The 57,391-nt window shown below is 43.2% G+C and carries 58 protein-coding genes and 1 riboswitch (1 of these 59 cut by a window edge); of the genes, 19 read left to right on the top strand and 39 right to left on the bottom strand.

The features are described 5' to 3' along the window. Window positions 1-58: the 3' portion of a DinB family protein gene (locus ACFSCZ_RS00290; RefSeq protein ID WP_380771419.1), read on the top strand. It extends 401 nt beyond the left edge of the window; the window shows 58 of its 459 coding nt (coding positions 402-459); the start codon falls outside the window, past its left edge; the stop codon is at window positions 56-58. A gap of 139 nt (window positions 59-197) precedes the next feature. On the opposite strand, the gene ACFSCZ_RS00285 is transcribed toward ACFSCZ_RS00290, so the two are convergent. Both ACFSCZ_RS00285 and ACFSCZ_RS00280 read right to left on the bottom strand, forming a co-directional pair. Then, entirely contained in the window at window positions 198-1,025 is an 828-nt protein-coding gene (locus tag ACFSCZ_RS00285; protein WP_380771417.1) for an alpha/beta hydrolase family protein, read from the bottom strand. A 142-nt stretch (window positions 1,026-1,167) separates the two neighbouring features. Continuing rightward, window positions 1,168-2,187 (bottom strand): outer membrane protein assembly factor BamD, encoded by a 1,020-nt coding sequence (locus ACFSCZ_RS00280; RefSeq protein WP_380771415.1) that lies wholly within the window; start codon window positions 2,185-2,187, stop codon window positions 1,168-1,170. Window positions 2,188-2,333: 146 nt separating this feature from the next. On the opposite strand from ACFSCZ_RS00280, the gene ACFSCZ_RS00275 reads away from it, so the two are divergent. Continuing rightward, window positions 2,334-3,200, top strand: coding sequence for a fructosamine kinase family protein (locus tag ACFSCZ_RS00275; RefSeq protein WP_380771414.1), 867 nt, complete (start codon window positions 2,334-2,336; stop codon window positions 3,198-3,200). A gap of 665 nt (window positions 3,201-3,865) precedes the next feature. On the opposite strand, the gene ACFSCZ_RS00270 is transcribed toward ACFSCZ_RS00275, so the two are convergent. From ACFSCZ_RS00270 to ACFSCZ_RS00250, 5 genes are all read right to left on the bottom strand, one after another. After that, complete coding sequence (locus tag ACFSCZ_RS00270; protein WP_380771413.1) at window positions 3,866-5,716, bottom strand: SLC13 family permease; 1,851 nt, start codon at window positions 5,714-5,716, stop codon at window positions 3,866-3,868. Window positions 5,717-5,814: 98 nt separating this feature from the next. Continuing rightward, the gene (locus tag ACFSCZ_RS00265) at window positions 5,815-6,525 is read right to left on the bottom strand and encodes an MOSC domain-containing protein (protein WP_380771411.1); all 711 of its coding nucleotides are present in this window, start codon (window positions 6,523-6,525) and stop codon (window positions 5,815-5,817) included. A 44-nt stretch (window positions 6,526-6,569) separates the two neighbouring features. After that, window positions 6,570-7,172, bottom strand: coding sequence for a class I SAM-dependent methyltransferase (locus ACFSCZ_RS00260; protein ID WP_380771409.1), 603 nt, complete (start codon window positions 7,170-7,172; stop codon window positions 6,570-6,572). A 1-nt stretch (window position 7,173) separates the two neighbouring features. Beyond that, window positions 7,174-7,791: a class I SAM-dependent methyltransferase gene (locus tag ACFSCZ_RS00255; RefSeq protein WP_380771407.1), complete on the bottom strand. Its 618-nt coding sequence runs from the start codon at window positions 7,789-7,791 to the stop codon at window positions 7,174-7,176. Window positions 7,792-7,948: 157 nt separating this feature from the next. Continuing rightward, entirely contained in the window at window positions 7,949-10,009 is a 2,061-nt protein-coding gene (locus tag ACFSCZ_RS00250; protein WP_380771405.1) for a 7TM diverse intracellular signaling domain-containing protein, read from the bottom strand. 265 nt (window positions 10,010-10,274) lie between these two features. On the opposite strand from ACFSCZ_RS00250, the gene ACFSCZ_RS00245 reads away from it, so the two are divergent. Then, a complete protein-coding gene (locus tag ACFSCZ_RS00245; protein ID WP_380771403.1) occupies window positions 10,275-10,961 on the top strand; it encodes a response regulator transcription factor in 687 nt (228 codons plus the stop codon). 193 nt (window positions 10,962-11,154) lie between these two features. Further along, on the top strand, window positions 11,155-11,274 hold the full coding sequence (locus ACFSCZ_RS00240; protein WP_380771402.1) for an anti-repressor SinI family protein: 120 nt from the start codon (window positions 11,155-11,157) through the stop codon (window positions 11,272-11,274). Between the two features lie 24 nt (window positions 11,275-11,298). Here ACFSCZ_RS00240 and ACFSCZ_RS00235 read toward each other — a convergent pair whose 3' ends face one another. The 3 genes from ACFSCZ_RS00235 to ACFSCZ_RS00225 form a co-directional block, all read right to left on the bottom strand. Beyond that, on the bottom strand, window positions 11,299-11,850 hold the full coding sequence (locus tag ACFSCZ_RS00235) for an O-acetyl-ADP-ribose deacetylase (RefSeq protein ID WP_380771400.1): 552 nt from the start codon (window positions 11,848-11,850) through the stop codon (window positions 11,299-11,301). A 160-nt stretch (window positions 11,851-12,010) separates the two neighbouring features. Beyond that, entirely contained in the window at window positions 12,011-12,976 is a 966-nt protein-coding gene (locus ACFSCZ_RS00230; protein ID WP_380771399.1) for an alpha/beta hydrolase, read from the bottom strand. Between the two features lie 13 nt (window positions 12,977-12,989). Further along, window positions 12,990-13,523, bottom strand: coding sequence for a helix-turn-helix domain-containing protein (locus ACFSCZ_RS00225; protein ID WP_380771396.1), 534 nt, complete (start codon window positions 13,521-13,523; stop codon window positions 12,990-12,992). Between the two features lie 537 nt (window positions 13,524-14,060). Here ACFSCZ_RS00225 and ACFSCZ_RS00220 point away from each other — a divergent pair. Further along, window positions 14,061-14,237 carry a hypothetical protein gene (locus ACFSCZ_RS00220; protein ID WP_380771392.1) on the top strand — a complete coding sequence of 59 codons (177 nt, stop codon included), beginning with the start codon at window positions 14,061-14,063 and terminating at the stop codon, window positions 14,235-14,237. 126 nt (window positions 14,238-14,363) lie between these two features. Here ACFSCZ_RS00220 and psiE read toward each other — a convergent pair whose 3' ends face one another. From psiE to ACFSCZ_RS00205, 3 genes are all read right to left on the bottom strand, one after another. Further along, window positions 14,364-14,804 carry a phosphate-starvation-inducible protein PsiE gene (gene psiE / locus ACFSCZ_RS00215; RefSeq protein ID WP_380771390.1) on the bottom strand — a complete coding sequence of 147 codons (441 nt, stop codon included), beginning with the start codon at window positions 14,802-14,804 and terminating at the stop codon, window positions 14,364-14,366. A gap of 351 nt (window positions 14,805-15,155) precedes the next feature. After that, on the bottom strand, window positions 15,156-16,517 hold the full coding sequence (locus tag ACFSCZ_RS00210; protein ID WP_380771388.1) for a PFL family protein: 1,362 nt from the start codon (window positions 16,515-16,517) through the stop codon (window positions 15,156-15,158). A 14-nt stretch (window positions 16,518-16,531) separates the two neighbouring features. Next, the gene (locus ACFSCZ_RS00205; RefSeq protein WP_380771386.1) at window positions 16,532-16,807 is read right to left on the bottom strand and encodes an ACT domain-containing protein; all 276 of its coding nucleotides are present in this window, start codon (window positions 16,805-16,807) and stop codon (window positions 16,532-16,534) included. Between the two features lie 87 nt (window positions 16,808-16,894). Continuing rightward, window positions 16,895-16,972: riboswitch (glycine riboswitch) on the bottom strand. 386 nt (window positions 16,973-17,358) lie between these two features. Here ACFSCZ_RS00205 and ACFSCZ_RS00200 point away from each other — a divergent pair. Next, complete coding sequence (locus ACFSCZ_RS00200) at window positions 17,359-17,943, top strand: 3D domain-containing protein (protein ID WP_380771384.1); 585 nt, start codon at window positions 17,359-17,361, stop codon at window positions 17,941-17,943. Window positions 17,944-18,061: 118 nt separating this feature from the next. Here ACFSCZ_RS00200 and ACFSCZ_RS00195 read toward each other — a convergent pair whose 3' ends face one another. The 12 genes from ACFSCZ_RS00195 to ACFSCZ_RS00140 all read right to left on the bottom strand — a co-directional run bounded on the left by ACFSCZ_RS00195 (window position 18,062) and on the right by ACFSCZ_RS00140 (window position 30,780). After that, complete coding sequence (locus ACFSCZ_RS00195) at window positions 18,062-18,826, bottom strand: SDR family oxidoreductase (RefSeq protein ID WP_380771382.1); 765 nt, start codon at window positions 18,824-18,826, stop codon at window positions 18,062-18,064. Window positions 18,827-18,857: 31 nt separating this feature from the next. After that, window positions 18,858-19,490, bottom strand: a complete 633-nt coding sequence (folE, locus tag ACFSCZ_RS00190) for a GTP cyclohydrolase I FolE (RefSeq protein WP_380771379.1) — start codon at window positions 19,488-19,490, stop codon at window positions 18,858-18,860. Window positions 19,491-19,635: 145 nt separating this feature from the next. Next, window positions 19,636-20,550, bottom strand: coding sequence for an agmatinase (speB, locus tag ACFSCZ_RS00185; protein WP_380771377.1), 915 nt, complete (start codon window positions 20,548-20,550; stop codon window positions 19,636-19,638). Window positions 20,551-20,613: 63 nt separating this feature from the next. Next, window positions 20,614-22,491, bottom strand: a complete 1,878-nt coding sequence (htpG, locus tag ACFSCZ_RS00180) for a molecular chaperone HtpG (protein WP_380771375.1) — start codon at window positions 22,489-22,491, stop codon at window positions 20,614-20,616. 176 nt (window positions 22,492-22,667) lie between these two features. Next, window positions 22,668-24,230, bottom strand: coding sequence for an AAA family ATPase (locus ACFSCZ_RS00175; protein WP_380771373.1), 1,563 nt, complete (start codon window positions 24,228-24,230; stop codon window positions 22,668-22,670). Continuing rightward, window positions 24,227-24,775: a hypothetical protein gene (locus ACFSCZ_RS00170; protein ID WP_380771371.1), complete on the bottom strand. Its 549-nt coding sequence runs from the start codon at window positions 24,773-24,775 to the stop codon at window positions 24,227-24,229. The genes ACFSCZ_RS00175 and ACFSCZ_RS00170 overlap by 4 nt, the downstream gene beginning before the upstream one ends. After that, complete coding sequence (locus tag ACFSCZ_RS00165; protein WP_380771455.1) at window positions 24,772-24,969, bottom strand: hypothetical protein; 198 nt, start codon at window positions 24,967-24,969, stop codon at window positions 24,772-24,774. The genes ACFSCZ_RS00170 and ACFSCZ_RS00165 overlap by 4 nt, the downstream gene beginning before the upstream one ends. A 22-nt stretch (window positions 24,970-24,991) precedes the next feature. Beyond that, entirely contained in the window at window positions 24,992-26,689 is a 1,698-nt protein-coding gene (locus ACFSCZ_RS00160) for a hypothetical protein (protein ID WP_380771369.1), read from the bottom strand. An 11-nt stretch (window positions 26,690-26,700) separates the two neighbouring features. Further along, window positions 26,701-27,174 (bottom strand): hypothetical protein, encoded by a 474-nt coding sequence (locus ACFSCZ_RS00155; protein WP_380771367.1) that lies wholly within the window; start codon window positions 27,172-27,174, stop codon window positions 26,701-26,703. Window positions 27,175-27,433: 259 nt separating this feature from the next. Next, on the bottom strand, window positions 27,434-28,891 hold the full coding sequence (locus ACFSCZ_RS00150; protein WP_380771365.1) for a polysaccharide deacetylase family protein: 1,458 nt from the start codon (window positions 28,889-28,891) through the stop codon (window positions 27,434-27,436). Between the two features lie 166 nt (window positions 28,892-29,057). Then, complete coding sequence (locus ACFSCZ_RS00145) at window positions 29,058-30,482, bottom strand: S8 family serine peptidase (protein ID WP_380771364.1); 1,425 nt, start codon at window positions 30,480-30,482, stop codon at window positions 29,058-29,060. 106 nt (window positions 30,483-30,588) lie between these two features. Beyond that, a complete protein-coding gene (locus tag ACFSCZ_RS00140; protein WP_380771362.1) occupies window positions 30,589-30,780 on the bottom strand; it encodes a hypothetical protein in 192 nt (63 codons plus the stop codon). Window positions 30,781-30,874: 94 nt separating this feature from the next. Between ACFSCZ_RS00140 and ACFSCZ_RS00135 the strand changes: the two genes are divergently transcribed. Next, the gene (locus ACFSCZ_RS00135) at window positions 30,875-31,297 is read left to right on the top strand and encodes a DUF1801 domain-containing protein (RefSeq protein ID WP_380771361.1); all 423 of its coding nucleotides are present in this window, start codon (window positions 30,875-30,877) and stop codon (window positions 31,295-31,297) included. A 311-nt stretch (window positions 31,298-31,608) separates the two neighbouring features. Here ACFSCZ_RS00135 and ACFSCZ_RS00130 read toward each other — a convergent pair whose 3' ends face one another. From ACFSCZ_RS00130 to ACFSCZ_RS00115, 4 genes are all read right to left on the bottom strand, one after another. Further along, window positions 31,609-32,241, bottom strand: a complete 633-nt coding sequence (locus ACFSCZ_RS00130) for a hypothetical protein (RefSeq protein WP_380771359.1) — start codon at window positions 32,239-32,241, stop codon at window positions 31,609-31,611. Between the two features lie 19 nt (window positions 32,242-32,260). Continuing rightward, a complete protein-coding gene (locus tag ACFSCZ_RS00125) occupies window positions 32,261-33,094 on the bottom strand; it encodes a DUF4352 domain-containing protein (protein ID WP_380771357.1) in 834 nt (277 codons plus the stop codon). Between the two features lie 82 nt (window positions 33,095-33,176). Continuing rightward, window positions 33,177-34,124, bottom strand: coding sequence for a helix-turn-helix transcriptional regulator (locus tag ACFSCZ_RS00120; protein ID WP_380771453.1), 948 nt, complete (start codon window positions 34,122-34,124; stop codon window positions 33,177-33,179). A 45-nt stretch (window positions 34,125-34,169) separates the two neighbouring features. Next, window positions 34,170-34,493, bottom strand: a complete 324-nt coding sequence (locus ACFSCZ_RS00115; protein ID WP_380771356.1) for a hypothetical protein — start codon at window positions 34,491-34,493, stop codon at window positions 34,170-34,172. 122 nt (window positions 34,494-34,615) lie between these two features. On the opposite strand from ACFSCZ_RS00115, the gene ACFSCZ_RS00110 reads away from it, so the two are divergent. The 5 genes from ACFSCZ_RS00110 (at window position 34,616) to ACFSCZ_RS00090 (ending at window position 39,423) form a co-directional block, all read left to right on the top strand. After that, complete coding sequence (locus ACFSCZ_RS00110; protein ID WP_380771354.1) at window positions 34,616-35,305, top strand: response regulator transcription factor; 690 nt, start codon at window positions 34,616-34,618, stop codon at window positions 35,303-35,305. After that, window positions 35,302-36,303 (top strand): sensor histidine kinase, encoded by a 1,002-nt coding sequence (locus tag ACFSCZ_RS00105; protein WP_380771353.1) that lies wholly within the window; start codon window positions 35,302-35,304, stop codon window positions 36,301-36,303. The genes ACFSCZ_RS00110 and ACFSCZ_RS00105 overlap by 4 nt, the downstream gene beginning before the upstream one ends. A 92-nt stretch (window positions 36,304-36,395) precedes the next feature. Next, the gene (locus ACFSCZ_RS00100; protein ID WP_380771351.1) at window positions 36,396-37,157 is read left to right on the top strand and encodes an ABC transporter ATP-binding protein; all 762 of its coding nucleotides are present in this window, start codon (window positions 36,396-36,398) and stop codon (window positions 37,155-37,157) included. Then, entirely contained in the window at window positions 37,147-39,090 is a 1,944-nt protein-coding gene (locus tag ACFSCZ_RS00095) for an FtsX-like permease family protein (RefSeq protein ID WP_380771349.1), read from the top strand. Before ACFSCZ_RS00100 ends, ACFSCZ_RS00095 begins: the two co-directional genes overlap by 11 nt. Before the next feature lie 174 nt (window positions 39,091-39,264). Then, entirely contained in the window at window positions 39,265-39,423 is a 159-nt protein-coding gene (locus ACFSCZ_RS00090) for a hypothetical protein (RefSeq protein WP_380771347.1), read from the top strand. A 102-nt stretch (window positions 39,424-39,525) separates the two neighbouring features. On the opposite strand, the gene ACFSCZ_RS00085 is transcribed toward ACFSCZ_RS00090, so the two are convergent. Genes ACFSCZ_RS00085 through ACFSCZ_RS00075 form a run of 3 tightly spaced genes read right to left on the bottom strand, consistent with a single transcriptional unit; the run spans window position 39,526 to window position 42,126 of the window. After that, window positions 39,526-40,200: a CoA transferase subunit B gene (locus ACFSCZ_RS00085; RefSeq protein WP_380771345.1), complete on the bottom strand. Its 675-nt coding sequence runs from the start codon at window positions 40,198-40,200 to the stop codon at window positions 39,526-39,528. 17 nt (window positions 40,201-40,217) lie between these two features. Then, the gene (locus ACFSCZ_RS00080; protein WP_380771343.1) at window positions 40,218-40,907 is read right to left on the bottom strand and encodes a CoA transferase subunit A; all 690 of its coding nucleotides are present in this window, start codon (window positions 40,905-40,907) and stop codon (window positions 40,218-40,220) included. A 28-nt stretch (window positions 40,908-40,935) separates the two neighbouring features. Continuing rightward, on the bottom strand, window positions 40,936-42,126 hold the full coding sequence (locus ACFSCZ_RS00075; protein WP_380771342.1) for an acetyl-CoA C-acetyltransferase: 1,191 nt from the start codon (window positions 42,124-42,126) through the stop codon (window positions 40,936-40,938). A 114-nt stretch (window positions 42,127-42,240) separates the two neighbouring features. Between ACFSCZ_RS00075 and ACFSCZ_RS00070 the strand changes: the two genes are divergently transcribed. Beyond that, window positions 42,241-43,125 (top strand): LysR family transcriptional regulator, encoded by an 885-nt coding sequence (locus ACFSCZ_RS00070; RefSeq protein ID WP_380771340.1) that lies wholly within the window; start codon window positions 42,241-42,243, stop codon window positions 43,123-43,125. Between the two features lie 131 nt (window positions 43,126-43,256). Here the strand turns inward: ACFSCZ_RS00070 and ACFSCZ_RS00065 are convergent, their stop codons facing one another. Continuing rightward, on the bottom strand, window positions 43,257-44,426 hold the full coding sequence (locus ACFSCZ_RS00065) for a TraB/GumN family protein (protein ID WP_380771338.1): 1,170 nt from the start codon (window positions 44,424-44,426) through the stop codon (window positions 43,257-43,259). Window positions 44,427-44,574: 148 nt separating this feature from the next. Between ACFSCZ_RS00065 and ACFSCZ_RS00060 the strand changes: the two genes are divergently transcribed. The 3 genes from ACFSCZ_RS00060 (at window position 44,575) to ACFSCZ_RS00050 (ending at window position 46,780) form a co-directional block, all read left to right on the top strand. Next, the gene (locus ACFSCZ_RS00060; RefSeq protein ID WP_380771335.1) at window positions 44,575-45,012 is read left to right on the top strand and encodes a hypothetical protein; all 438 of its coding nucleotides are present in this window, start codon (window positions 44,575-44,577) and stop codon (window positions 45,010-45,012) included. Then, entirely contained in the window at window positions 45,000-45,293 is a 294-nt protein-coding gene (locus ACFSCZ_RS00055; RefSeq protein ID WP_380771333.1) for a DUF2653 family protein, read from the top strand. Before ACFSCZ_RS00060 ends, ACFSCZ_RS00055 begins: the two co-directional genes overlap by 13 nt. A gap of 164 nt (window positions 45,294-45,457) precedes the next feature. Beyond that, the gene (locus ACFSCZ_RS00050; protein WP_380771331.1) at window positions 45,458-46,780 is read left to right on the top strand and encodes a sodium-dependent transporter; all 1,323 of its coding nucleotides are present in this window, start codon (window positions 45,458-45,460) and stop codon (window positions 46,778-46,780) included. Window positions 46,781-46,879: 99 nt separating this feature from the next. Here the strand turns inward: ACFSCZ_RS00050 and pdxS are convergent, their stop codons facing one another. Continuing rightward, entirely contained in the window at window positions 46,880-47,758 is an 879-nt protein-coding gene (gene pdxS, locus ACFSCZ_RS00045) for a pyridoxal 5'-phosphate synthase lyase subunit PdxS (RefSeq protein WP_380771329.1), read from the bottom strand. A 124-nt stretch (window positions 47,759-47,882) separates the two neighbouring features. Here pdxS and pdxR point away from each other — a divergent pair, with 124 nt between their 5' ends. After that, window positions 47,883-49,289, top strand: coding sequence for a MocR-like pyridoxine biosynthesis transcription factor PdxR (gene pdxR / locus ACFSCZ_RS00040; RefSeq protein WP_380771327.1), 1,407 nt, complete (start codon window positions 47,883-47,885; stop codon window positions 49,287-49,289). Window positions 49,290-49,436: 147 nt separating this feature from the next. On the opposite strand, the gene ACFSCZ_RS00035 is transcribed toward pdxR, so the two are convergent. Genes ACFSCZ_RS00035 through pxpB form a run of 3 tightly spaced genes read right to left on the bottom strand, consistent with a single transcriptional unit; the run spans window position 49,437 to window position 51,904 of the window. After that, on the bottom strand, window positions 49,437-50,201 hold the full coding sequence (locus ACFSCZ_RS00035; protein WP_380771325.1) for a LamB/YcsF family protein: 765 nt from the start codon (window positions 50,199-50,201) through the stop codon (window positions 49,437-49,439). Window positions 50,202-50,219: 18 nt separating this feature from the next. Then, window positions 50,220-51,155: a 5-oxoprolinase subunit C family protein gene (locus tag ACFSCZ_RS00030; RefSeq protein WP_380771324.1), complete on the bottom strand. Its 936-nt coding sequence runs from the start codon at window positions 51,153-51,155 to the stop codon at window positions 50,220-50,222. A 38-nt stretch (window positions 51,156-51,193) separates the two neighbouring features. Then, window positions 51,194-51,904: a 5-oxoprolinase subunit PxpB gene (gene pxpB, locus ACFSCZ_RS00025; protein WP_380771322.1), complete on the bottom strand. Its 711-nt coding sequence runs from the start codon at window positions 51,902-51,904 to the stop codon at window positions 51,194-51,196. 659 nt (window positions 51,905-52,563) lie between these two features. On the opposite strand from pxpB, the gene ACFSCZ_RS00020 reads away from it, so the two are divergent. After that, window positions 52,564-53,703 carry a zinc-dependent alcohol dehydrogenase gene (locus ACFSCZ_RS00020; protein WP_380771320.1) on the top strand — a complete coding sequence of 380 codons (1,140 nt, stop codon included), beginning with the start codon at window positions 52,564-52,566 and terminating at the stop codon, window positions 53,701-53,703. 399 nt (window positions 53,704-54,102) lie between these two features. After that, complete coding sequence (locus ACFSCZ_RS00015; RefSeq protein WP_380771319.1) at window positions 54,103-54,888, top strand: SDR family NAD(P)-dependent oxidoreductase; 786 nt, start codon at window positions 54,103-54,105, stop codon at window positions 54,886-54,888. 329 nt (window positions 54,889-55,217) lie between these two features. Here the strand turns inward: ACFSCZ_RS00015 and ACFSCZ_RS00010 are convergent, their stop codons facing one another. Further along, complete coding sequence (locus ACFSCZ_RS00010; protein ID WP_380771317.1) at window positions 55,218-56,633, bottom strand: amino acid permease; 1,416 nt, start codon at window positions 56,631-56,633, stop codon at window positions 55,218-55,220. 406 nt (window positions 56,634-57,039) lie between these two features. Further along, the coding region (locus ACFSCZ_RS00005; protein ID WP_380771315.1) for a biotin/lipoyl-containing protein at window positions 57,040-57,391 on the bottom strand (352 nt) is incomplete at its 5' end.

The following is a 57,391-nucleotide window of genomic DNA, read 5'->3' as shown; positions in this document are numbered from 1 at the left end:
TTGGCATGACGGTATCCATCTGGGTATCGTGAAATCCATGCAGAATGTATTGAAATAAACATCATCTGAATTTTATTCCGGCATAGAGGAACTTCAATGGAGGCAGTCAATCTTTGCGGATAAGCGTAATTGACTACCATCGGAAAGAACTGCCTCCAAAAAGGTTGTGAGAATAAAAAGCTCACAACCTTTTTTGTTTACTTTAACAAAGTATCCACCGCTTCTAACAAAACCGGCCAAGCCTCCATATCCGGCAAAATCAACTTGAAATGCTCGGCTGTCGGAATTGTTTTAAGGGTGACTGAATCCCCTGACTGGGCGGCAGCCCTTTCAAAATGCTCACTTAACCCTACTGGGACGTTGACGTCTAAAGTGCCATGAATAAGAACATGCGGTACACCTATCGGTAAAAGTTCACGCGGTGATCCATCTTGATAGCGGCGTTTCTGTTCTTCCGGCTTTCCGCCGATGAAATCACGGGTTGGATTATCAACAATTCCATATAATGTCTCTTTCATTTGGTGTATATCATGCATTAATTCTAAATCACAAACTCCGGCAAGACTGATCACTCCTTTTAAGGGCAAAGGATGATCTGACGTGTATAATTCACTGTCTGCGGGAAGTTTGTGACGTGCTGCGAGCCATGAAGCCAGATGCCCGCCTGCTGAATGGCCGACGGCGATTACACGAGTCATATCAAGTGGATACGATTTAGCAAGTACTCGAAGATGGTCAGCTGCTTTTGCAATATCCAAAAATGTTCCCGGCCAGCCTCCTCCCTCTTGGCCAACACGGCGATATTCTACATTCCAGGCAGCAACTCCATGATTTGTTAAGGCATCCGCCAATTGATTCATTTGCTCCAGATCAAATGCCGCTCTCCAAAAGCCTCCATGAATGATGATCGCTACCGGGAAGGGACCGCTGCCTTCCGGAATTCGTAAATCACCAAATTGATTTTCATTAGTGCCATAGGCGGCACGATGTATCTTTTTCTTTTTATCTGTATAAATAAAAAGCAACCCCTTTCTAAGTTATTTGTAAAAGCATACTTATAGATGAGTACGACAAAAAATGTGAAAAACCTTTTACATATCTGGAGAATGCATTTAAAAAAGCACCTCCGGATGTTTGATGATCCATGAGGTGCTATGCTCAAATTCATTAAGGCAGCTCATAATAGCCTTCATAAATGCTGTTGGCCTCTTTTTTGGAAACTCGTTGCAACTGGCCGGTTTCTGTCTGCAAGACATCCTCGCTGACCAGCGTTACTGTAGAAGTATACCCGTTTTCAAAAGTTATGTCTATTTGCGTATCACTGACATGACGGATGCTTTGGATTTGATCATGAAATCCGACATCTGAAAATGCGACGGCACAGGCAAAGTAAGTTGAAGTGATATGACAGGCTTCTGTACGGTCTGCTGTTACCCAATATCCTTCCGCTGCTCCAACACCCTTGGCTTCCTGTTTTAATTTTTCTGCTTCAGCTTTTTGTTCTTTCTCAGCCTGTTCGGCAGCTGCCCTCGCTTGAGCTTCTGCTTTAGCTTTTTCCTCAGCCTCCGCTTTGGCCTTCGCTTCTGCTTCTGCTTTTGCCTTGGCCTCTGCTTCCGCTTGAGCCTTTGCATCCGCCTCTGCTTTTTCTTTGGCCAACTTTACCTTTGAAAGTGAACTTTCAATATCCTTATGTATATCAGCAAAAAAAGGGTGGCTTAAGTCGTTCCTTAAGAGGCTTTCAAATGTGTTGATAGATTCTGCCAGCTTACCCTGTTCAAACCACTCTTCCGCCTGTTCGTAACTTCCGACATAGGTCTTTTTTTCATTTTCCAATTTTGCCATTTGTTCAATGAGGCTCTCTGCCTTTTCTACCAGCTTATCCGAACCTTCCTCTGTATTGGCTGCTTCATTAGCCGCTTCTTTTGCTGCGTCAAATGCCCCTTCATCAAAGTGCTCCTGGGCTTTTAATATATCTTTTGTCTGTTTTAGCAGAATCGCAGCTTTTTCATCTTCAGGTTCTTCTTCCAGTGCATTTTCAAAGAATGACTGAGCGCTGCCGTAATTTGCCTCTTCAATCTCCTGTAATCCTTGTTCCATCATTTTTTCATAAATTTTATTCGTATTGGAACATCCATACATGACTAAAAGCAGCAGGCATGCCAATATGCCCATCCTCGCTATTTTCATTGTCTTTCCTCCTGTATACGTCTCTATGTATCTATTATCGACAGATTTAAGCACTATTTTATAACAAAAGACCCAGGATCAGGAAGGTCTTTTTTTATATGACTTATTTGTTAAGATAAGAGTAATGCAGCAGGAGGTGTCTTTACATGCATCATATCATTCGCCAAGCCTTAAACTGCGCAAATGATCAAACAACAATAATGGAAATACAGCGTGTAGCCGGCGGATCCATCAATAAAAGTTTTTTCGTGGAAAGTGAAAAAAGAAAGTATTTTATCAAACACCATAATCATTCTCCAAATCATTTCTTTGAACTGGAAGCAGATGGATTACAGCGGATTCTGGCTACTCAATCTGTTTCTGTTCCTGAAGTGCTGGCGTTCTCTGATGAACCGGGAAAAGCCTTTTTGATCATGGAATGGCTGTCGGGAGAGGAATCTCCCAAGACACAAACAACATTGGGAGAGAATGTAGCTGCCATGCACCAAACATTCGGTAAACAACATGGATTGGAAAAAGATACTTATGTCGGAATCGTCCATCAGCCCAATGGACTGTATTCCGGTTGGCTGGATTATTACCGTAAAAAAAGATTAGGAGCACAGCTGGAACAGGGAATACGTAAAGGGGCTATAACCGGAAAGCGGCGCGACCGTTTGGAAAAGCTTCTTGGACAACTGGAAAGATGGATTCCTGCAGATGTCCCTCCATCCTCTTTACATGGGGATCTGTGGGGCGGGAACTGGCTGGCAGGTCCAGGGGGAGATCCTTACTTAATTGACCCATCGTTTTTATATGGGGACAGACATCTGGAACTTGCATTCACTGAGTTGTTTGGCGGATTTTCATCAGCGTTTTATGAAGCCTACAACCATACCTATCCGCTCGATGAAAGTTATCACGACATCAAGCCTTTGTACCAGCTGTATTATCTCCTGGTTCATCTGAACATCTTTGGGGAAGCTTATGGTGGACAGGTTGATGCTGTACTGAAGCGGTATGTTTCAGATTAGCAGGGCTGGTTGCGTTGGGGATAAGTGCAAGTTTTATCTGCTTTTGCAGTTTTTAATCATATTGCCTATGTTGTAAAACAGAAAGTGATCAGCAAGATTCTTAAGCATTATAGTCTTTCCTTAAACCATACGATTCCTTAATTAACCTCGTCTGACACTGGTTTTTACGGCTTGATCGGCTATTTGGGCTTTGTTATCCCAGCAGGCAGCAGTTTTTTTTTGTCTCATCACCTGTTTGGAATTAATGGAAGTCAAGTTAATTGAAGCAGGCTTCTTGAAGCGACGATACAACGGCGTAAATCCTTCCGAAGGAGCGCCCGAATTGAAAACACAGGCGGGTTTCTGGAAGAAATGCTACCGAAGCGGCATCTAAAATTAAAACACGGGAGGAATAACTCCTGAAATCCTCCCGAGTAATTGTAAAATCTTATTGAAATGCGGCAGTAATACCGTGCGATAACTCCAGCTTAGCAACCATACCTGTACCTTCTCTTTTAGCTTTTGAAGGTGTCTGGGCTGCCGCTTTATGAATTTAAAGCGCAACAAGTTTCCCTTCCCCTTTGATTGACACAATACAGTTTCTTAGGCTCAATGATGTTCCGAAATATACCGGCGAAATCCGAACAGGCCCCTGCTTTGACTTACAAAGCAAAGGCCTGTCTATTTTACAAAGGAAAGAAAAACGGAATGGCAAATAGCATCACTATAAAAACAATCGCCATTAACGGAATACCGATTTTTACAAAGTCGGTCACCTTATATCCACCCGCGTTCATTACCATTGCGTTAGTCGGAGAAGCTACAGGAGTAGCGAAAGCCATATTGGACGCTACAGCAACGCCGATTAAAAATGTATATGGATTGGCGTCTATTGTCAGTGCTGCATTCATCGCAATTGGTGCAAAGAGCACGGCTGTTGCTGTATTGCTGATAAACTGGCCAAAAATCATCGACAGCAAATAAATACCGGCAAAGACCCCCAAGCTTCCCAGTCCTCCGAGTGTTTTAATAATACCTTCAGCCAAAATCATGACTCCTCCAGTTTTTTCCAGTGCTGTAGCCATCGGCAGCATGGCAGCCACCAGGACAATGGTCTCAAAATTAATCTGTCCATAAGCATCATCGACATTTCGAAGACAGCCCGTCAATACCATAAGGACCGCTCCGATTAACACAGAAATGACTGTAGGAAATATCTCAAAAATCATCAGAAATACGACCAATGCTATAATACCGCCTGCCACCGGTGCTTTCCCGCTTGCTGCAGCTGCATTGGCATGTTCCTGCGGCTGTCCGACAACCACTACATCGTTCGTCTCCTGGGACAACAGTTCAATTGAATCCCATGACCCCTGCACCAATAAAGAATCCCCGAAACGGAGCCGCTGCTTAGCCGGCTCATTCAACACATACTGCCCTTGACGTTTGATCCCCAGAATGTTTAAATCATATTTTTCTCTAAATTTAATACTTTTTGGCGTCTGATTGATGAGGCTGGAATGAGGAGTTAATAGGACCTCTGCCATTCCAAGCTGCTTTGTGACCAGCTCATCGACTTCAGATTCCTCCTCCTCAAAAAGCAGGCCAAAATCTGCCACCATTTTTTCCAGGTTTTCCGGTTTTCCCTGTAAATACAGGTGGTCATTGGGCTGGATTACACTTTTGGGCCCAGCCATTTCATGATATGTCATCGGAAGTAAGTTCAGCCCTTCCCCCGATTTTCTGACAATCTTTAAAATGTACAGCTGGTATGCAGCGGGCGTTGCCAATTCAGTCAGCTTTTTCCCGACCATTGGGGAATCTTCAGGCACACTCACCCGGTACAAGCTGCCGCCCAGTTCATAATCGGCTGCCAGCTGCTCGGGTGATAAATGATATTCTTCTTCATTGTTGCCCCTCTTCTTCCCTTTCGGCAGCAGTCTATTCCGGACCGCATATAAATAAATAATACCAGTAATCACACCAACGATACCCACAGGAGTAATATCAAAAAACTTTAGTTTATCATATCCATTGTCCGCGAGTGTCTGGCTGGCGATAAGGTTGGCAGGCGAAGCAATCAACGTTAATAAACCAGAAAAACTTGCGATAAATGACAAAGGAATTAAAAACTTTGATGGACTGCTGTTAATGCTGATAGCGATACTGACGACGATCGGAAGCATAATAGCCACGGTCCCGGTATTGCTCATAAAAGTACCAATTAAAGCTACCAGCACCAGCAGAATCACAAATAGTTTATTTTCACTATTCCCGGCAAAACGCAGTACAAAATTACTGGCCATTTGAGCCAGACCGGTCCGTAAAAGGCCGGCGCCAATTATGAAAAGACCAGCTATCATAATAACGACTGAGTTTGAAAAGCCTACAAGAGCTTCAGTCGGACTTAAAATCCCTGTGAGGACTAATGATAATAGAGCCATCACCGCCACAAGATCTGCCCTTATTCGGTTGGACATGAATAAAATGATGGTGGCTGCCAAAATGAGGAATGTTAAAATGAGCTCCAAAGCCATCCGCCTTTCTAAAACGTTACTCTTATTGTATAAAAAAGTACTTCGTGTATAGCAGGGCAGAAAGGACTTTCTTGTGAACCATTCCCCTCTTTCACCGGTTAACCGTTCGGGCCGATCACTCTCTTTCGGACATCCGGGTTCTCTCCCTTTTCCACCCTGTTTCGCAATGTGTTTTTCCAACTGTCGGATAAGCTTGCGCATTGGGAAAGCTTGTCTGCTTCTTCTATGTTATTCTTTTCCACATGCATGAGGATATTACACTTTTCAATCGTCCATTGTGGATAGGACCGTTCCATCAATTTAACAGATTGACCGGCCTCTACATATCCTTCTTTCAAGACCCGATAATACCAGCCCGTTCGTCCAGAGTTTTGCAGCAGCAGGGCAAGGTTTTTAATGTTAAAACGCCGGGCGGGTTTCCAGCAAGGCTGCCGCGGCTGCGATACCTGGATGATAGCTTCGCCGATTTCATATGTATCTCCAATCGCCACCCCGTCCTCCAACTGGTTGCTTAATGAGAAGTTTTCACCAAAACCACCGGGGGACATGCCTGCCTCCGGAAATTCTTGTTGCCAATGTATATAATGTTCGGAAGGATAGGCAAATACCGCTTTATCCGGCCCGCCGTGGTTTTTTAAGTCTGCTTGGCCATCTCCGGCCAAATTAGTCGTTCCGAGCCATAAAGGACCTTCCGCCGGCTCTTTAAAAATCGCACTCCTCCATTCCCAGTCCATCGGATCTTCTGCACTTTTCTGGCCAACCGTCTTCGGCTGGCCTACGAACATGTTTTCCAATAGGATTGCGTTCATGTTTATTCCCCCTTTTCATATTGCACGCATCATCTGGTGATACGTTACCCTTTTTTTACTAAAATCAATTGATTCACATGTGCTTTTCCCGTATGAAGCTTGCCTTCCTCACGGAACTGTTCTCCATAAAAGAAGTGCCGGACCTTGTGCCCACGGCTCCAATCAAGAAGATCTGCAGGATCATAAAGCATGTCCGTGTCCCGCGGGCCTCCTGTCCCATAGCTGATCTGCTCTTTAGAATACACTTCCATCATGATCATACCACCCGGCTTAACGGCCTTTAGCATTTTATCAAAGACTGTTTTTTGATCTTGGCCATGAAAATGGCCGAACACCATGACTGCTGCATCATACCGGGATGCTTTCACTTCATATTCCAGGAGATCTGCTTTACAAGTCTTTACCTTTACATCGTTTTTGTCTGCCAGCCTTTGTGTTTTGAGAAGTCCGCTTTCTGCATAATCCAATGCAGTGACCTCATGCCCTTCTTTTGCCAAAAAGACCGCATTGCGCCCTTCTCCCTCAGCAAAACAAACTATCTTCGACTGGTCCTTCAAAAGATGTGCCTTGCTCTTAATAAAGGCATTCGGTTCCTCACCATAGATATATTCCTCCGCACTAAAACGTTCATGCCACTGATTTCTCATTCTAGTCTCCCCCTTTGTTCAATCGAAAAATCATTATCCGTTCATCATGGTTCCGCTCGTAAGCATGTTCCAGATGTATCTCCTCCAACAAGACGAACTGGGTTTGATTTAATAGGAAATATAAATAATCATTGGAGGGATAATATAAAATTACATCAATTGTACGCGGATGTCTCTCACAGGATTGAATAATATTGTTCACTACTGTCATGAAAATTTGGACAGAAAACGGGTTGAAAAAGAAAAAAACATTATCATGCGGATGGATATGATAGTCCTGTGCAAGCATACATTGAAAATCAACAATCCCCCTTCGGCGTTTTACTTTTTGGCTGTAACTGATTTTATTTCGCAGCGCCTCTTCATATAAAGCAGGGTTCATCTCAATCCCCAAGGCAGATGCCTGAAAGTAGTAATTCACATAAAAAGGGACCCTCCCCTTCCCACAGCCCATATCTACAAGGCGGTCTCCTGCTTTTAATTGGTACTGATTAAACAACTGCTCCAGGGCTGGGTAGGGAGTCGGTTCATACGGGTGGTAGTGCGCTTGCGAAGGGGCTGCATCCCTCTCTCCGGTTGTCCTGATGGATAACAGCTTGTCGTATTTATAGTCAATCATCTGCCAGCCCCATTTCCTCCCGATATTTTACTATCATTTTACGCTAATAGGCATGAAAAAACCTCCGGAATGATTTCCATAAGCAGAAGAAAAACTGATTTGATTTTCGGGATCTTCCGTTTTACGGGGAGGGATAATGGCGAAAAGAAACATCTGACTAAAGCATCCCCCTTGCCCTTGACACGGTTGCCGCAATCGGAAGCTTAAAATAAAAACAGCTTCCCTTGCCCTCTTCGCTTGTTGTACCAATGGTACCGCCGTGATAATCAATAATTTCCTTGGAAATGGCCAGCCCCAGTCCCGATCCAATAGATGTGCCGTCAGGGGTTTCTCCTTTAAAAAACCGGTTGAAAACCAGATTTATATCTTTCTTGCTGATTCCAATTCCATTATCGGTTACTTTGATGACAACCTGGTGTTCCTCTTTCTCCACATCCAGTCGAATCATCCCTCCGTCCCCAATAAACTTTTGAGCATTGTTTAAAAAGTTGACCATTACCTGCTCGATCCGGTGTTTATCGATTAGAATAAACACATCTTCATCAGCAGCAAGTGAGTTTTTCAAACAGAAATGGATCCCCTGTTTTTCAATATCCACCTTGTGCTTATGATACAATTCCTGTACATATTCAAGGACATTGACTTTTTTTCTGTTAAATGTGATTTCTCTGTTCTCAATTTCAGTCATGTCATGCAAATCATTCAGCATTCTTGACAAATAAAGGCTCTGCTCATGGATCAGACGAATAAACTTCATATCACGTTGTATAACGCCGTCCAATATCCCTTTTGTATAGGCACGAATCGTTGTCAATGGAGCTGCTATTTCATGATAAATATTACGGATCCATTTACTCCTTGACTGATGTGCTTCTCTCAGTTTTTGATTGGCCAATTGAAGATCCGATATGGCCTGACGAAGTTCCATTGTCCTGTCACGGACTTGCCGCTCCAATGAAGCATTGAAACTGGCAAGCTCGCGCGATAGTCTTTCTGTGTGCCTGAAGGAGCTGGCGTAATGGCGCGATATAATGATCGACTGCACGAATAAAAAGCATGTCAATCCAACAGATGTTAGCTCTATCGATGTGATCCAATGATTATATAGCATAATGTCATTTACAATCGTCATGAAAAACAGCAGAATGGCCGTTATATTCAACAATGAACCTTCCCTTTTTTGGTACAGGGCTTTGACATCTACATAAATTAAATAAATAAACACGAGCAGAATTAATACCTGAAGGAACCTCATTGTACTGGTAAATACCATTGGCGGCGCAACAATAACCAAGAGGCTGTATGCCCCCATGACACAAATGATCATGTGTTTGGCTGTTTTGGCCATATCTTTCGGGAACATAGAATATGTATATAGTGCAAAAAACAAAACGCCCATAGAGGCTCCCAAATACTCCAGCTTTTGCTCCCAATCCCAATTTAAAAAGGGAAAAAGATAGGAGGCGAGCACCCCATCCAGCAGGGCTGCCCTGGCAGCTACAAGGAGACAGACCATGCTGAAAAAAATTAAGGATACCTCTTTTTTTCGTAAAACAAACAAAATGATATGATACAATCCCATCACTAGCAGGCTCATCACAATCATTGCGCGAAAAAGCAAGTTTTTCTCCCTGTATTCGGCAACTGCTTCAGGCTCTCCTAACAAAACAGGATTATAGATGCCTGACTTTCTTTGATGAAAATTGGCAACTTGCATAACCAATTCCATTTTCTCGTCACTCACTTCAAAGTAGATCAGTTTGCGGGAATTACTGGGCTCTGTTGTAGACTTGCCAGTCCCCACTTTCCCATTCTCCGCTTCCGCTTTTCCTGCGATCCAAATTTTATAGGACGAAGCCCCCCCTTGTATGAACAGAGCCTTGGCCGTCCCTATCTCCTGTTCATCAAATGATAAGTGGATTCGGTAGGTAGCATAGCCTTGCTTGGAAACTTCTCCTCCAGCTGCCTCATACATTCTCCAAGTTCCCGGTACTTTTACAAATTCCGGAGAAGAAAGATGACTGTTTTTAAAGTCTTCCGGATCAAGAAGTGCCTTCCAATAGAATTCCCACTCTCCATTTAACTTTTCAAAACCTGTATCCGGGAAACCGTTGTAAGTGTATATTCCATCCTGAACAGGTGTATGCGTTTCATTTATAGAGCACGAGGCTAAAAAAAGGGAAACAGTAATAAATACCAACATCTGTACTCTTTTCATTTCGGACACCCTTGCCGCTCAAACTTTAGTCCTAATATAACACGATTATGCAAGGAAAAATGTCATTTTTTTCAGAAATCGTTCGACATTGTCCGTAACAAACTGACTATATACAACCAAATTGCTATAATACTAGGGATAAGTTATAACCACCAGTTCTGCTGCCTTGATGAACGGTATGCAGTTCTCCGGACCCGCATCCTTGTGATTATACAGAAGGGTATACTTTCTATTCTTGAAAGATAGAATTTGTGGGGGGTTTTCTATGAATAGAATCCATATATTAATCATTGAAGATGAACAGCCGCTCATTGACATTTTACGCCTTTATTTGGAAAAGGAAGGGTTCAGGGTACATTCATCAAACAGTGCTTTAGAAGGTTTGCGTTTAATTGATCAAATGACACCTGATATCCTGCTTCTGGATATTCATCTCCCTGACCAAAGCGGTTTTGAAATTGCCCGTACATTTCGTAAACGATCCGATGGCATTCTCATATTCATCAGTGGTGAAAAGTCCAAATCCACTGTTCTGGAGGGGTTTGAAATCGGCTGCGATGATTATATTATTAAGCCATTTGACCCTGGGGAACTGATTGCAAGAATTAAGGCCAACATAAGAAGAAGCAATCTGGCAGAATCCAATATATTGAGGCTGGGGGATTTGAGAATAAATCTTGTCGATAAAACCGTCCATAAAAAAGACGAAGAAATCAACCTCTTTACAAAAGAAAAGAGGCTGCTGTTTTATCTGGCTCAGCACCCGAACCAAGTTTTTAGTACTGAACAGCTGTACGATTATATTTGGGGAATGGATTCGACTGCGGATGTAAAAACGGTCCTCGTCCATTTAAGTACGTTAAGAAAAAAGATTGAAGATAACCCACAACAGCCAAAATATATTCAAACAGAAAGAGGATTTGGCTATAAGTTCTCAACTTCGGGCAAATAAAAACCTTTTATTTTCCCAACATTACTATTCATATTTTATGATATCCTGACTGCCAAACTTCCACATTGGAAAAGCAGCAGTATTTTTTTGAGCATTTTTTATAAAATTTTCCCAATATTTTATTTTTTTAACCTATTTTTAACTTTTGTCCGGTAAACTAATGCTACTAAGAGATACATAAGGAGGGGCCCCCTTGAAAGCAGCATTAGACAAAGAGTGGGTGGAGTTAATCATGCTCGCGAAACAATTGGGGTTGACAAAGGAAGAGATTAGGGAGTTTTTATGTAAAGAAAAGAAAAAGGTTGTTGGGTGAAGGGTTAGGTACAATACTAATCCTTCACCCCATTAATTTTTGCAGGGCTGCCTGATACCGTGTAAAGTCATTTTCCGAAAACAGCATCATGGCTACAGTTCCAAATGACTCCTCCCTGAGGAATTCCACGATCGCCTGAAGTGCCGTGCCGGCAGCAAGCTCAACCGGATAACCGTATACCCCTGTTGAAATGGATGGGAAAGTGATACTCTTTATTCCGTTATTTTCGGCGAGCTGCAACGAATGGCGGTAACAGTCCTGCAGCAAAAGGGGCTCCCCCTTTATACCACCGTACCAGACCGGGCCGACCGTATGGATCACAAATTTCGCAGGCAGCTGGTAGCCTTGTGTGATCACTGCCTTCCCTGTTGGGAGAAGCTCTCCATTCAACTGTTCCTTTCGAACTTTTTTACATTCTTCCAGCAGCCCGGGACCGGCCGCGCGATGAATGGCCCCGTCTACGCCGCCGCCTCCCATCAAACTTCCGTTGGCTGCATTTACAATGGCATCCGCCGTATCTTGTGTAATATCCCCGACCTTGAGTTCAAGAAAATTTCCGTTGATTTGTACCCTCATTACGATACCACCTCCCTTTCAAAATTACGATATACTTTAAACCAACTCCTTCATCACCAGCTGAGGAGAAATGAAGGTATATCATACGTAATAAAAAAGCTTCTCGCTGCGATGAATCGGATCATCCGTTAGAAGCTTTTATACATTTTTTTGGGGAAAATCAGGCTGTGATCTCACCTTCTGTCCATTCTTTCAGCCACTGTGCCATATGATCTTTTGCTTTAGGGTGTATCGGCTTTCCAATGGACTGCAAATAATCTTTCTTGAAATTTAAAACAGAGATGGAATTCAACTGCTCTTTTAGACCGTGATCCATATTTTCTACTACCAAACAGGTGGTTTTTCCTTTTGCGTAGTATGTAATTCTTTGCAGTAATTCCGGATTCGCCTGAAAGTCCTTGGACCCATTGAGCGCCAACACCGGACAGGTAATCTTTTTCAGACCTTCTGCAATATTGTATTCAAAGTGCTCACGAAAATATTTAGCAGGCATTTTGACAAAGACGGCAGCCTTAATGACCTCCTTTTTCGTCGAAGCCATTTTACCAAATAGCTTTTGTGCTTTTTTCTCATTTTTCTCCGGAACACGAAGGGTTCGGAAGACAAAACCTTTCAGCCCTTTAGCTTCTTTCATTTCCTTATAAAGCTGTTCTCTTTGAAACTCGAGCTGCTCTCGAATCCCTCCGCCGCCCCCGGACAAGAAAATCAAGCCATTGACTGCCCTTTTTTCATTTAAGGCCGTTCCCACAATACACCCTTCGCTGTGGCCGGCTACAATAATACGGTCAGGATCCACATGTGGATGAGAAGCAAGAAAATTAACGGCTGCTTCGGCATCCGCTGCAGCATCCCACAAGCCCGCCCGAAGCGGGTCGCCACCGCTTTCACCCACACCCCGTTTGTCATACCGGAGAGTCGCAAATCCCAATGAAGTAAAGTACTCTGCCAGTTCCTTATATACATTAAACTGAAACTTTCCTTTTACAGCGTTCCCATCCCGGTTGATGCTGCCTGACCCCGGCAATATTAATATGGCGGAAAATTTCTCACCTCCTGTTGACGGCAATGCCAGCGTTCCTTTTAATTCAACATCACTATTAAATTCAACCTGCAGCTGTTTCATCATCCTTTGCACCCCTTTATTTGTTTTCTGCCGTGATAATGGTTGACATGGTACGCCTGCGCCTACCTGCTCCTTCTTTGTTGCCCATAAGCTTTCCTAACTCCTTGCCTAATACTTCAAGAAAATCATCATATTCTTCATCTGATGCATAAAAGGAAACTTGCCGGTAGCCAGCCCCGTCCTCCTGCATATTAAAACTCTCCTGGCTTACATACCGTTCAAAATCTGCCAAAATAACGGAAATAAATTTCATAAAGGCATCGATATGGTCTTCAGCGTTCCACTCTTCAACATCTTTAGCAGAAATCACCGCAGCCTGATCATGTAAAGCATAGACTTTTTCAACTGCTCCCCTTATCGGATTTTCTTGTACAACTTCAACAATATTTGCTTCCAACAGTTTTTTTAGATGGCGATACAGAGTTGCCTGAGGTACATCAGAGAGATTTCCGCTAATTTGCCGGGCAGTTAACGTTTTTCCGCTTAGCAAGGTCTGTATAATACGCATTCTTACCGGATGCAATATAAAATCTGCTTTGGATTGCTTCATAACATTTCCTTTCCAATATTATCATTATCAATAATGAAAACATTTAAAGTCAAATACCTTTATCTCTTTTGATAATAATTTACTGAAATCATCTTGTCAATCATTTATTTGAAAATAACCTAAATAGTAACGCGGGAAATTTCTTAGAGGGAATACGTTTTAACCGAAACCGGCAGAGCTTAAAAATCGCTGCAGCCACTGGTTTATAGGGAGAAAAAGGGGAAATGATGTGATAAACCGGCGGGAAAGCCACTTTTTTCATTGTAATTTATGCGGATCACGAAGAAATGCCAGTCAATGTACAATCAATCCCATTAACTAAGTGAACAGCTTGGATGTTCTGCCCGTGCGGTAGCTGACCAGAGGTCCCTGCCTGCTATGTGCCATTCCGATAATGTTCTCTTGAACGCCTGCATCCCGGGTACATGGCCATTCAAACTAGAAGCGTTAAGTGCTATTCATGATCAAGGAAGAGAGCGATAACAGGCGGGGGCTGCCTTACTGCTGCAAAGGTCATGATGGGAAGCTGAATGAGGAATGAGATCACATGGAATCTGGCGAAGGCCATCCCTGCCATTGAATACACCAATGGTTCAAACCGTCAGAGACCGAATGACACCTGAGCAGCTTACTGCAAATGATGCAGAGAACCAGCATGAAATTCCATTAGGGGAAAATTACGGGGACCCTGATAAAGATGCGGTCCGATCATGAGATATGTTGCAAGCAAAGAATCTCGTTTTGTCACGGTTTTATTATTTTCGTGGGATGGCGGACAGGCAGCGGTAAGAATCAGTCAATCGGTTGTTTTTTTTATTTGGAGACTTGCATTTTGTGCCTTTATTTATTAAAAAACCAGCGGCTTTCAGGTCTTTCACGCGGTGTTAAGTTCATAATGAAGTACCCAATGATTAAAATAAGGATCACCAGCGAATAAAACAATGTGTTGAGCGGATGATCATGATCAACGATAATCAGCCGGATCATGGCGGTAATTCCGATGTACAGGAAATACCTGAGGGGAAAATGGTAATCTTCCTTAAAATACTTCACAATCATTGTAATAAACTCAAAATATAAAAAGAAGAGCAGGATGTTTGCCAAGAACAGTTGATGATCAAGTGATTTTGCTTCAAAAAGCATTTTTCCAAAAATGATCAGTTCCTGAACAAGTAATGTGGATAAGATAATCGCCAGGAAAACGAGAGAAAGATTGAGAACCATTTGAAGCACTCTTGGAACCAGTTGCACCAACGTCATATCTTTTCTATGCCTAACCATATGCGCCTCCTTTTCAGATGTACTTATATTGTAATGGATGGCTCCTATAAAAATTCGCATGAAAATGATCAATTATATGACAAAGCACAGACTGCTTTGAGAAGCGTTGATACCATTTATAACCTGGGAAGTAAGTAATTCACGAGACGTGAGTGGATGACTATAAAGGAATGAGATCGATGATAGGTAAGGAAGGGAGATGATGGCAATCGTTATAAGAGAGTGGGAAGCTGTTATAAAAGAGGATCAGCCGTTTTAGGAGATAACGGTCTCCTGTCCGGATGAATGAATCACCGCGTTTCCGGTTTCACACCAAAAATCCCTCCGGCAACAGCTGCCGAAGGGGTTCCTTTAGTTGATCAAGGATTGGAGCGGTGCAGGAATGCGCCCGCCGCGGCGGATCAGTTTTTCAGAGCTGAAGGCGTTGACCCCCATTACCGGCGCTCGCCCAAGCAGTCCGCCGAATTCAACGATATCTCCTTCTTTTTTTCCTGGAACCGGAATCACACGGACAGCCGTCGTCTTTTTGTTGATCATGCCGATGGCCGCTTCATCCGCTATGATGGCCGCCAGGGTTTCCGCAGATGCCTCCCCTGACAAGGCAATCATATCAAGACCTACCGAGCAGACGCAGGTCATGGCTTCGAGTTTTGAGAAGGTAAGCGCGCCATCCATAATTCCACGGATCATGCCCTCATCTTCACTCACAGGAATAAATGCTCCGCTCAGGCCGCCTACATAGGAGCTCGCCATAGCGCCGCCTTTTTTCACTGCATCATTCATTAAAGCAAGAGCTGCAATCGTGCCATGCGTTCCAACGCGCTCCAGGCCGATTTCTTCTAAAATTTCTGCAACGCTGTCGTTTGTAGCATTTGTCGGAGCCAAGGAGAGGTCCATGATTCCAAATGGAACACCTAAGCGCTCGGCTACAACCCGTCCGATCAGTTCGCCGGCACGTGTAATTTTAAAGACTGTCTTCTTAATGACATCGGCTACCTGCCCAAGATCAGCATCCGGATGGCGCCTTAAAGCATTCAAAACGACGCCAGGCCCGCTGACACCCACGTTCAGAACAGCTTCACCCTCACCCGTTCCATGAAAAGCACCTGCCATAAATGGATTGTCTTCCACAGGATTGCTGAATACGACAAGCTTCGCGCAACCCAGTCCGTCCTGATCCTTCGTTCTTTCAGCAGTTTCTTTAATAATCTCCCCCATCAGGCGGACTGCATCCATATTGATCCCTGTTCTAGTCGTAGCCACAGAAATGGATGAGCAGACCCGCTCTGTCACGCTCAGCGCCTCAGGAAGAGCATCCAACAGCGTTTGTTCGCCTTTTGTAATACCTTTATGAACCAGGGCGGAATATCCGCCGATAAAGTCAACACCCAGTGTTTTTGCGGCCCGATCCAGCGTTTTAGCCAGTTCAACCGCCTGCTCTTTTGTGGCATTTCCCAAAATTTCTGCAACCGGCGTTACAGATATCCGCTTGTTTACAATTGGGATGCCGTATTCCTTTTCCACTTCCTCTGCTGCAGTTTTTAAATTCCCGGCATAGGAGGTAATTTTTTCATACACACGCTTGTTCATCTTTTCGAAATCAGAATCGGCACAGTCGGATAGGCTAATCCCCATGGTAACCGTACGGATGTCCAAATTTTCCATCTGCACCATCCTGATTGTTTCCATCATTTCAGTTAATTCTATATTCATGTCCAAATCCCCTTTTATATCCGGTGCATGGATTGAAATATTTCTTCCCGCTGAATGTTAATTTTCTGGCCTATTTTCTCCCCGAGCTCATCAAACTGCTTTTGCAGTGAATCGAGATTCTCAATTTCAGTGATATCGACCACCATCATCATGGTGAAAAATTCCTGCAAAATTGTTTGGCTGATATCCAGCACATTTACCTGGTTTTCAGCAAGCACTTGCGTGACACTTGCTATAATACCAACCTGGTCTTTTCCCACTACGCTAACTACCGCCCGTCTCTTTTCCATTTACCTGTCACCTCTCTAATTTACATACAAAAAAAGATTGGATCTGCTCCAATCTCAAGAATAGTAGAATAACAAACAATGGTTGTCAGTTACTCTTCTGTCCTTTTGCCTGAGATTGTGAATCCTTCGGCGCCGCATACATGCAGTCTCTCCAGAAGCTGCTCCTGTTATAGTGTGACCCATAACCCTCATCGCTTATTTTTTTATGCTACGTTATTTTACCAACACAAACAGCATGAGGTCAATAGTATGTGACAAGCCTTTATTTACCACTCTCAAAACTTTCTATGGATACGCCCCTATTTCTTTCACGATTGTCAATGAGGAGCTTTCTGCCACATCTTTGAACTTTAACTCCCCGGTATCAGCCAATATATTATTTGTACCTGTCAACGACCGCTTTTCTATTTGTCAATCCGTTATTGGGCTTCCTATTAAGCAACAAGAGATTGTTAGAATTATGTAATGAAAATAGAGCCATTCTGAAATAATCCTGTCATATTAAATTGGTAAACTTATCCTTAACTAAATAGACAAAAGGAGCCTCTACATTGAAAAAACTCATCATATCTGCCATTACCGTTACTCTATTAATCTTTGGATTTGCTGGAGCATCTTCTGCTGCCAGTACGACTTATAAAGTTCAAAAAGGCGATACACTCTATAAAATTGCAACAAAACATAAAGTAACAGTGAATCAAATTAAAAGCTGGAACGGATTAAAAAGCAATTTGATTAAGCCCAACCAAGTCTTAAAGGTAACAAAGCCTGCAGCGAAGAATGCAACGAAGAATGCCGTGAAAAAAACACCGGCAAAAAAGGCTCCAGCCAAGAAAAAAGCCTCATATAAAACGATGACCGTCAAGGCTACTGCCTATACAGCCGACTGCAAGGGATGCAGCGGTATCACCGCAACAGGTATTAACTTAAAGAAGAACCGTAATGCTAAGGTCATTTCTGTGGATCCAAAACAAATTCCGCTTGGATCAAAAGTATATGTAGAGGGATATGGTATGGCCATTGCGGGCGATACAGGCGGAGCGATTAAGAAAAATCGAATCGATTTACACATGCCTACAAAAAAGAAAGCCCTCAATTGGGGCGTCCGAACGGTAAAAATTAAGGTCTATCAATAAATGGGCCCGGGTGATCCCAAGCCTTTGATCCATAAATCAGGTAAAGAAAAATTTCTTCACCTGATTTATTTTCGACAAGTTTCACTAATATTTCCCGGGTAAAGACAGCAAACCTTCATTACTTAGGATACTTATTGACAACGTTAATTCCGCCAGATGCAGAAATGACGCTCCCTGTAATCAAGTCAGAATCTGTATCACAAAGAAAGGAAATCAACCTTGCTATATCCTCACCAGTACCCGAACGGCCAATGGGAGTTTCTTCGTCTTTTACTTCTCTTGCTTGATGAATGCCCGCTTCCTTCATTGCCCCTACGATATCTCCGGGGCAGACCATATTAGCCGTAATGCCATGTTCTGCTTCTTCCAAAGCAATCGTTCTTGTCAAAGAAACAAGCCCTACTTTGGCGGCGCTGAAACCGGAACGATATTTCCAGCCTGGCGAATGCTCAGCGTCCTGAAATCCATAGGTGATAATCCTTCCAAACTTCTGTTTCCTCATCACCGGAATCGTATGCTTCAAGAAATGGTAGACTGCATTTAAATTACCGTCTATCATCTCGTACCATTCGTCATCATCGTAATCCATTAATTTTTTTCGCTCAAAAATATAAGGACCTGCATTATTAATCAAATAATCTATTCTTCCGAATCTTTCAACGGCCTGACTCACCATGTTCACAATATCTTTTTTCTTAGTTACATCACCCTGGACAAACTGCAGTTGTTCCCTATAAGGTCCCCACTCTTTTAACAGCTCTTGCACCCGTTCTTGATCTGTATGATAGTTCACTGTAACCGAACAGCCTCGTTGCAGGAATGCCTCTGTTACTTTTTTTCCGATACCCTTTGATCCTGCCGTGATTAATGCATGTCTCCTCATCTCATTTATCACCCTTTCACGCATTCCACTGCTATCGATTGATCAGGGATAAAAACTCCATGCGAGTATCTGACCTCTCCTCATACACCCCTCTGACAGCCGTTGTGGTCGTTGAAGAGCTGGATTTTTTGATTCCTCTTCCGCACATGCACATATGTTTTGCCTCGACGACAACCATTGTTCCCTGTGGTTCCAATACCCCTTCAATGGCGTCAGCAATTTCATTCGTCAGCCTTTCCTGTACTTGAAATCGCTTGGCATACCCTTCCACCATCCGTCCAATTTTCGATAAACCAGTTATTTTGGTCCCCGGCAAATACCCTACATGAGCAACACCAAAAAATGGGGCAAAATGATGTTCACACATGGAATAAAATTCGATATCCTTTACCAAAACCAGCTCTTTGTGCTGAACGTGAAAAGTTTTTTCCAAATGTTCAGCAGGGTTTTCCTTATATCCTTCTGTATACTCCAGGAATGCTTTTAACACCCGGTAAGGTGTCTCTTCCAATCCTTCACGGTCCGGATGATCCCCGCAAATCTCTATTAAATGCCTGATTCCCTCCATAAAGTACTCAGACTTTTCAATTTTATCTTCTATATCCACCGAATCAGCAAAAAGATCCGGAAGCTTTTCGGAAATTAATTTCATATCCGTAATCATTTAAATAACCTCCTTTTTGGTACAATTCTAATTATATATTAACAGACAGAATGGATGCTTGCGAAGGCTTCCTACCTTTACTGACAAAGAATGCATAATCAAAAGCCGCTCCTTACCGGAAGAACTACCGGATAGAGCGGCCTTCCTAGCGCTTGAGCTGCAACGCTGCCAAGCTCCCAAACTGATGTACAATCGTTGCGGCCAAAAGAGCTGTAATCTCGGTTGGATCATAAGTTGGTAACACTTCAACCAGATCAAACCCGATAAAATTCATGCCGGTTAACGACCGGACCAGCTTAATAGTTTCATAGCTGCTGAATCCACCGATTTCAGGGGTTCCCGTTCCAGGAGCAAATGCGGGATCCACAAAATCAATATCAAATGTCAAGAAACAAGGAGTTTGTCCCACCACTCTTTTCACCTGTTTAACGACATCCTGAATCCCCCGCTCAAATAGCTCCTCTTGCGTAATCACCTGATAGCCCAGCTCCAGACTTGAATCAATATCCCATCCACGCATGCCAATTTGAAATACCTTATCCGGTTGCAGCAGCCCTTCTTCATGTGCACGGATGAAGGGAGAGCCGTGCCAATACTTTTCTTCCATATATGTATCCCATGTATCTGTATGAGAATCAAACTGCAGCAGTGCCACAGGGCCATACACTTTTGCGGCTGCCCGTAAACTTGCCAATGTAATCGAGTGGTCTCCTCCCAACCCTATCGGGATGATATTGTTCTTCATGAGATCCAGCATGGCTTTCTCCATGATCTCATAACTTTTATGAATGTTTTGAGTGATCACATGTAAATCCCCTATATCGATTGCCTGTGTTTCTTCAAAAGGAGATATATTCAGGACATGGTTATGAGGTGACAAAGTAACGGATGCCTGTCTGATGGATTGAGGGCCGAATCTGGCCCCCGCCCGGTAGGAAGCCGCAGTATCAAAAGGCATCCCCAAAACAGCTAATTTTGCATTTTCTCTTTCGGAAGGCAGTCTCATAAAAGTGCCTGTTGCGCAAAAGTCCGGGGTAAAATGCTCAAATGGATTTGACATGATTTCTCCTCCTTTAATATAAAAAAAGAGCTGTCCCGCCTATACTGGGACAGCCTTCCTTGGCTATACCATCACTTTGCATATATCATTCGTAAATTCGATTGGATCTTCAATCGGCAATCCTTCAATCAGCAGGGCCTGATGATACAAAAGATTTGTGTATAGGCCGGCTTTTTCTTTATCCTGTTCAAAAGCATCCTTTAATGATTGAAAGACTTCGTGGTCAGGATTAACTTCAAGAATTTTATCTGCTTTCACTTCCTGATTATTTGGCATGGCACTGAGGATTTTTTCCATCTCAATAGAAACTTCTCCATCTGCAGTCAAACAAACCGGATAGTTTTTGAGGCGAGTGGAAATTTTGACATCCTTTACTTTTCCCGAAAGAGTTTCTTTCATATAGCTCAGCAGTTCCTTGTTTTCCTTCTCCTCTTCTTCGGTCTTCTTTTTGCTGTCCTCGTCTATTCCCAGGTCGCCGCTTGCCACTGACTTAAATTCTTTTTCCTTATAGACCCTCAGCATTTTAATTGCAAATTCATCCACATCTTCTGTGAAATATAAAATCTCATACCCTTTATCGGCTACAAGTTCTGTCTGAGGCATACGGGCGATTCGGTCATTTGACTCACCGGTTGCATAATAAATATATTTTTGGTCCTCCGGCATTCTGGATACATATTCATCCAGGGTAACCAGTTTCTCTTCTTTTGAAGAGTAGAATAAGAGCAAGTCCTGTAAAACTTCTTTATCCTGGCCAAAATGATCATACACACCAAATTTCAGCTGACGGCCAAAAGTCTTGTAAAACAATTCGTATTTCTCTCTGTCATTCTTTAAAAAGGTTTCCAGTTCCCGCTTAATCTTATTTTGAATATTTTTGGCGATGAACTTTAGCTGCCGGTCCTGCTGAAGCATTTCCCTGGATATATTCAGGGAGAGATCTTCAGAATCCACCATCCCTTTGACAAAGCTGAAATAATCTGGCAGCAGGTCTGCACATTTTTCCATGATCAATACTCCATTGGAATACAATTCCAAGCCTTTTTCATATTCCTTGGAATAATAGTCGAATGGGATGTTTTCAGGGATAAACAAAATTGAATGATATCTGACGGTTCCATCGACCTTGATATGGATATGTTTGAGGGGCTTGTCAAAGCCGTAATGCTTCTCCTGATAAAATTTTACGTAATCTTCATCAGTCAATTCATTTTTGTTTTTCCTCCAAATGGGAACCATACTATTAATGATCTGCTCTTCTTTATACTCTTCAAATTCATCGTCGCTTCCTTCTTTCAACCTTCTTTCAGTGACTTCCATTTTGATCGGATAGCGAATGAAATCGGAATGCTTCTTTATGATAGAATGCAAACGATACTCTTCCAGATACTCATCATAGCTTTCCTCTTCGGCGTTTTCTTTAATTTTCAATATAATTTCGGTTCCGACTGTTTCTTTTTCAAACGGCTCAATGGTGAATCCGTCCGCACCGCTGGATTCCCATTTATAGGCCTGGCTGCTTCCGAACGCCTTTGTTAACACTGTGACCTTATCCGCCACCATGAAGGCAGAATAGAAGCCCACACCAAATTGGCCGATAATATCATGTCCATCCTTCATTTCATTTTTAGTTTTAAATACTAAAGAACCACTTTTTGCAATGACGCCAAGGTTACTTTTGAGCTCTTCCTCTGTCATGCCAATCCCCGTGTCAATAACTTTTAATAGGCGGTTCTCTTTGTCCGCTTCGATCCTAATATAGTAATCCTCACGGTTGAATGTCAGTGATTCATCCGTAAGAGCTTTGTAATACATCTTGTCGATCGCATCGCTTGCATTGGAAATCAGCTCTCTTAAAAAGATTTCGCGATTGGAATAGATAGAATTGATCATTAGATCAAGCAATCTTTTGGATTCTGCTTGAAATGGTTGCTTTGCCATTTGAAAGTCCCCTTTCCTCAGCATCATTTGGCACTCTGCCTGTTCGAGCGCTAATCATTCAAATAAATAACATACAGATCCGTTTATGTCAATGATTCGCAAAAGCCAGAAACGACTGCAGCCATATATTAAAAAACTTGCAGAGAGGCTGACTCTCCACAAGTTCATCTGCTTCATTATACTAAAACAGTCCTCGGCCCTTTTTTCCTTAAATATTGTTCTTGATCGGAAGAGGATTCCTCAAACGGTTTCCCTGCGGGTACTGCCCGTTCCATACCCCATTTGCGAATTTGATCTATTTGCTCAGGACTTGTTTGAGAAAGAGGGACCACATTTTCAAAAAATCTGATAAATGTCTGGTCTGTAATGGAATCGTCGCCTTTCACAACGGCTTGCTTTACGACATCACGGACCGCTGCTTCAATATCAGCCCCGGCAAACCCTTCGGATAATTGCACCAATTTCTCCAGCAAGCTTGGATTAATATCATAATTTAATCCCTTTTGAACATAAATATTTATAATTTCGGCTCTTTCCTGTGCGGAAGGAAGATCAACAAAAAACAGCTCATCAAAACGTCCCCGCCTCAGTAATTCCGGAGGAAGCTTGGATACATCATTTGCTGTAGCCACTACAAACACACGTGCAGGACTCTCTTGAAGCCAGTACAAAAATTGGCCGACGAGCCTTGTGGAAGTTCCGCCATCTCCTCCACCAATTGCTCCTGCAAGTCCTTTCTCAATTTCATCAATCCATAATACACAAGGAGCTACATGGTCAGCTGTTGAAAGTGCCTCCTTTAAGCGCCCTTCACTTTGACCCAAATATTGCCCGTGAATGGTTGACAAATCTAATCGGTATAAAGGCAAGTTCCAAAGAGAAGAAATGGCTTTAGCGGATAGGGACTTACCGCAACCCGGAACTCCTACCAGCAAAATGCCTCTGGGAGGCCGGATGCCCCGCTCCCTTAGATCTGCCGTCAAAAGCTTTTCATTTGCTCCAAGCCACTTTTTGAGCCCTTCCAGGCCTCCGATCTGGTAGTCTTCACGAACTACTACTCTTTCAATGCCGGAAATATCGGCAAATATTCTATCTTTTGCATGCATGAGTTCCTTTAAATCATCATTGGAAATGGAACCATTTGCGAGCAGCGTAGCAATTACGTTTTCTGCTTCAATTTGGCTGATTCCCGCTAATATGGCTGCAGCTTTTTTCTCCTCCTCTTCTCCCCACTCAATAGAAATCTCACTTCGGTATGGAGAAATCTGGTCTTGAATAATTTTTAGCATTTCATCTTCGTTTGGAGGGGCAAGCGTGATCGACATGCCGTGCCTTTGAAGAGGTCCCCAAACAGGCTTATTTGTAATAACAACGATGCTTCCACCCGTTTCCGTTGCCAGCATGGCAAGATCCTGAAACTGGCGGGCGGTTGGGGTATCATCCTCGATATCTTGTACTTCTGTAAAAATAAACGTTAAGTTTTGCTGCTGGCTGATTTTTTCACTTGCGTAGTCCAAGCCCCCCATTACCGACCGATCGTCATTCACAAGGCGATTCGTTACAATATCCCTTGTTCCTTGGGAGATCGTATGGAAGAACACAGGGATTGTCAGTTTATGAGCAATTTGTGCCGCTATTTCCAATGCTCGGGATCTTTCAGATGTTCTGATGGAAATGAAAGGAATACGAGCTTTTAAATATCTTTCAAACGTATCTAAACATGTTTTTAAATCATTCATAACAAAATATTCCTTCTCCTTCTAAAACTGATTGCAGAGCCTTTCTCTATTCCAGCTGTCTGGCTTTCTGCCGAAGCTTCCAATGGGCTTCCTCCCTCATCATATTTTGTAACAGCATTGTTTTTAATGAGCATTCGCAAGCGGCCGGTTCTATCGCTTAGCGCACTTTTTTCCAGTGACTCCTGGGTATTCTTTGCATATTCTTCCAACGATGCAGCAAGTGATTCCCTTACATTTTCCGGAAATGCCTCCAGCTGCGCAAGCCTCTTCAGCAAAGCAAGCCTTTTGCGTGCCGACAAAAGGGCCTTCACCATCTCGGTTTCATTGCCATTACAACGATTCAAATCTTTTTGCAGGAGATCTGATGTTCTTTTGATTCGATGTTCAAATGTTTCATATAAACGCTGGGTAATTCTTTCTGCAACGCCTCTGCTCCACTCAATAGACCCTTTTTCCATGCACTCAATAACTGCCTGGTCATTTGTGCCTTCTTTTACAACATCCAAACAATCGACCCACTCTGAGTAATGTTTCGGGATCTTCATAGCAGGCTGGTACGCCTTCTTTTTACAAGATTACCAGGAGGTTTTAAATCCCAGTCGGGAAATTGAGTTGCAAGGGCATCATTGGTTGTTTCTTTCTCCAATTCCCGGAAAGCTTCCTGAAACCGGGATTGACTCGCACTATCTTTTTCTTTATCCTTATTTCGATTTAATAGGCCATTCTGTTGACCATTCATTGCAGACAAGTTACTCTCCTCCTTATTGAACTACAGCCCGTGCCGAATCATAGCTGGAAAAAGTGTATTGTTCTGAAGAAAATTCATCTAAAAATTCAGTTACATTTTCGGAATAGGCGTCCTCATCGGCATATTCTTTTCTCCAATCGACAATTTCCGCTAACGATGCACGCAGAACCTCTGTACAGTGAGTCAGCAGCTTCTCAAATTCTGCATGAATCTGATCTTTGCGAGTTTGAAGTCCTTTTTGCCCCTTATAAAAATAGATGAAACAGAACAATGCAAAAACAAACAGGAATGGTGTTCCAATTCCCATAAATGTAAAAAGAACTCCGCCTGCAAGAGCTGCCCAATGCTTGATATCTAGCTTAACCTGATTCATTGCATTGTTTTTACGAGTAATGATCTCCTGTTCAAGAGAAGCAGCCAGTTGCTCCTCATTGGACCCATCTCTGGATATCCCTCGCCAACTGTCTATCGATAACTCGATGTCAATAGGTACTTGGCTTCGATTCTCTGCAGTGATATCACCATGTGCACTTCTGATCCAGTCTTTGGAAACAGCAATAGAGAACTTCTGGGTAGCCAAAGATGCATTTGAAGTATCTGGATGCATAGCAAAATTAGTTAACAATTGAGTAAACGATACGCGCTCTTTCAAGGTTTTTTCATTATCGAATAACTGCTGCGCTGCCTGTTTGTCTCCATTTTCTTCAATAATCAGTGATAATAGGCGTTCATCCTGGCGCAGCGGCAGTTCCTCATCATCAAACTTGGAAACCAGCGTATCCAGCAGTGCATCGACTGCGTAAGCAATGCTTTTGGCAGGAGTAATGTCCTTATCAAATATATCATGAAAATACTCATGAATAATCTTATGTAATTTTGCGCCCCGAAGACTTGTTTCCAATTGAGGCCATGTAGGGCTGTATTGCCTTAAATAAGGATAGGCATCTTCATCCATGTGGGGGAGTTTTGACTCCAGCGCTACTTTCCACTGTTCGTGCTGATCTTCAATAAAACCAGGTTTTGAAGAGAGTTCCTCAATCCAGGATTCTATTTCCTTTCCGGTTTTTGCCCGTGCTTCGGGTCCAAAAATTCCATTGGTAAATCCGTCTATTAATATAACGATCTCTCGTTCCAAGGAATGGGGGTCCTGTAACCCGAAGTACCGGTCCAGCCATTCTCTGCTTGCCTTGTACCTTGCTCCCCTGCGGGTAACCAAGGCAAAAAACAGCGATGTTTTTTCGTCATCTCTGCGCAGCGCCTCCAATAATGCTTTGTCAGCCAGCTCTTTATTATTATTCAGCCAAGATGCAAGAGCAATAAGGGCTGGCGCCAGCCAATAGCGGGGTGCCGCAAGCATTTGTTCTTCTGTGGAGTTTTCAATCGTTTGTTTTTTTACTATGCTTACGTCCACTGCCTGAAGGATGCCTGCAGCACGCCGCCGCACCTCACCATAATGTCCAAAATTTGTTTCAATTTCCTGTCGGACTTTGACTAAGCGGGTTTCTGCCAAGTGGATGTTCTTTTCCAACTGGTCTTTTCGAATGAACTCTTGAAACTCATGGATTAACTGGTCCAAATGATCCTTTGTCTTCTGTACCTCTGCTTCCACGTAGCCGACTTGATCAGAAACATAAGCTACATCATTTCCCAAAGAATGCAAGGCATTTTCTATTTGTCTTAAATCGGCAGTATGTATAATTCTTTCTGACATTTTTTCATTTTTCACCCCTTTATAACTGAAACATTCCCACTTTTGCCTACTGCACGTAATGTGTCAGAAAAGATTTCTATAAATTCATAGCTTGGGTGGAGCGCAAGGCTTCTTCCCCGATCCATTTGGTTTGGAAGACTTTCTCCTTGTTTATAATGCCTGATGATATCTAATGAAATATCCAATGTATGAACTTCAAACGGATGGCCCAAATAACATTTGGCAATAATCCCCAGAGGATATTGGTACGGTTCCAGATCTGGAAATTCATTTTTTATCGCGTTAAGTAATTCTTCCTTTTTGGATTGGGTTGTCGTAATGCCGCCTGCATCCAATTGAGTTACAGCCTCAATATAAGCCTTTGAACGTTTTTGTCTTAGTCTTTTATCAAGCATCACTCCGGATTCCACCTTTGTTCTGCTCGCAGTTGTTATTTTAGTATCTAACTTTATATCTTGTTTTACATTAATCAATGGCCGTCTCATGTTCTCACCTCCTTGCCTCTTCACAGCTTAAAAATGTAATGATTGCATCACCGATCCATAAAAAAATAAGCTTGGACCTTTGCCGGGAGTGGGAAAGTTAGACTGTATGGGATAAATATACCATAAACCAGAAAGTTAACCTAGTTCAAAAGTTGTGGAATCGGCAATGTTTACGAAACATTTACACTCCAAATCTACAAACTTCCAACTATTTACTATTTTAAAACAAAAAAGAGCAGCATATGCTGCCCTGTCAAGATTACCTGCTTTTTACTATGCCAAAATGAGGTCCTGTCCCCGTCTGCTCTTGCCACTGGAGTAATTGAGAAACTGTAACAAATTGATATCCTTCTTTTGCCAGTTGAGATAACAGATGCGGAAGCGCGTCGGCGGTCGTCGAATGGATATCATGCATAAGAACGATCCCTCCAGGAGATATTCCGTTTTCGATTTTATACTTCACAGACCAGGCATTGCGAATCTTCCAATCTAAGGAATCTACAGACCATAAAATGACCGGACTGCCATGATCTTTGGCATATTGAATAAGATAATCATTGTAGGCTCCATATGGTGGCCGGATCAAATATGGCGTTACACCTGTAGCCTCTTCTATCTTTTTTTTCGTGTACTCCATTTCCGCCTTAATTTGGCTTGGACCTAATTTAGCTAAATTCGGGTGACTTTTGGAGTGATTCCCAATTTCATGCCCCTCTTCGACTACTTTTCTGGCAAGCTCCGGATGGTTGTTTACTTGCTTTCCAAGCATAAAAAAGGTAGCTTTCGCTTGATGCTTCTTTAACGTTTCCAATATTCCGGGAGTGACTTCAGGTTTTGGCCCGTCATCAAAAGTAAGGGCCACATACTTCCCCTCCGGGTTCCGTTTCATTTGTTCCAGTTGAATGATGTTTGCCATTTCCTGCTTTTGCTCATAGGGCATATCCAAAAAAGATTCCATCTCTTCGTGGAGAATAAAATAGAGTTTTTCAATAGGAACACGTACCTCTATTACTTGCGCAAATCCGGAAAAAAGGTCTGCTTCGTCTATGTATAACGTAAATTCTTCCAGGTCTAAAGACCATTCCCAGCTTTCCGGCTCCAGAATCCATTGCTTTAAGGCTTCAACATTTACAGCTTCCTGAATCTCTTGATTCTGATGGAGCTCATCCAAAACAGCTGTTTCAAAATGTTCACCCTTTCCTGCCAGATCAAACATTTCTCCGATAGTCAAAAACTGGTCTTTCTCTATGTCTATATTAAAAGCTTTCACGAAGTGACGGCCAGTTTCCCCACCAAAGTCGGTGTAGATTTTAAATACCAAAGTGTAATACGTTTCTGTATTTGGAAGAACTTCCATCTTCAAATGAAGTTCGGAATGTCCCGCTATTTCCGATGGAGTTTCCCTGACATCTGTTAGAAATGTTTCGATCTGCTCTGTTATCCATAGATTGATGGACCGGTTAGTTTCTTCGCCGGCTAACTCAGGGCTCTCAATAACATATGTATATTGTTCCCCTTGCTTGGTTGTGATTCTCTTACTGATATGAGAATCAATAGGAACGATAGTTACATCTTGTTCATTTATTTGACTGTCTTCCTGGCCTTTTGTTTTGATCGAGGCACTTACAAACTGGCCAATCCCTCCTATCACTAGGAAAAACCCTATGATAAAGATGATCCACCCAGCCGGCGTTTTCCATTTGACCACTTCTCTCATACTTCCTCTTTTATATTTTTCGGCAATACAGTAAAAATTTACTATCAGTCTCTTAATTTTACATTTATAGAGGAAATATGACAATTGGATTACAGGATTTATTTCCTATAAATTTAGCAAAAAAAAGAAACCACACCAAAAAAAGTGGTTTCTTCCGGCAAACTTTCTATTGCAATGCCTGATAAACGTTTAAATGTCCGTTTCCAAAAGACTTTTTCTCCAGGCCTTTTACCGGATCAACAGCCTTTTGATATAATAACTTTTCCAATTCAGATGGTGTCATCTTGCCGTACTGATCAATTAGAAGTGCAGCTGCAGCTGCCACTTTGGGAGTAGCCATTGAGGTCCCGACATGCCAATAATGATCGCCGTTATGGCTGGTACTTAAGTTGTATTCCTTCTCATATAAACGCTTTTCCATGTAATCTTCCAGGCGGCCTTCCAGCATGTATTGCAAATACAGCCTTCCATCGCCCCCTACAGCTGCAATGTCCACAAATCCGGGGCCGTAATTGGAATAGCTGGCGAGCACATCCTTTGGACCAGTAGCGGCAACAACAACAACGCCCGGAATCGTTCCTGGAACTTGAAACCCTGCTCCAACTGCATGAAGCCCATATGGGCTGAGTTGTGAATTTACATATTCCAGGACTTCTTTTTTGTTCGTGGCGTTTAGCCCTTCGTTTCCGGCTGCGGCTACAACAAGAGCACCTTTCTTGACCGCATATTTAACAGCACGCTGATAGGCCTTGTAATCTGCAATATGACTTCCAAGCTTTTCTTTTTTCCCTGTCTCCGGGTTGGTATAAAAGATCTGCCCTTTGATGTTATAACCGGACAGACTCATGGAGATGACATCAACACCATCGTTTGCCGCCGTTACTACGGCATCAAAAATCCAGGCTGATTCTGCGCCGCTTTGGCCAAATACACGATAAGAACGAATGCCGACATCCGGGGCTACACCAAGCATGTCTCCATTGGCTGCGATGGCTCCTGCCACATGGCTACCATGTCCGGTCAAGTCATCAAACGCTTCCGGATCTCCTTTTTCCTGAGGTTCCGTTCCGGCATATCCCCCCGCAGGGACAAAGTTTTTCGAACCGGGGAGAAGGTTTTTTGCCAAATCCGGATGGTCCCGGTCGATTCCCGAGTCGATGATGCCGACTACAACATCATGAGAGCCTGTACCCAGCTGGTAGCTTTCACCGTTTTTCGTGATGCGCTGAATATCCCATTGCAAATCCCAAAGCGGGGCGTTTTCCGGGTATCCGCTGTTGCCTTTGATTTGTAGAGTCTCCGGAAGGCTCCAGGCTATCGCTGGATTGGCCGCACTTATACCGGGAAGCCCTTTTAATTTACCAAACACTTCACTTGGTGCCTCCACTTGAGCAAATCCAATTTCCGAAACGGTGTATATCACCTCTCCACCTGCACGTTTGACCTGTTCCTCAAAAGAGCGGGGAACAGCATGATCCTCAAATAAAATGGAATAACGCTGCTTGTTTAAAGGACTTTCGGCACGGGCGTCCGCCGGAAAAAAATAGCCGCAAAATATACACATAACTAAAAACGCAATGAACTTTTTCATGAGATCCCCCTTATCCCGATTTCAACCACTTCTTCTTATATTTGGTGCTTTCATCCAGTTCAATCAAATTTCAGGCCCCTTAACTCGGCATCCTTGGTCACGCTTCTCATACTTCCGAAAAATCCTTCATTGGATTTTTTTTAGACACTCCGGCAACCCTTGACAAGCGATGAGGTGCGGGATGTCTTACATTCTCAAGCAATGGTTCCCATACCCATTTCACCGTTTTTCCTGCAAGGGTTGACATCCTTATCACCAGTTGCTGATTTTTTAAAACCGATTGCATCTCCGCATCCACATGGCCCCTCCTTTAGTATTAGTATAGAATTCTTACTTCTCTTATTATAGACTAAATAGAAAGAGCAAAGATGAAAAAAATGGAGGCCGGCGCTATGTACGAATTAAAAACGAAGCCAAATGACAACAGTGTCATACAATTTATAGAACAGGTAGAAAGTCCAAAAAAGCGGGAAGATGCCTATCAGCTGCTGGATATTTTTACAGAGGCAAGCGGCTGCGAAGCAAAAATGTGGGGAGACAGTATTATCGGGTTTGGTTCTTATCACTACAAATATGCATCGGGCCATGAAGGGGATGCCCCGCTCGTCGGGTTTTCACCGCGCAAAGCCAAAATCAGCTTGTATCTGTCCGCATGTGACCCCGCGAAGGAAAAATTACTGGAGAGCTTTGGAAAACATACAAGCGGTAAATCTTGCGTTTATATTAACAAGCTCGCAGACATTGATGTGGCTGTACTGAAAAAACTTATTAACAGCTCTATTCAGTCATTGAAAGAGAGGTATCCGGAAGAGTGATATATTGGGATCTTTCGTAAGGGAGCAGGCTGAACGAATGAACAGCGGGTTTACTATTGATAGTAGTAAGCACAACACCTTTCTTATATCCATTTATGAACAGAGGCAAAACTGGATCCTGTATTTCTACAGAAAACAAAAGTACCCGGTACTCGGGGATATCTGAACGAATTCCTGCCGTACAAACTAAAAAACCCCCCGGGAGGCGTTGGCCGCGTCCCCCCAAACCGCAGGATTAATATACGTTTAACAAAAAATTTCACAGTCCACAGGACTGTGAAATTTTTATTGGAGAGCAAGCCATACTGCTCTTATTCTGCATTTTCTTCTTCCTCTAAATCATCCGGATATACAATCGTATCAAATTTTTCACCGGTGTCCGCGTTTTCCAGATGTATGGTGACTTTCACCTTCTCCGCAGATGTTCCTGAAAAAACCTGGTGGTACATTCCGGTCAAACCCAGTCCTAAAGCTGCAAAGCCATCGAAGCTGTTTTCGTATGCTTCCTGGTCAGCTACGAGAGTATACTCTGAAAAGTTTTTGTTATGGGTAATATCCTGGATAGAAGGAAAATCCTCACTGTTTTTCATCTCTTCAATGGATTCCAGCGTACTGCTTTCCACTTCTTTCATCATTTCGTTGTATTCTTTTTTTGACATCTTATATGTGAGAGAACCGTCGTCGTTCTGTTTAACTTCCTTTACCCCATTTTCCTTTGCCTGAGCAATCCATGTATCTGTATCTTCGCCTTCAAAAAAAATTTTTGGAAGGGTTATTTCTACATTCATTAAACCTTTATCTACATCAACACCCTGTTCCGCCTGCACTTCTTCTTCCGCAGTTTCTTTTTTCTGTAGTTCCTGTTCGCCTTTTGCCTCATTGCCACAGGCAGCCGCAATCGTCACAAATACACTCAATATCATAAACAGCCAAAACTTTTTCATGAGGTCCTTCTCCTTTTATTTATGGTAGTACAACATCAAATACAAAAGGTTCCAAAGTTAATTCCCAATTTTCGGAAGACCCTTCAAAATATAATGTAAACTCAGTCATTTCTTCAGGGATGGCCGGAAAAACAATAATCCCTTCTGATTCCACTCCCGGAAGAATGTCAGACTGAACCTCCTGATAGCCGGCATCGTAGTTCATTTCTTCTTCAAGCTGCTTCCCGTCGGCAGTCAGTTTGGCATCAAATGAGTAGAAGTTTATTTTTGCGTCCATTTCATTGGATACTTTCACGTAAACACGTGTTTCTTGGTCAGCGAGCTCTACTTTCTGCACTTCAAGTATATAACCATGCTGGTTTTGCTCTTCATTCAATTCTATTGTTTCCTTTGCAGGGGCAAAAGCAGTTTGATAATCAGAAACCTCAACCGTTTCAGCCAAAATGGCAGGAGCTGTTACTTGGCCTCCAAAGGCATTTTCTCCCTCAAATGTATCCTTAATGACGCCTTTGACATGAATAATATCTTCCGATGCTATCTCAAGGCTGGGGTCTTCCGACATAATCACGACATTTCGTTCATCATGATTATTCGCAAACGCCTGTAAGTAAGTCCCATCACTGTCACGCTCAGGCTCTATAAAAACTCTTGCATAAAAGTCAACGCCGGACCCTTTATATTTTTTCGGTTCAGAGAACATTTTTTCAAACTCTTCATCAGAGAGCAATTTTTTATCCTCCTTTGAAGGATCACTCTTACTTGAATCACCTCCACTTGATGATTCCGAAGCTCCGCAACCGCCCAATATCAAAACAACTACGGAAAAAATCAGCAAAATCGATTTTTTAAACAAAATAAATCCCCCTTCTCCTATTGTTATCTCTCATCATACAAAAAAAGGTGTACCAAAAATGGTACACCCTCAGAGAAAAAAACTAATAGAGTTCCTGCATTAGCATAATTTCCTTTTTGACTTCGTCCACAAGCCATTTGGGCGAAAGAACTTTTGCTTTGTGGCCCCATCGCATGATCCAACTGACCAGCCCGGAACTGATTTTCGCTTTTGTGGTCAACAAAATATGTTCATCATCTAATTTTCGGATATCGGCATCGAGTCCGAATCTGTCAATAATGATGTTAATCATTTCCTTTTTAAATTGAATCCTCACCAGTGCTTCTTCGCCTGCAAACATGTGAAAAGACTGATCTACATACTTCGTAATATCCAGATCCTCTCGCCGAAACTTCTTTTCTGTCACGCGAATATTCCGGATACGGTCCAGGCGATAATGTCGAAATTCGTTGGTTTGCTGAAATTTTCCGATTAAATAATAATAATCATTCTGCCATATAAGGGCATATGGCTCCACTCTGTATATAGCACCGTCCCTGTTGTAGGCAAATTCCTTGTCCACATTATATTTTCCATATTGGTATTCCAGTACCCTGCTGTTTGAAATAGCCTCGTGCACCCGGTCAATGTTGATCTTAATTAAGTGATAGTCCATGTTTGAAGAAGGATTAAAGATCAAGGGATCCGGCAATGTTTTGGCTATATGCTTGCTTGTCAATTTCTTCAATTTCCGGATTAATATTTTTTTATCTTTTTCTGTGATGAAACGGGCCGATAACACCGCATCCACCAGCATACGCAGTTGATATGTTTCAAACAGGCGATGCTGATGACTGTATAAAACTTTGCCGTAGTTCGTTTTATTTGTAATAATTTCAAACCCTTGTTTATCCAGTGCGTCCAAGTCCCGTTTGATGGCTCGTGGATCAAATTCTGACTCGGCCGATAACGCCAGCTTCAATTTTTCAGCTATTTCTTTCATGCTCAGCTGATTCGACTCATCGGTTTCCTCCATCATCAAGTTCATCACTGCCAGCAAACGCTGGCTTCCCTTTACCCCAATAAACACACCCCGCTAAAAATAATCTTTTTTTATATGCATTCTGAACGCCTTGATGAAAGAATCGGGTGAGGAATGTACAGTATACGAGAATATCCCCCTGTTGGTATGGATGTATAAGAGTCCCCCGGCATCCCCCATTTGCTTAAATGAAATATCTGATATATCCTGTGCCAAAAATTCATGGTATTTTGTAACAAGGCGGTCATGATAAAGGTGAATTTTCCGCTCTTCTTCCTTGCATGTGATGTCCATATTTTCAATTTCCCTGAGAACCTTCACATACGGCTGAACGGCAAGCAGCCCCATAATAAAACCTCCAATATACCAATCTTTCATTCATTCTGATGCTTTCAGCACAAGTTGTCAAAAATCCGAAACGAAATAAACGGTCCTTTTCACGAACAGAGTTTTTCCGATACAATAACAAATAGAATATATGAAAAAAGAGCGGTGGTCCCATGTTTAAGATCCTTCTGATTGAAGATGATGCTACTCTATTTAATGAAATAAAAGAACGGCTTACACAGTGGTCCTACGATGTTTACGGCGTGTCAGACTTTGGCCGTGTCATCCAGGAGTTTGCTTCTATTCAACCGGATTTGGTCATTATTGATATACAACTGCCGAAATTTGACGGCTTTCACTGGTGCCGGATGATCCGCTCCCATTCCAACGTCCCGATTCTCTTTCTGTCTTCAAGGGACCATCCAACCGATATGGTGATGTCCATGCAGCTTGGCGCAGATGGCTTTATTCAGAAGCCTTTTCATTTTGACGTCCTCATAGCAAAGGTTCAGGCTATTCTCCGCCGCGTATATGACTACGGCACAGAATTAACTGATATAAAAAACTGGAACGGTGCAGCTGTGGATTTTACGAAAAACACGGTCTCCAATGAAAAAGGAACCGTCGAGTTAACAAAGAACGAGATGTTTATTTTAAAATTATTGATTGAAAAGAAAAATACCATTGTCAGCCGTACGGAGTTGATCAACAGCTTATGGGATGATGAACGGTTTGTCAGTGACAATACTTTGACCGTCAATGTCAATCGCTTAAGAAAAAGCCTGGAAAAAATAGGCCTGGGACAATGGATTGAAACTAAAGTAGGGCAAGGCTACATGGCGAAAGAAGTGACCCTTCCATGATCAAGCGATTTCTGAAAGAACGGCTTAGCTGGATCCTGTTGTTTGTATGCCTGCAGCTCCTGCTTCTTTTCATTGCTTACCTGGATCCAGCCATATCGCTCAGTTCGGCTGTCTATGTTGTATTTTTATCTGCGCTGATTTTTTTCATCTTTTTAACAGTCCGTTACCATAAAGAAACTTTCTTTTATCAACATTTGGATGAATGGGAAGCTGATTTGGACGCTTCAGAAATTCCGGAAGCTGCAACTCCATTTGAAAAAATTGTGGAAGAGCGCCTTGCCGCACAAATACGGAAGCTCACCCATTTAGCCGGTGAAAACAGGCTTGCTTTAGAACAGGAAAGGGACGATTTGCTTTCCTGGATTCATGAGGTGAAGACCCCTTTAACAGCCCTGCATTTAATGATCGAGCGGATAGAAGACGAAAACATCAAATCCCGGCTGACCTATGAATGGCTAAGAATCCACCTGTTGCTGGATCAACAGCTCCATCAAAAAAGAATGTTATTTATTGAAAATGATCTCCATGCAGAAAAAATAGCACTTGAGCCAATGATTTCCCATGAGATCAAACTATTGCGTTCCTGGTGCATGCAAAAAGGAATTGGCTTTGGGGTTGACCTTCAAGTGGAGGAAGTACTTAGCGACCATAAATGGCTCGCTTTTATTATGAGACAACTGTTGACCAATGCTGTAAAATACAGCGGAAATTCGGAGATTCTGGTAAAGAGCTACATGAAACATGGGCATACTGTTGTGGAAGTCCATGATTTTGGAATTGGAATAGACCCGAAGGATCTTCCGCGTATTTTTGACAAAGGCTTCACATCGGCCGTACGTCCTGACCAGGCTGCAACCGGAATGGGACTGTATTTGGCAAAAAAAGCAGCGGAATGGCTCATGATCCAGCTCCATGTTACATCTGTTCCCGGTGAAGGATCTACATTTACACTGATCTTTCCGAAGAAAAATGAATTTGTGAATCTTACAAGCATGTGACATGATTGTCACATGCTTTCGTGATTTGTTCGGGGAATCGAAGGAAACAAATAGACTCACCTTATATGATGGATATTGAGGGGTGAATAAACATGAGTATTTTAGAGGCACGGAAAATTTATAAAAGCTATGGAAATAAATTTAATAGGCAGGAAGTTTTAAAAGGGATTGATATTCAAGTTGAAAAAGGAGAATTTGTGAGTATCATGGGGGCATCCGGGTCGGGAAAGACCACTTTGCTGAACGTCCTTTCTTCTATCGACAGAGTAACCCGGGGGACGATCAAGATTAACGGGGAAGACATTGTTGGAATGAAAGAAAAACAATTGGCCCAGTTCCGCAAAAATCATCTGGGTTTCATATTCCAGGAATATAATTTGCTTGATACTCTGACTGTGAAAGAAAATATCCTGCTGCCCTTATCGATTTCCAAAACACCCAAAAAAGAAGCAGAGCAGAAGTTTCGGCAATTGGCATCTGAACTGGGCATCTCCGATATAGAAAGTAAATATCCAAACGAAATATCCGGAGGACAGAAGCAGCGGACATCAGCTGCGAGAGCATTCATCCATGAACCGAGCATTATTTTTGCAGATGAACCAACCGGTGCTTTGGATTCCAAATCCGCTTCAGATCTACTGAACAAACTGAGCGGCTTAAACGAAAAGCTGGGTGCTACGATTCTCATGGTCACCCATGATCCAGTGGCCGCCAGTTATTCACAGAGAGTCATCTTTATTAAGGACGGACAAATGTATACACAGCTAAACAAAGGCGTGGAAACCAGACAGACGTTTTTAAAAGATATTATGAAAACACAGGGTGTCCTGGGCGGTGTTCACGATGAACGTTAATCAAATCGTAATTCGCAGCCTGAAAAAGAACTTGAAGAACTACTACCTTTATGTGTTTGCTTTGATGTTCAGCGTTGCCCTTTATTTTGCTTTTGTTACCTTGCAATACGACCCTGCCATGGACTCGGCAAAAGGATCAATCAAAGGCGCCGCGGGACTCCGGGCTGCATCGGTCATGCTAGTGGCGATCGTATCCGTCTTTCTCCTATATGCCAATCAGCTTTTTATAAAAAGAAGAAGTAAAGAAATCGGGCTCTTTCAACTGATTGGTATGACAAAGAACCGAATTTTTCGCCTGTTAAGTGCTGAGAATTTCATTCTTTATTTCAGTTCGTTGATCCTTGGAATCCTGGCAGGCTTTTCTGTATCTAAGTTCATCACAATGATCTTGTATAAGGTGACGGGAGTTGAAGAAACCGCCACATTGTCATTTTCTTCAAAAGCATTGATACAAACAACGATTGTCTTCTCAGTCATCTATCTTTTGATCCTGCTGATGAATTACTTTTTTATCAAAAGGCAAAGTATCTTATCGCTGTTTCGGGTACTCTCATCAACCGAAGCAACAGTGAAAAGGCTGTCCTTGTTTGAAATAATCATCGGAACCCTTGGAATTGCATTGATTATTACCGGCTACTATGTTTCATCCAAATTGTTTGATGGTGATTTTACTACGATGCCTCAATTATTTGGAGCGATGCTATTTATTTTGGCATCAGTGATCATAGGGACGTATCTTTTTTACAAAGGATCCATCAGCTTTATCTTCCATCTCATACGCAAGAGGAAAAACGGATATTTACAGATCAATGACGTATTGTCTCTTTCTTCCATCATGTTTCGAATGAAATCCAACGCGCTGCTATTAACTGTGATTACGACCGTATCTGCTTTGGCCGTCGGCTTGCTGTCTCTCAGCTATATTTCATACTATTCTGCCGAACAACTTGCCAGAGATTATGTACCTGCAGATTTCACACTGACAGATATAAAAGATGCGGATGAACTAGGAGATACTTTTAATAAAAATCAGATCGCATTCAGCGAAACAAGAATCCATGTTCTGCAAGTGGAAGCCGATATGACAAATGTCCTGGAAACAAACATGGAAGGATTACAATTAGACATTAATCATATGGTAACAGCTGTTGTCAGTGACAAGGAAGTCGATGGGATAGATGTCTCACCTGAGGATACGATGTTTACCGGATATTCTGATATATTGGAGAGATTTATGTCCTTTAAAGACCATGGAAAAATTAAGTTGAAAACACCGGGCGAAACGATTACACAAAATTTCAAAGGATTAAGAGAGGAACATATCATTTCATGGAATTTCACAGGAGGAGGCAGCCCGGTTGCTATCGTGGATGATAGCGTATTTAACCGCCTAAAGAAAAATGTAAAACCTGATATTCAAACGGAACCGGTGTACATTGGAATCGATATTAAAAATAAAAAAGATATTGTGAAAGCAAACGATATTTTTAAACTGCTTGGTTTTCATGAGGGACAATCCCATCATTCACTTCATGAAATGATTAGTACACAGAAAAAAATGTACGGTCTTACAATGTTTATCGTGGGCTTTTTGGGACTGACATTTTTAATCACTTCCGGCTGCATCCTTTACTTTAAACAGATGGACGAAAGTGAAAACGAAAAGCCAAACTACACCATTTTGAGAAAGCTTGGTTTTACACAGGGTGATCTTCTGCGGGGAATCCGGGCCAAACAACTATTCAATTTCGGCATTCCTCTGGGTGTCGGTCTGCTCCACGGCTACTTTGCTGTTCAATCCGGGTGGTTTCTGTTCGGGACTGAATTATGGACCCCCATGTTTGTTGTCATGCTTCTGTATACGGCGCTGTATTCCATCTTTGGCATCCTCTCTGTCCTGTATTACAAAAAAGTGATCAAAGATGCCCTGTAACCAGGTGTCTGAGAGAATACCAGAATACGACGGGGCTGTCCAGAAAGTCAGTAAAATACTGATTTTCTGCGACAGCCCTAATTTTGTTTTACTTCTAAAGAGACATACAAAAAATCGCCCTTTCTAGTAAAATGAAAGCGACGAAACCAACATTTTAAGAGAGGACGATTTTTTATGAGTAATCCGAAGATTACTGCTAATGATTATAACACACAGATGACCCTTCCTCCAGAGGTAAAAGAAGAAGCTGCGGTTTCACAAGTCCGCCTGCTCCCAAGTTTAAGCCTTATCATAACCGCCAGAGCTTTGCCATCCTGGATGTGGAGGGAATGATCCCCGAGCATCATGTTGCCCGTGTGATGAAGAGATGATCGAATCCATTCCGGATGAGCAGCTTTTCGCCCAATATTCTGGTGGGGGACGCCCACTTTTTTATTATTCATAAGCTTCCAGTTTGATATCGTCCGCTACTTGCAGTTCCGGTTCCGTTGATTGAATAATTTCTTCTACCGTAAATCCTTTCGCCACTTCATTTAGCACGAGACCGGAATCCGTGACATCAATCACTGCACGATCCGTAATGATCCGATCTACTACTTTTTTTCCTGTCAGCGGGAGGGAGCATTTATTTAAAATTTTAGGAGCCCCATTTTTATTGACATGTTCCATAATGACAATGATCTTTTCAGCTCCGTGAACGAGATCCATGGCCCCGCCCATTCCTTTTATCATTTTTCCCGGAATCATCCAATTTGCAAGATCTCCAGTCTTTGAAACTTCCATTCCACCCAAGATGGCAATGTTCACGTGTCCCCCCCGAATCATGGCAAAGGACTCGGCGCTGTCAAAATAGGAAGCACCTGGAATCGCAGTGACCGTTTCTTTCCCCGCGTTGATTAAATCAGCATCGACTTCTTCCTCTGAAGGATAGGGGCCGATTCCGAGAAGGCCGTTTTCCGATTGCAGCACAACTTGTTTCTCGTCGGATATATAATTAGCTACCAATGTAGGCATTCCGATGCCCAGATTTACATAATACCCATCTTTAATTTCTTTTTCAGCCCTTTTGGCAATCCTTTCGCGAATGGCGGCTTTATTGATTACGCTCATTAGGGTTTCCTCCTTTTTTATACGCTCACCGTTCTTCTTTCAATGCGCTTTTCTAACTCTCCCTGAATGATTCCCTGTACATAAATGCTCGGTGTATGAATGCTGTTGGGATCAAGGTCGCCGGCATCAACAAGCATCTCCACTTCTGCAATGGTGACTTTCCCTGCAGCTGCAATCATAGGATTAAAGTTTCGGGCTGTCTTTCGATACACGAGATTGCCCATTTTATCCCCTTTCCACGCACTGACCAGACTGAAATCGGCTGTAAGGGCTTCTTCCAAGACATACTCCTTTCCATTAAATTCCCTGATCTCTTTTCCCTCTGCAATGGGAGTCCCAACGCCTGCAGGCGTATAAAAAGCCGGAATTCCCGCTCCTCCTGCACGTATTTTCTCTGCAAGTGTTCCCTGAGGAGTCAGCTCCACTTCAATTTCACCAGACAATACCTGCCGCTCAAACTCCTTATTTTCTCCAACATAGGATCCGATGATTTTTTTAATTTGCTTATTTCGCAAAAGCAGGCCCAGCCCCCAATCATCCACTCCGCAATTATTAGAAATCACCGTTAACTCTTTTACACCTTTTTCAACCAGGGCCTTGATCAGATTTTCCGGAATACCACAAAGGCCAAAGCCGCCAACCATTAACGTCGAACCGTCAGTAATGTCGGCTACAGCGTCTTGAAATGTTGTATAGATGCTTTTCATGTCATTCGTTCCTCCTCTTTTTTATTCTTTATTTTTCGAGTTCAACAATTGTAGCAACGCCCTGGCCGCCGCCTATACAAAGAGTCGCCAACCCCCGTTCGGCACCTCTGCGTTTCATTTCGTGAATCAGCGTAACAAGAATCCTGGCACCGCTTGCTCCGATCGGATGTCCGAGTGCTATGGCTCCTCCATTTACATTTAATATAGAACGATCGAATTGAAGTTCTCTGTCTACTGCAAGAGATTGGGCAGCAAATGCTTCGTTGGCTTCAATTAAATGGATGTCCTTCAATGTCAGGCCAGCTTTTTGGAGTGCCTTTTTTACAGCGGTTACCGGTCCGATTCCCATCATACTTGGGTCGACACCTGCATTGGCGTTTGCTTTCATGCATACGAGCGGTTGGATACCAAGATTCCCCGCTTTTTCTTTCGACATGACTACAACCGATGCAGCACCGTCGTTGATGCCTGATGAATTCCCTGCAGTGACACTTCCATCTTTTTTGAAAGCGGGCCTCAACTTGGACAGTTTTTCAGGAGTCGTCCCTTTCCGTGGATATTCATCCGTATCAAAAACAATAGGATCCCCTCTTTTTTGCGGAATCGTGACAGGAACTATTTCTTCCTTAAATTTTCCTTCTTCAATGGCTGTTATGGCTTTTTCCTGGCTCCAAGCAGCAAATTCATCTTGTTCCTCCCGTGTCAATTCATATTTTTCACATAGGTTTTCCGCTGTCACCCCCATATGGTATTCGTTAAAAACACACGTCAGGCCATCGCTTACCATACTGTCGATAAGTTTTTGATCCCCCATTTTAAATCCGTCCCTGGCATTTTTTAATAGATAAGGGGCCTGAGACATGTTCTCCATTCCGCCGGCGACTACAATGTCCGCTTCACCGGCTGCAATCGCCTGCGCAGCAAGGTGGACGGCCTTTAGCCCGGATCCGCATACTTTATTAATTGTCATCGATGAAACGCTTTCAGGAATGCCCGCTTTTATTGCAGCCTGACGGGCAGGGTTTTGCCCAAGCCCTGCTTGAAGCACATTTCCCATGATCACTTCGTCAACATCCTCAGCCTTTATGCCGGCTCTATTCAAAGCCTCTTTGATCGTTGCCGCTCCCAATTCCGGTGCCGATACGTTTTTCAGTGTTCCGTTAAAACTGCCAATCGCTGTCCTTACAGCACTGACAATAACCACTTCCCTGCCATTCATTCCATCCAGCTCCCTTGCTTTCAGTTTAATTTAAGTTTACCCCAGGTTAAATTATTAGTAAAATGAATATTAAGAATATTGTTTATTCCTATAGAGAATGAAAAGGAGCCTGAAATGGAACTTCGTGATATTTTAGCATTTATGAAAGTGGCAGATCACCAAAGCTTCACTGAGGCTGCCGAAAGTTTTTATCTGTCCCAGCCCTCTTTAAGTAAAGCAGTCAAAAGACTTGAACAGGAATTACATGTTGAATTATTGGACCGTTCGAGCCGCAGGCTTCGCCTGACAGATGCAGGGAAAATTGTATATGAGCAAGGAGAAAAAGCGTTGGCTGAATTAAACAATATCCCGGCTCTGCTTAGCGAGCTTAAAGGAATTGCAGCCGGCCAAATTAAATTTGGAGTTCCTCCGCTCATCGGAACTTTGTTTTTTCCGGAAATCGCTTTGAAATTTAGTCACCGATATCCAAATGTAAAGCTTGAATTAGTTGAAGTTGGAGCGAAGGTAGTGGAACAACTCGTGGAAGCTGAGGAAATTGATGTGGGGCTGGTTGTGCTCCCTGTTAATGAGGAAAAATTTGATGTATGCCCTTTTATAACTGACGAGTTCTATTTATATGTCCATGCGGAAGACAGGCTTGCGCGGAAGAAAGCCGCATCCCTTACTGATGTTGAACAAGAAAAACTGATCGTATTTCCCAAGCATTTTACCTTGCACAGCTATATTATCAACTCTTGTAAATCGGCCGGGTTTACGCCGCATATTTCTTACGAAACGTCCCAGTGGGACTTAACGATAGAGTTGATTGCAGCAAAAATGGGAGTAGCCCTCCTTCCGAAATCAGCTATGAAAAAGCAAAGGAACCCTTTGATCGAAGCCATACCCATCCAACGTCCGCCACTATTGTGGCGGCTGGGGACGATAACAAAAAAGGGATCTTATCAGTCTTTTGCGTTGAAAAAATTAGTAGAAATGATGCAGATGGGGGATGAAGAATAAGCAGGAGGTCAGGTGTTGTCCTCCCTCCCTTGTATATCATGCCTCCCGGCATTCACATTCAGGTACCATTTTGCCTGAGCGCCGCCTCATAAATAAACTTCAGCCCTCCCGATTGGGCTGAATTTATTTACCTATCGTATATTATCCAAAAATAACCGGATAATATCTGCACCTGCAATAAATGTCCCAAGGGAACTTCCCAAGTTCGCAAGAACAACAACAAGCAATATCCGGGTCACCTTGTTATTCCAGAAACCTTTAAAGCTGAACACATCTTCCGTCAAGTTTTCAAAATCCTTGACATGGGGCCGCTTCATAAGAGCCTGGACGGCTCCGGCAAACCAGCCTGCCGCTAGCAATGGATTTAAGGAAGTGATGGGTGCTGCCACAAAAGCTGTAAGAATAGCCAGCGGATGACCGAAAGCAAGCGCCGTCCCAATAGCGGACAATGACCCGTTCCATAAAATCCAGCTCATCGTCTGCTGCCATCCCGCAGACGGATTGGCAAAAAAAGTATAGGCGATAATCGCTAATACGAGAATAGGAATCGACCAACCGATAATTTTAGGAGCTTTGGACTTGGGGGGCCGCTCGGACAGCCGTTTTAAGTCATGTTCCTTATGGATTTCTTTTTTAACCCCCGGAACATGAGCTGCTCCCAACACCGCCACCACTTTTTCTCCGGGAGCGTTCTTAATTTTTTGGGCCAAATACTGATCACGCTCATCAATTAATGGAACTTTCAGCCGCGGAAAGCTATCGGTAAATTCTTTTAAAATGGCATGGATCGTATCCTGGTTTTTCATTTTTTCCAGGTCTTCCTCAGAAATGGTTTCATTGCTGAAAATACTGAAAAATACTTGGGAAAGCAGCTGCACCTTTCCCCACCATCCAAGGTTCCCCCAAATCCGGGCAAAAGTGATTTGAATATTCCGGTCTGCTAAAACTAGTTTGGCTCCTGTTTCTTTTGCCGATTCAATCCCTTGGATCATTTCTTGTCCGGCCTGGATGCCGAACTGCTTGGCCATCCTTTTTTGAAAGGAGGATATCGCTAAGTTCATCAACAGCAGCGTTGCCTTCTTTTCTTTGATTACTTTAAAGATATCCATTTCTTTCCACTGGTTTTTATTTTGAATGGATTCGAATCTTTGTTTATCCAACTCTACGCAGACGGAGTACGGCTGTTCAGCTTCAATCACTTCTTTTACCTGCTCAGCACTCTGCTTGGAGACGTGAGCTGTCCCGATAAGAATGATTTCCTTGCCATTTAATTCAATTCTTGTAATATTTTCTTCAGACATATATGTACCTTCCTCTAAGAAAAACGGTATTTATCTCTATTATACACCCCCTTCTTCCTTCGTTTTACCCCAAACAGCATTTTTATTAAAAATCCATTGTAATTAAGGTATAATAGTAATGTTGCACGATCATGAAGGAGGATTGAAAATGAAGAAACTGTTGACAGCATTACTCACTGCAACACTCCTTTTTACACCTGTCGGTACATTTGTTTTTCAGGATCATTCAACAACCGTCGAAGCCAAGGGCTATAAGTCCGGAAAAAGAGGCTTCAATATGCAAAATAACCAGTCTAACTTTCAGCAAAAACAGAAGCAGGAAACTCCAAACACTCATGCAACCAAGCAGCAGAACGCCCCTAAGGGCGGACTATTTTCAGGTGGCTTGATGAAAGGCCTGATGCTGGGGGGATTGGCAGGATTGCTATTCGGTTCCCTTTTAGCCAACATGGGAATGCTGGGATCCCTCCTGGGTCTTATGATTAACCTTGCAGCCATCTATGTGCTGTTTGTAGTCATCCGTAAAGTATTCTCTGCATTGACTAAAATGAAAAGAAAAGAGGATACAGGTCCTTGGGGCAGATAGTCATTTCAGAACAGGACATTATTAATGCCATCTGCATAGATCAAGCCCGCAAAAGGTCCGTACAACCTGAAGAAGTAGAAGTAGAACTCCTTTTTGATGACGACCATGGATTTTCTGCTGATGTATATATTCATAGCTGGAAGCATGAACTTCAAACGGTAGATATGATTCAAGCCATTCGTCTGTGGATAGAGGAAGAATTGCACGGGGATCCTTATTCCGCAGGCATTGATCTTATGCTCGACGATGAAGAAGGGATTATTGCGCAGGTTCATCAATAAATAAAAAATAAGCCTGCCCGGAAACAGCGGTTCCTGTTTTCCGGGCAGCTTTTTTTATGGGCAATTCATTTCATTGTCTCCGCTCTTGATGTTTACTTAAATAATCTTTCGCTCTATCGTCAGAATAAGTTATAATAGTGCCGCATTGAAAAGTGAGGGATTTTATGAAACAGCGCGAACAATGGACATCAAAGATCGGCTTCGTTTTAGCCGCTGCGGGGAGCGCCATCGGTTTGGGAGCCATTTGGAAGTTTCCTTATATGGCAGGTACTAACGGAGGCGGAATCTTTTTATTTTTATTTATCCTGTCCACTTTGGCAATCGGCCTCCCGATTCTGCTGGCTGAGTTCGTTATTGGACGCCGCGGCCAGCAGGATGCAGTCACCTCTCTAAAGTTATTGGCTCCCGGAAAGAAGTGGTATTGGATTGGCTGGATGGGTCTAGTGACTTCCTCTGTCCTTTTGTCCTTTTACAGTGTAGTAGGCGGATGGATTCTCTCTTATTTGGTGAGAGCCATTTTTTTCAGTCTGCAGAACAGAGATTACGGGATGCTGTTTGAAGACATTATTGCCAACCCTTTGGAGGTGTTATTTGCACAGGCCGCCTTCATGTTTTTGACCACTTGGATTGTACAAGGCGGGATCAAAAGCGGCATTGAACGTGCGAGCCGCTGGATGATGCCTCTGTTGTTTATTTTTTTTATTGTTTTAGCCATTCGATCACTGACACTGGAAGGAGCTATGGAAGGCGTTCGCTTCCTCTTCGTTCCTGACTGGTCTTTTTTATCCGGAAAAACCTTTTTGCTTGCACTCGGCCAAGCTTTCTTTTCTTTAAGTGTAGGTGTCACCGCCATGATCACCTACGCTTCGTATTTGCCGAAAGAAGAGCGGCTCGGCCAGTCCGCTTTGAACGTATCGATACTGAATATCATTATATCTTTACTGGCGGGACTTGTTATTTTTCCGGCAGTTTTTGCACTGGACCATTCTCCCGAAGAAGGACCCGGATTAACCTTTGTTATTTTTCCGGCCATTTTTAATGAAATTCCGCTTGGCAGTATATTTATGATCGTTTTTTTTATTTTGCTGTTGTTTGCGACTTTGACCTCTTCCATTGCCATGCTGGAAATTGTCGTATCGACCGGCATCCGAAAGAAATACCACTTAAGAAGAAAGATGTCATGGATATTCGGCGCTTGCATATTCCTTATCGGCATTCCCAGTGCCTTGTCGTTCGGAACCCTATCGCATCTGGACCTTCCCGGCGGAACATTTTTTGACTTTGCGGATGTTTTGACAAGCGGCATCGGAATGCCTGTCAATGCACTGCTTGTGTCCCTGTTTGCCGGGTATGCTCTTTCAAAAGCCGAGACCGAAGATGAGCTGCGGATGCATCATACGCTGCACGCGGTCTGGAAAGCAATTGTACGGTATGCAGCGCCGATTGCTATTATTGCCATCTTTCTGGCTTATTTTTTGAACGGTTAGCCCCAAAAACTCGAAAGCTCCTGCTTTCGAGTTTTTGATGTCTTGGCAGAGCGGGGGCCGGCACCTCTTTACTATTCTAGGAAGCCCTATTCTCCACTTTTACCAGCCGCGCTCCGCCATTCTTTCTTCGAGGCCGAGCTGATTTACATCTATTCCTTTCATGGCTGATCCTAATTCTTTGGAAAGTTTTCCAATCAGGTCATAGTCTTGATAATTGGCTGTTGCCTGGACTATGGCGCTTGCAAATTTCTCAGGGTTTTCCGATTTGAAGATGCCCGATCCGACAAATACTCCGTCAGCGCCAAGCTCCATCATGAGTGCTGCATCTGCGGGTGTTGCTACTCCACCGGCAGCAAAGTTGACAACCGGCAGTCTCCCTTCTTCTTTGATCTGTTTGAGCACTTCATATGGAGCTCCAAGATTTTTCGCTTCGGTCATCAATTCATCATCGTTCATTCTTGCAACTTTACGAACCTGAGCGTTCACCTTCCTAATATGGCGGACTGCTTCCACAATGTTCCCTGTTCCAGGCTCTCCTTTGGTACGAAGCATGGCCGTCCCTTCACCAATACGGCGTGCAGCCTCACCCAAATCACGGCACCCGCATACAAAAGGAACTGTAAAATCACTTTTCAACAGATGAAATTCTTCATCAGCTGGAGTCAAGACTTCACTTTCATCAATGAAATCCACTCCAAGAGCCTCGAGAACTCTGGCTTCCGTAATATGCCCGATCCTGGCCTTGGCCATTACGGGAATAGATACAGCATTCATTACCTCTTCGATGATTCGAGGGTCTGCCATTCGGGCAACCCCGCCAGCAGCACGAATATCTGATGGTACTCTTTCCAGCGCCATGACGGCTGCCGCCCCGGAAGCCTCAGCCACCTTTGCCTGTTCCGCATTTACCACATCCATAATGACGCCGCCTTGAATTCTTTTCATCACATCTTTTATTTTTTCACTCACTGCTTCCATTTTTTTCGCCTCCAGCATGATTGTCAATTGTAAGATTTAAGATTATGATAGATATATATTGACTCTATTGAAAGTACCAGTTTTTTATAAACAGGAAGGGCCAGTTTAAAAGGAGGCATGGAAAATGGAAATGCTGTCATGCAATTTAAACCGCTCGATCGAGATTCCGTTGTACGAACAGCTTTATATTTATATTAAAAAAGAAATTACAGAAGGACGATTGGAATACGGGACAAAACTCCCATCCAAGCGGAAGCTTGCGGAATTTTTAAAGGTAAGCCAGAATACTGTCGAAACAGCCTACGAACAGTTGGCTGCAGAGGGCTACATTGAAGGGCTGCCAAGGAAAGGCTACTTTGTCCTCGCCTATGAAGACTTGGAATATGTTCAAAATCAACCTTCCGGAACAGATGAATTGGCCGAAGAAAAACAATCCGTGAAATACAACTTCAACCCCGGCTGGATTGATACGGAAAACTTTCCGTTTAACAAGTGGAGGAAATATGCCAGAGATACGATTAATGAGCAAAACCATTCACTCCTGCTGCTGGGTGATAAACAGGGTGAGCTCGAACTGCGCAGAGAAATCGCTCACTATTTGTACCACGCCAGGGGGGTTCAATGCGCCCCCGAACAAATCGTTATCGGAGCCGGAAGTGACATTCTTCTTCAGCAGCTCATTCTTTTACTGGACCCCAAAGCCGTATATGGTGTTGAGGACCCCGGTTATCATGTAATCTCTCATATATTAAAAAACTCCCAGAATGAGGTGCATCCGCTCGAGGTGGATGAGGAGGGGGTAAAAACAGAGGCCATTGAAAACACCAATATTGATATCATGTACGTCACGCCGTCACATCACTTCCCCTATGGCTCGGTTCTATCCGTCAACCGGCGGGTCAAGCTGCTCAATTGGGCGGCGAACGCTGAAAACCGCTATATTATCGAGGATGATTACGACAGTGAATTTCGCTATAGCGGTAAATCCATCCCGTCTTTGCAAAGCATGGACCACAGCGAAAAAGTCATTTATCTGGGCAGCTTTTCCAAGTCTTTCATTCCTTCACTGCGTATCAGTTACATGGTTTTACCCCATGCCTTGCTTAAAAAGTACAAAGCAGAGGCCTGGTCTTTCTATCACTGTTCCGTCTCAAGAATCGACCAGCATATTTTAACCCGGTTTATGAGAGAAGGAGATTTCGAGAGACATTTAAATAGAATGAAAAAAATTTACCGCAAAAAGCTGGAGAAAACGTTGGAGATTCTCAGACCGTACAAAGGTCAAGTCGAAGTCATCGGCGAACACTCAGGCCTTTATATGCTGCTTGCCGTGAAGAATGGGATGAATGAAAAAGAACTAGTCAAAAAAGCATTGGACGCTCAGGTAAAAATTCACCCGTTATCCGATTATACTTTGGAGAAAAAGATGGAAATTCCTCCCAAGATATTATTGGGCTTTGCAGGAATACCGGAGGAGGAACTGGTACCCGCGATTCATCTGCTTTTAAAAAATTGGGGGATTCATCCATAGTGCTGAACCCCTTGTCCGTTTAATTGGACAAGGGGCGTTTTGTTGCCTAACCAGAAGACAAGTTTTATAAACTACAATCGATCAAATAGGGGATTTGGCCGAACATCATAAAACAAACACAGTCAGGATATTCATGGAAGCCTGCTTTTAAGCAAATGGAGATTGTACTTCAATACCGGCTTCTTCCAATCTCCTTCTAATGACTTTAATCATTTCCAGCGCTGTAGGTGTATCCCCATGAACACAAATGGTCTCTCCATTGACTTCAATTTCTTCTCCCGTTATGGCTTTGACCTTCCCTTCTGTCACCATTGTAATGATCCGGTCAGCTACAAACTCAGGTTCTGAAATGACCGCTCCTTCTTCCCTTCTTGAGACTAAAGAAAAGTCTTTGTGGTAAGCTCTGTCAGCAAAGATCTCCAATATGAATGGGAGTCCTTTTTTCTCGGCCATCCTGTGCAGCTCGGAATGGGGTTTTACATAAATTGGCAAGTCAGGTTTTACGGCAAGAACAGCATCTACAATATTGACCGCCCATTGTTCGTCAGTATCTGCCATATTGTTTAAATTTCCATGCGGCTTTATGTGTTGCATTTTCACACCATGCTTTTTGCAAAAGATGTCTAACGCGCCGATTTGATAAATAATCATGTTCATGAGTTCATCTCTGGGGATTTCCATGTTTCTCCTGCCAAACCCGGCCAAATCCGGAAAGCCGGGGTGGGCCCCGACCCCTACGCCATTTTCCTTGGCAATTTTCACCGTATGATCCATGATATTCGGATCCCCGGCATGAAAGCCGCAGGCCACATTGACAGAAGAGATATATTTGATGACTTCGTCATCGTTCCCCAGCTTATAATGACCGAAACTTTCTCCCATATCACAGTTCAAATCAATCGTTTTTTTCATTTGTATACTCCCCCTTATTTAACAAGTTGCCTGCAAAATACGAAATAAACGTTCCTGCTTCTTTAATTCCTCTTGCGCTTCCTCTATGGGAATTTCTGAAAAAGTGACGGTATCCCCAGGCTTGACCTGCCCCAGCTTAGATAGATCCACCGCTATCACTCCGCCGATCTTGGTATATCCTCCAACACTTTGCCTTCCGACGAGAAAAATAATAGGCTGCCCATTTTTAGGAACTTGGATCGCGCCATAAAAAATTCCTTCCGAGATAATATCAGCCCCTTCCACATGTTCAATCGGAGGACCCTCAAGTCTGCATCCCATTCGATCCACTTCTTTCGTGACGGTATAAGTGGACGATAGAAAAGTTTCCATTCCTGACTTTGTAAAGTGTTGGTCCTGCGGGCCCAGAATGACCCGGATATGTACATGGCTTTTATACTCGGGAATGAAATACCACGGGAGGCGTCGCCCCTTCAAACGCGCATCCGCTCTCGGCCCTGCACGGAGGATGTCTCCTTTTTGAAGGGCGCGTCCGTTTATGCCTCCAATTTTTCCAACAAGATCCGTCGCACGGCTTCCCAGTACTTCAGGAACATCAATACCTCCGGAAACAGCCACATACGAGCGGCAGCCGGACCGTGCTCCTGTAAATTGGAGGATGTCTCCTTCATTTACCCGGACTGATGTCCACATAGGCACTTCTAGACCATTGATTGTCGGACCCAAATCCCCACCGGTAATCGCGATAACAGCCGATTTTTTCACCTCCAATTTCAGCCCCATTAAAGTCACTTCCAATACCGCTGCATGTTCATCATTTCCGGCAAGTATATTTGCCATCCGGTGAGCATATCCATCAGCAGGGCCTGATACAGCCAGTCCGTATTTCTGGTAGCCAAATCTCCCCAAATCCTGAATGGTTGTTAACAACCCCGGCTTCAACACTTCAAACATCGTCAACTCCCCTTTCTCCGGATGCTGGTTACCTTCGGTCACTCAGAAGAGCAGATGTCCCAGGCTTGGTTATTCTTTTCTATTTCCAAAAATTCTTCGTGATTGATCACTTTAAAATAAACAATGTCCCCGGCGTCCAACAAAAATGGATTTACTCTATCCGGATCATATAAACGAAGAGGCGTCCGTCCAATCAGCCGCCAGCCTCCGGGGCTTTGTACGGGATAAATGCCCGTCTGGCTATTGGCTATCCCTACGCTGCCGGCCGGGATAGAAACCCGCGGAGAGGACAGGCGGGGAGTACTGATTTTTGTCGACATCCCGCCCATAAACGGATATCCAGGTGTAAACCCCAAAAAGTAGACGAGATATTGACCTTCGGAATGAATGGAAATCACTTCTTCCGGGCTGAGGTTATTATGCTTCGCTACATCCTCCAAATCCGGCCCCCACTCCCCTCCATACAGAACCGGAATGTGAATTTTCCTGCCGGCAGATAATTCATCTGTAAAGTGTTCCTCATTCCAGCTTTTCAGCTTGTTGGTTATTTGTTCATAGGAAAGCTTCACAGGATTGTAATGAATAAGTACAGATCGGTAACCTAATATGACTTCACCGAATCCGTTATCTGCTTCTTTTTCTGCCAATTTGGCAATATGCCGGACTTTTGCATTGATCTCTTCCTCAATTTTGTTTTCAAACTCAATTAAGATTGCCTGGTCTCCCGCAGGCTTGAATGTAAAATCCATCGAATCACCTAATTTTAATTGTTTTCTAGATCTTGAAGAATGTTTGCTGTTTTGAGTCTAAATAGGCCAGTTGTTCATTTCCAGGATCCGTCATTTCCTTAAAGTTCTCCTGAGGCTGCCTCTGCATGTTATATGTCTGTTCAGATTCCTCATTGTTTGAACCCCCATGCATGCTTCCAGACTCATGAAATCAACGGATTGTTTAAGGATCAGCCTTGCTGCATCTGGATATTCCACCTGAGTATAGATGGCTTCAAGTTGAACAGGCAATTACTTGGTGGCGTTTTCATTTGCAGGAAGTCCTTCCGGTACTACATCCAAAATGATGACCTGCCCGCCATTGAGAACCGATTTACCGGCTGGCCCTGTCAACATTTGCTCCTCCGCAACGCTGGGAATCCCCGGCCCGAAGTCATCAATCCATAGTCAGGATATACTTTCATCAGCAGTTCCCGCTATGAAAGTTTGATAGATCAATCATACATCGATGAATCGTCAAGTTTACAGGATATTTTATCATGTTTTGGAAGTAAAAACATAGCTGTCTCCATGATGAACACTCTATTCAACTCATTTTCATTATGATTTGTGAGGCGAACAGTGCATGTTGGCTACATTCCAGGGAATAGGGTAATAGACTACATGTTTGGAGGTTGGATATGAAGGCAGTAACATTTCAAGGTACAAAAGATATCCGGGTGAAAAATGTCGAAGACCCAAAGATAGAAAAATCGGATGATATTATCGTTCGAATTACATCGACAGCAATTTGCGGATCGGATCTCCATATTTATTTGGGTGCCGTCCCGACTCATCCCGGCTATATTATCGGCCATGAACCGATGGGAATTGTCGAGGAAGTGGGACCTGAAGTAACAAAGGTCAAAAAAGGCGCCCGGGTTGTGATTCCCTTCAACATTTCATGCGGGGAATGTTTTTTCTGCAAGCACGATATGGAAAGTCAGTGTGACAACTCAAACCCGAATCCGCAGCTTGATTCGGGGGCTTATTTTGGGTTTACAGAGAGGTATGGAAATTATCCCGGCGGCCAGGCTGAATACCTACGTGTTCCATATGGGAACTTCATGCCGTTTGTCATTCCCGAATCCTGTGAATTAGAGGATGAGGCACTCTTATTCATGTCTGATGTGCTGCCGACAGCATGGTGGAGTGTTGAAAATGCCGGCGTAAAAAATGGCGATACCGTCATCGTTCTTGGCTCCGGGCCGATCGGCCTCATGGCCCAGAAGTTTGCCTGGATGAAGGGGGCAAACCGGGTGATTGCCGTTGATAACCTCCCCTATCGTCTGCTAAAAGCAAAGCAGATGAACCATGTGGAGATTTGTAATTTCGAAGATCATGATGACACCGGGAAGTTTCTGCGAGAACTGACAAACGGCGGAGCCGATGTTGTCATTGACTGCGTCGGAATGGACGGAGAAAAATCTCCAACAGAAAAAGTTGAACAAAAACTAAAACTGCAGGGTGGCACCCTAAGCGCCATTCAGATTGGGATCAACGCTGTCAAAAAGTTCGGTACTATCCAGCTGACAGGAGTATACGCATCCGTTTATCATATGTTCCCGCTTGGACATATTTTTGAGCGGAACCTGACCGTCAAAACTGGCCAGGCTCCTGTTATCCATTATATGCCCATGCTTTTTGATAAAATCACAAATGGAGAATTTGACCCGACAGAAATCATTACACACCGGGTTCCTCTTGAGGACGCAGCAAAAGCGTATCAAATTTTCAATAACCATGAAGACAATGTCGTTAAAGTAGTGTTAAAACCTTAAAAAAACTTTAGGCTTCCCCCACCTCTATGGTGGGGGCAAAACAAAAGGTATATAGCTGAGGAATAAAAATAGAACATAATGAAAGGATTGCATGCCCCCTTTCCCCAAAAAAGATCATCTCTCAATGAAACATGGCCTATACCCCAGACTGGAAAACTTACGGATGCAGCTCCATAAGCCTTCTCTTCCTTCTCAGGGTAAACCCTTAAAAATATTTATCGTTTTCTGCATAACATATAAACATGAATATCCAAATGACAACCTCTTCTCCAACCAGTAAATAGACTTATCCGTTTGCAATAAATAGAAAATTTATAATATAATCACCATATGTTAACCCCAAAATAGGATAAAAAAATGGAACGACCTAATAGGTAATTATAGCGGAGGAGAAAGATCATGAGATTAAAAGACAAGGTTGCCATCGTTACGGGAGGAAGTCAAGGAATCGGTGAAGGTATTGCGCACACATTTGGCCAAAATGGCGCAAAAGTCGTCATTGCTGATGTAAATGAAGAATTAGGCATGCAAGTTGTGAGCAAATTCAGTGAAAAAGGGATAGACAGCCTATTTGTAAAAACAGATGTCAGCCGGGAAGAGGATGTCAAGGCTCTGATACAGGCAGCTGTTGATCGGTTTGGGGGGATAGACCTCCTCATTAATAACGCGGCTGTCAACGTTCGAAAATCGGCCGTTGACACTTCTTTTGAGGAATGGCAGAAAATTATCGGGGTCAACTTAACAGGTGCTTTTTTGTGCTCAAAATATGCCATTCCGGAAATGGAGAAACGCGGCGGCGGAGCCATTGTCAATATCGCCTCATGGCATGCGGAAAAAACGATTACGAGATTAGCAGCCTATGCTGCTTCCAAAGGCGGGATGACTGCATTGACAAGGCAAATGTCCCTTGATTGCGGGCCATTGAATATCCGTGTGAATGCCGTTTGTCCAAGTACGGTCGATACACCGATGCTTCAACAGACATTTGCCAGCCTGGAAGATCCTGATGGTGCATTTGAAGAAACACTGAAATTTCAGCCGCTTGGACGGATTGGCACAATCGATGACATCGCCAACGCCTGTTTGTTCATGTGTTCAGATGAAGCTTCTTATATCAGTGGACAGACACTCATGGTAGACGGTGCAGCCATTAATAAAATTGCCCGCCCGCTGATGTTTGACTAAGGTGGTTATGTTCTATCTATCTGTACAGGAGAAATCTAAACCGGCCCAAGGCGGAAAGACCGTCTCCCGCGGAAGGAGGCAATCATGCCTCCAACCGGGGCTAAAACCTGTAAAAGCCGGATTATTCATTAAGTCGATCCTGCTGTTGATATCCTAAATAAAAAATAGGCGGCAAGTTCTGTTACTGGCATTTTTCCTAAGCTTCTGCCAAACCTACCAATGGACTGATGGGCTGAACTTATTATGTCTCAACTTAAAACATAAAAAAACCTGCATGAGGAGCACTTGCCCTTATACAGGTGATGATTAAAGTAGCTTTTATCTGTTGATTACAGCACATCTTTCCGATCTTCTAATTCAGTCTGAACCGGCTGTCTCTTTTTCCATGCAAAATAGGCAATGGTAATTAAAATAAGCCATGGAATCCCGTAAACGAGTGTTTCTTTAAAATTTTCTGAGTACCAAGTCGATACAACGACAGAGAAAACCAGGGCAGCACCCAAAATAGAAGTAAAAGGATAGCCGATCATTTTAACCGGCAGCTTTCTGCCTCCTATCTGCTTCCAAGTTTTGCGGAATGCCAGATGAGTAATGAAAATCATAAACCAGGTGAACATCGCTCCAAAGCTGGAAATAGAAATCATTGTTGTAAAAGCTGTTTCCGGGGAAACAACCGTATAAATAGTTGCAATGGCAATACCGATGACAGAGGTAGCCAGTGCCAAGGTTGGAACAGAGCTCTTGCTCAACTTGCCAAATATTTTTGGTGCATAGCCCGCCCTGGATAATGAAAACATCATGCGGGTGGATGTATATAGCTGGCTGTTCATTGCTGAAAGTGCTGCTACGAGAACAACAAAGTTCACAATACCGGCAGCCCCGGGGATATTTAAAATTTCCATTACTTTTACAAAAGGACTTACTTCAATCCCCGCGACACTCCACGGAACAATCATCAGCATAAGGGATAAAGATATAATATAGAACACTACCAATCGAACAACTGCTGACCTTAAAGCGATAGGAACCGCTCTTTCCGGATCTTTCGCTTCCCCTGCACTTACCGCGATCATTTCAATACTCAAGTAACTGAAAAGTGAAATAAAGATTGCGATCCACATTCCCCAAAATCCATTAGGGAAAAATCCACCGTCATTTGTATAGTTTTGCAAGCCAATCCCAGAAGCACTGTCGGCCCCTACAATTACATATACTGCCAGGATTATAAAAGCCGTAATGGCTATAATTTTAATTAAGGAAAGCCAATATTCGACTGTTCCGAAAACGTTTACACTTGTTGCATTTACATAAATCAGCAATCCTGCAAAAAGTAGAATCCAGACGACCCCGGGTACGGCCGGGAACCAATACTTCATATAAATGGCGATGGCTGTTACTTCCGTTCCTACGGCACACACGAGACAGAACCAATAGGAATACCGAACAGAAAAACCCGACCACGTGTTTAAATACCGTTCCGCATAGGCCCCGAATGAGCCGGATGTCGGATGGGCTACAGTCATTTCAGAAAGAGCCCCCATTAATAACAAGGCAATAAGCGCACCAATTGCATAACTGATAATAACACTGGGTCCGGCCGTACTGATGGCCAGCCCGCTTCCCAGAAACAACCCGGTTCCAATGGCGCCGCCTATCGCAATCATGGTTAACTGTTTTGTAGAGAGACCTTTGTTTAGTCCTTTTTCTCTTTCAATAATTTCTTGAATCCGATCATCTTTCTGCACATATCTCACCCCTATATTCCCTATTTTTCATTAAACTCCGGGAATGCGCTTTCATAATAAAAAATAAAGTCATTAGTCCTTTTATACATCCTGCATTCCCTATGAATCTTGAAATCATCGTTGTTTTCAATCGCTGAAAGATTCGTAAAATAAGATCGGCAGACTTTGCTCAAGGTTCCTTATTATTTAGAAGATGATCACCACCTTAGTCCTATCAATTATACCTTTATTTCTCCTTCTGTTCCATTTTAACAATGAATGAAAGCTGTACTTATCCCATACCGGTAATATGTCCAATGAATAAGAACTGCACCTCCAATAGTTAGCTTGTGTCTAACCATTTGGTGCAGTTCAAACTGTTGCTCTGAAAGTATTAAGGAACATGCCGGCGTTATCATCTGACCTCTTATCTTTCCAACTCTACTAATAAATCCCCCGGTTGAATGGCATCCCCTGCCCGGACATGAATATCCTTCACGATGCCGGAAAATGGCGCCTGTACGGTGGTTTCCATCTTCATGGCTTCGGTCAGGACGAGGTGGTCGCCTTTTTGGACCTTTTCCCCTTTTTCCACGAGGACCTTCAGGACGGTTCCCGGCATGGTCGCGCCGATGTGGGCTTCGTTTTTCGGGTCGGCCTTTTGCTTCATGACTACCGTGGATTTGATGTTCTCATCCTTGATCACCACTTCCCTCGGCTGGCCGTTCAGCTCGAAATAGACGACCCGTGTGCCGTCTGCCTGGGGCTGCCCGATGGAG

Origin of the sequence: Siminovitchia sediminis, from assembly GCF_042680885.1 — a bacterium.
Lineage (GTDB): Bacteria > Bacillota > Bacilli > Bacillales > Bacillaceae_C > Siminovitchia > Siminovitchia sediminis.
Note: the sequence above shows the minus strand (reverse complement) of the source record. Positions and strands in the feature narration are given on the sequence as shown.

Coding starts and splice junctions, on each gene's coding strand:
- ACFSCZ_RS00135 (WP_380771361.1), top strand. CDS start 30,875: ATGTACGAATTAAAAACGAAGCCAAATGACAACAGTGTCATACAATTT.
- ACFSCZ_RS00245 (WP_380771403.1), top strand. CDS start 10,275: ATGAATAGAATCCATATATTAATCATTGAAGATGAACAGCCGCTCATT.
- ACFSCZ_RS00095 (WP_380771349.1), top strand. CDS start 37,147: ATGAACGTTAATCAAATCGTAATTCGCAGCCTGAAAAAGAACTTGAAG.
- ACFSCZ_RS00220 (WP_380771392.1), top strand. CDS start 14,061: ATGAGATCACATGGAATCTGGCGAAGGCCATCCCTGCCATTGAATACA.
- ACFSCZ_RS00105 (WP_380771353.1), top strand. CDS start 35,302: ATGATCAAGCGATTTCTGAAAGAACGGCTTAGCTGGATCCTGTTGTTT.
- ACFSCZ_RS00270 (WP_380771413.1), bottom strand. CDS start 5,716: ATGGCTTTGGAGCTCATTTTAACATTCCTCATTTTGGCAGCCACCATC.
- pdxR (WP_380771327.1), top strand. CDS start 47,883: ATGGAAATGCTGTCATGCAATTTAAACCGCTCGATCGAGATTCCGTTG.
- ACFSCZ_RS00225 (WP_380771396.1), bottom strand. CDS start 13,523: ATGAAGCAATCCAAAGCAGATTTTATATTGCATCCGGTAAGAATGCGT.
- ACFSCZ_RS00195 (WP_380771382.1), bottom strand. CDS start 18,826: ATGAGGAGACATGCATTAATCACGGCAGGATCAAAGGGTATCGGAAAA.
- ACFSCZ_RS00085 (WP_380771345.1), bottom strand. CDS start 40,200: ATGAGCGTAATCAATAAAGCCGCCATTCGCGAAAGGATTGCCAAAAGG.
- ACFSCZ_RS00265 (WP_380771411.1), bottom strand. CDS start 6,525: ATGAACGCAATCCTATTGGAAAACATGTTCGTAGGCCAGCCGAAGACG.
- ACFSCZ_RS00065 (WP_380771338.1), bottom strand. CDS start 44,426: ATGTCTGAAGAAAATATTACAAGAATTGAATTAAATGGCAAGGAAATC.
- ACFSCZ_RS00100 (WP_380771351.1), top strand. CDS start 36,396: ATGAGTATTTTAGAGGCACGGAAAATTTATAAAAGCTATGGAAATAAA.
- ACFSCZ_RS00090 (WP_380771347.1), top strand. CDS start 39,265: ATGAGTAATCCGAAGATTACTGCTAATGATTATAACACACAGATGACC.
- ACFSCZ_RS00255 (WP_380771407.1), bottom strand. CDS start 7,791: ATGATTGACTATAAATACGACAAGCTGTTATCCATCAGGACAACCGGA.
- speB (WP_380771377.1), bottom strand. CDS start 20,550: ATGTCAAATCCATTTGAGCATTTTACCCCGGACTTTTGCGCAACAGGC.
- ACFSCZ_RS00130 (WP_380771359.1), bottom strand. CDS start 32,241: ATGAAAAAGTTTTGGCTGTTTATGATATTGAGTGTATTTGTGACGATT.
- ACFSCZ_RS00110 (WP_380771354.1), top strand. CDS start 34,616: ATGTTTAAGATCCTTCTGATTGAAGATGATGCTACTCTATTTAATGAA.
- ACFSCZ_RS00115 (WP_380771356.1), bottom strand. CDS start 34,493: ATGAAAGATTGGTATATTGGAGGTTTTATTATGGGGCTGCTTGCCGTT.
- ACFSCZ_RS00035 (WP_380771325.1), bottom strand. CDS start 50,201: ATGAAAAAAACGATTGATTTGAACTGTGATATGGGAGAAAGTTTCGGT.
- ACFSCZ_RS00060 (WP_380771335.1), top strand. CDS start 44,575: ATGAAGAAACTGTTGACAGCATTACTCACTGCAACACTCCTTTTTACA.
- folE (WP_380771379.1), bottom strand. CDS start 19,490: ATGATTACGGATATGAAATTAATTTCCGAAAAGCTTCCGGATCTTTTT.
- ACFSCZ_RS00080 (WP_380771343.1), bottom strand. CDS start 40,907: ATGAAAAGCATCTATACAACATTTCAAGACGCTGTAGCCGACATTACT.
- ACFSCZ_RS00150 (WP_380771365.1), bottom strand. CDS start 28,891: ATGAGAGAAGTGGTCAAATGGAAAACGCCGGCTGGGTGGATCATCTTT.
- ACFSCZ_RS00015 (WP_380771319.1), top strand. CDS start 54,103: ATGAGATTAAAAGACAAGGTTGCCATCGTTACGGGAGGAAGTCAAGGA.
- ACFSCZ_RS00280 (WP_380771415.1), bottom strand. CDS start 2,187: ATGAAAATAGCGAGGATGGGCATATTGGCATGCCTGCTGCTTTTAGTC.
- psiE (WP_380771390.1), bottom strand. CDS start 14,804: ATGGTTAGGCATAGAAAAGATATGACGTTGGTGCAACTGGTTCCAAGA.
- pxpB (WP_380771322.1), bottom strand. CDS start 51,904: ATGGATTTTACATTCAAGCCTGCGGGAGACCAGGCAATCTTAATTGAG.
- ACFSCZ_RS00070 (WP_380771340.1), top strand. CDS start 42,241: ATGGAACTTCGTGATATTTTAGCATTTATGAAAGTGGCAGATCACCAA.
- ACFSCZ_RS00075 (WP_380771342.1), bottom strand. CDS start 42,126: ATGAATGGCAGGGAAGTGGTTATTGTCAGTGCTGTAAGGACAGCGATT.
- ACFSCZ_RS00205 (WP_380771386.1), bottom strand. CDS start 16,807: ATGGAAAAGAGACGGGCGGTAGTTAGCGTAGTGGGAAAAGACCAGGTT.
- ACFSCZ_RS00230 (WP_380771399.1), bottom strand. CDS start 12,976: ATGATGAAACAGCTGCAGGTTGAATTTAATAGTGATGTTGAATTAAAA.
- ACFSCZ_RS00155 (WP_380771367.1), bottom strand. CDS start 27,174: ATGAGACGGCCATTGATTAATGTAAAACAAGATATAAAGTTAGATACT.
- ACFSCZ_RS00020 (WP_380771320.1), top strand. CDS start 52,564: ATGAAGGCAGTAACATTTCAAGGTACAAAAGATATCCGGGTGAAAAAT.
- ACFSCZ_RS00160 (WP_380771369.1), bottom strand. CDS start 26,689: ATGTCAGAAAGAATTATACATACTGCCGATTTAAGACAAATAGAAAAT.
- ACFSCZ_RS00235 (WP_380771400.1), bottom strand. CDS start 11,850: ATGAGGGTACAAATCAACGGAAATTTTCTTGAACTCAAGGTCGGGGAT.
- ACFSCZ_RS00210 (WP_380771388.1), bottom strand. CDS start 16,517: ATGAATATAGAATTAACTGAAATGATGGAAACAATCAGGATGGTGCAG.
- ACFSCZ_RS00030 (WP_380771324.1), bottom strand. CDS start 51,155: ATGTTTGAAGTGTTGAAGCCGGGGTTGTTAACAACCATTCAGGATTTG.
- ACFSCZ_RS00170 (WP_380771371.1), bottom strand. CDS start 24,775: ATGAAGATCCCGAAACATTACTCAGAGTGGGTCGATTGTTTGGATGTT.
- pdxS (WP_380771329.1), bottom strand. CDS start 47,758: ATGGAAGCAGTGAGTGAAAAAATAAAAGATGTGATGAAAAGAATTCAA.
- ACFSCZ_RS00275 (WP_380771414.1), top strand. CDS start 2,334: ATGCATCATATCATTCGCCAAGCCTTAAACTGCGCAAATGATCAAACA.
- ACFSCZ_RS00175 (WP_380771373.1), bottom strand. CDS start 24,230: ATGAATGATTTAAAAACATGTTTAGATACGTTTGAAAGATATTTAAAA.
- ACFSCZ_RS00145 (WP_380771364.1), bottom strand. CDS start 30,482: ATGAAAAAGTTCATTGCGTTTTTAGTTATGTGTATATTTTGCGGCTAT.
- ACFSCZ_RS00050 (WP_380771331.1), top strand. CDS start 45,458: ATGAAACAGCGCGAACAATGGACATCAAAGATCGGCTTCGTTTTAGCC.
- ACFSCZ_RS00260 (WP_380771409.1), bottom strand. CDS start 7,172: ATGAGAAATCAGTGGCATGAACGTTTTAGTGCGGAGGAATATATCTAT.
- ACFSCZ_RS00165 (WP_380771455.1), bottom strand. CDS start 24,969: ATGAATGGTCAACAGAATGGCCTATTAAATCGAAATAAGGATAAAGAA.
- htpG (WP_380771375.1), bottom strand. CDS start 22,491: ATGGCAAAGCAACCATTTCAAGCAGAATCCAAAAGATTGCTTGATCTA.
- ACFSCZ_RS00250 (WP_380771405.1), bottom strand. CDS start 10,009: ATGAAAAGAGTACAGATGTTGGTATTTATTACTGTTTCCCTTTTTTTA.